Genomic DNA, 55,892 nt, shown 5'->3' on the forward strand with positions numbered 1-55,892 from the left:
CCTGTCTGGTGCGCGGTGACATCGCGGGCGCCATCGCGCTGTACGAGGCCGAGACGGGACAGGCGGCACCCGCGTGGTTGATGGAGTTGCAGGGGGCCTACAGCGTCGCGAATCAGCAGGCGGGCAAGTGCCAGCAGGTGGCGCGCATCATCCACACCGCGTTCGGCAAACTGGGCCAGACGCCGCAGTTCGTTGCGTTCACGACCAGCCGCCAAACCCCGTACATGGTCTTTGAACTTACGAGTGGAAAGACTGCGTCCATTTCACACACTGGCTACCATGTGGCAGTGAGGCTCGGGGACCTGATCTACGATGCCTATACGGGACCGCTTGGAATGAAGCTTTCTGACTATCTCTCCCGAGCCCATACTCAACAAGCACTCGTGTGGGAGGTCGTGTCCACGCCATGAATGAACAGGGGACTTCGCCGGGCCCGTCACCTCGCCCATATGTGTACATGCTCGATTACCTGATGCGCATGCGACAGGAAAAGACGCGGGGATTGTTGCTGAATATGGGTGAAATCAACGTCACCCGGATGGTGGCATTCGTTGACGGTTATCTTTCCTGTGAGTACGCCAACGGCATCGAGGATGAGGAGTACATCCGCTTCCATCAATGGCTGAGTGACGTGAAGCAGGAACTCCCCACCGAGGGCTGGGCCGCCAAGTACCTGCGCGACTGCGAGGGCGACCATGAGCACGCCATCCGCAAGTTCCTCGACTTCGTCGCCGAGTTCGTCGCCCTGCGCGAGCGCGAGCGCGAGCGGCAGGAGGGCTGACTCACCACGGCAGGTAGTGCTGGATCATCTCCCGCCACACCGGCCAGTCGTGGGTGCCTCCCCACCAGATGGCCAGCTGGTTGCCGATGTCCTTCGACCACAGCAGCTTCGAGAGGTTCTCGTTCGACGGGCGGCAGAAGTCGTGCTCGCCCACCGCCAGAGTCATCTCCACGCGCCGCAGCGCCGCGAGGTGTCCCGCGTCGCTCAGCCCCGGCAGCCACTGCATGCTCGAGTGGTAGTACACGCTCTCGTCGTGGTAGCCGTCGAGGAAGTCCTCCGTCTCGAACTTGCCGCCCATCGACAGCAGCCGCTGGAAGGTGTGCGGGTTGCGCAACCCGATGTTGTACGTGTGGAAGCCTCCGAAGCTGCACCCGCCCAGCGTCAGCCGGCCTCCCGTGCTGCGCGAGCGCAACAGCGGCACCACCTCGTGCAGCAGGTATTGCTCGTACGCCGCGTGCCTCGCCACCCGCTCATGCGGGTGGAGGCCCTGGTTGAACCAGCTCTCCTCGTCCACCGAGTCCGCGCACACCACGACGTAGCGCCCCGCCTGGATGCGGTCGGCGATGGCCCCGATGAGCCCGAAGTCTTCCGCCTGGTAGAAACGGCCCCTGCTGGTGGGCAGCAGCAACACCGGCTCACCCGAGTGCCCGAAGAGCAGCACTTCCATGTCCCGGCCCAGGCGCGAGCTGTACCAGCGATGGTATTCGCGATTCATGGCCCGCCACCTTACCCGCTGGCCCCTGGGCCGCGAGCGGATTCCCGTCCCAGCTCGGGGGGCCGCGCGCCAGTGAACAGCCGGGGCGGCTCAGAAGCGGACGGTGGGCCCCAGCAGGATGGAGTGCAGCGGCTTGGCGCACGCGTCGGACGAGGGCTCCGCGGAGCTGTCCACCCGCACGTCGCACCACTGCCACGCCGTGGAGGCGGTGATGCCCAGGTGCTCGCCCAGCCACGTGTCCAGGCCCAGGCGCAGCGCCGTGCTCAGCCCGTCGTGCAGCATCCGCCTCGGCGCTCCCAGGTCATCCAGCGTCAGCGGCGTCGAGCGGCTCTGCGCCACGCGCACGCCCACCCACGGGTTCACCCCGCCATCGCGCAGGAAGCGCAGCCGCAGCTCCAGCCCCAGCGAGCGGTAGTCCAGTTGCAACTGCTGGCCCTGGATGCGCGCGCCCCACGTCTCGGCGCCTTCTCCCACCACCCCGAGCGACAGCCCGAAGGGGGCCTCCACGCCCACGTAGGCCTGGAGCGCACCGCCCTTGGCCCGGATTCCCGAGGTGTGGTCCAGGATGAACCCGGTGGTGGCCGAGCCGTAGGCCCGCCACTCCCCCGCTGACGAGACCCCCGCCCACAGCGCCACCACCAGGCTTCCGAGACTCGCAACGCTTCGCATGAGGCGCCGCAGCTTAGCGCAGACCCGCCCCGGGAGGTCTACCCGCACGATGCGTACGTCTCCCGGTGGCCATTCGGTCGCACGACAGGGCCGGGTAGAGTGCGCCACATGTCCCTCTCCTTCGACGCGGCTGCTTCCTCGGTACGCGACGCCCTCACCGACGCGGGGCGCGGACTGGTGGAGCGCGAGGCCATGGTGGAGCTGGTGGCGCTGTGCGCCGTGGCGGGTGAGCACCTGCTCGTCATCGGCCCGCCCGGCACCGCCAAGAGCGAGGCCGTTCGACGCACCGCGCGAGCGCTCGGCGGCGGCTACTTCGAGTACCTCCTGGGCCGCTTCACCGAGCCCTCGGAAATCTTCGGCCCGGTGGACCTGCGCAAGCTGCGCGAGGGCCTGGTGGAGACGGAGACGGCCGGCATGCTGCCCGAGGCGGAGGTGGCCTTCCTCGACGAGGTGTTCCTCGGCTCCACCGCCATCCTCAACACGCTGCTGGGCCTGCTCAACGAGCGCGTCTTCCGCCGCGGCCACACCCGCATGCAGTGCCCCCTGCGCGTGTGCGTGGGCGCCTCCAACGCCCTGCCCGAGGACGACGCGCTCGCCGCCTTCGCCGACCGTTTCCTCGCTCGCACCTTCGTGGAGTCCGTGCCCGACCCGCGCCTGGAGGAACTGCTCGCCGGGGGCGCCTCGCTGTGGAAGGCCGGGGAGGCACGCACCGCGTCATTGGAGGCCCTGGACGTGCTCGCCCAGGCGGCGCGCGAGGCGGAGCTCGGGCCGGTGCGCCCCCACCTCGCCCACGCGCTGCGCACCCTGCGCGCCGCCGGCCTCTCCCTGAGCGACAGGCGCCTGGTGAAGGTGCAGCGCCTGGTGGCCGCCGCCGCCGCGCTCGCCGGGCGCCGCGCTCCGGGCGTGGCGGACGTGTGGCCGCTCATCTACGCCGTGCCCACCAAGGAGGGACAGGCGCTCGCGCGCGACGTGCTGCGCGAGCTGCTGTCGCACTCGGAGAACCCCGCCCTGGCCGCCGCCGCGCTCGAGGCCAGCGCCGGGCCGCTCGCCCGTGCCCAGCGCATCGCCCAGGCCGGACGCGGCGTGCTCGCCGAGCGGCCCGCGGAGGGAAACCCGGAGGCGCTCGCTTCCTGGCGGCTGAAGCTGGAGGGCGTGGCGCGTGAGCTGGACGCGGGCTTCGCCCCCGAGGCCCTCCCCGAGGAGCTGCGCGCCGTGCGCGAGGAGCTGCGCATGGCCCTCGCCGCCCCCACCGGCTCCCAGGACGAGGCCGCCTAGGCGCGCGCACGCATGGAGCCCCGGGTGCAACAGCCAGTGGCGTGGAGTCCCCGCGGCGAGCCGCTGACGGCGCTCGCGGTGGCGGGCGTGGGGCCGGTGTCGCTCGCGCTCGCGCGCCGCGCGTTGGCGGTGGAGGACGCGCTGCTCGCCCGGTGGAGCGGCGTGGCCGGGCCGGGCGTGCTGGTGCTGCTGGGTGACACCGGGTCGCTGCCGTGGGTGGATGGCGTCGTGTACCTCGGGCGTGACGCGGCGGCGCCCTCGCTGCTGCTGCCGTGCACGCTCACGCCGGACGTGGCGCCCTCGCTGCTCGAGCGCGCGCTGGTGGCCCGGGCCCACGCGGGCACGCCCCTGGCCGTGCTGCCCCGCTCGGCGCACCTGGTGCCCATGGGCGCGGCGCGTCCCGTCTCCCGCGTCACCCTGGGCGCGTGGCTGGCGAAACAGGAGGCCCCTCCATGAGCGCGCTGCCCGAGGCGCTGCGTCCCTGGGCGGCGCAGCTCTCCGTCTTCCCCGAGGACCTGGCGCTCAGCGTGGGCACCCATGTGGCGCGGCTGGCCGCGGCGATTGGCTCCATGCGCGCGCGCAACGAGGTGGTGGGCGGCGAGCCGCACGGCTACGACGGCCTCACCCGGCGCGGCTCTCCCGAGCGGCTGCTCATCAGCGAATGGCTCATGGCGCTGGAGGTCCCCGACGAGTTCGTGCGCCGCGCCGCCTTCGGCGAACAGGCCTACCTCCAGCCCGCCTTCCGCCAGCCCCAAGGGGGACGGCGCACCGTGGCCCTGCTGGATGCGGGGCCGGACCAGTTCGGCTCGCCGCGCATCGCCCACCTCGCGGTGCTGGTGGTGCTCGCCCGGCGCGCCGAGGCCGCGGGCGCGGGCTTCGCGTGGGTGGTGCTCCAGTCCTCGCCCCAGACGGTGCCCTTCTCCAGCGTGGATGCCGGTGCCGTCGGCCGCTGGCTCAAGGCCGTCAACGCCGCGCCCGTGACGGATGCGCGGCTCGCCGCGTGGCGTGAGGCGCTCGAGTGGGGCTCCTCGCCCGATGACGTGTGGCTGGTGGGGGGCCCGCGGCTGTCGCGGCTCCAGGGCTCCGAGCGCCTGTCCCGCGTGGTGGTGGACGACGTGGTGGTGCCCGGCACCCGGCAGCTCTCGGTGGAGGTGCGGCCCGCGTCCCGGCCCTCGCGCCAGGTGGTGCTGGAGCTGCCGCCGGAGCCCCAGTGCGTGCGGCTGCTGAGAGACCCCTTCGAGGCCGCCACCGCCGCCCCCGTGGTGGACGCGAGCGCCAGCCCCGTGCGCGCCCTGCGCTTCTCGGCCGACGGGCAGCGGCTGCTGCTCGCGCACGAGGACGGCAGCGTCGCGGCCCAGGCGCTGCCCCAGTCCCCGCGCGCCACCACGCCCAAGCCCCGGCGCTTCTTCCCCGTGCGCGACGAGGCCCTGGCGGCCGTGGGCTGGCGCCGCGACGGTGGCCTCATCGCCGTGACGCTGCGCGAGCGCACCCTGCGCGTGTATGGCTCGCTGAAGGGTTATCGCGGGGGCCGTGCCGTCGTCTTCCCCATTCCCGAGGGTGTCGAGGCGCCCCGCTTGCGCAGGCGCGCCGAGCAGAGCCCCCTGCTGGCGATGAGCCAGAAGCACAACGGCCGGGAGGTTGTCCTCCTGTTGGATGCCGAGGGCAGGCTCTACCGGCTCGATGGGAGCGAGCCGAAGGAGCGCGCCGTGCTCCCCGTGGCGCAGGGCGTGACGGCGCTCGCCGAGCGCAAGGGCGCCCTCTACTACGTGTGCCATCACGCGCCGGCGCCCGTTCTCTACGTGGCCGATGCCCCGCGGGTGCCCGAGGTGGGGGATGCGCTGCGGCTCGGGTGTTGGTCGCCCCAGGCGTCCTGGCTACGGCCGATGGAGGCGTTCTTCGGGGATGGCGCGGCGTTCTTCGGCCATAAGCGGGAGCCCTCCTTGATGGGCCCGATCGCGGCGCGCATCCGCCCCGGTGAATGGCGGGTGTGGGAGTCCATCCGCGTGAGCGAGCAGAACATCCACTCGGAGATGACGGGGCTGTTCCTCGAGGTGGGAGGGCAGGTGGTGGGGCTGGCTCCCGGGTTGTTGGGCGCGAGCAGCAAGCCGAGACTGGTGGTGCTGGGAGAGGACGGGCGCACCTTCTCGCTCGTGTCCGATGCGCGCACCTCTCAAACCGTGCAGCTGGTGTCGGCTCCGGCCCGCGTCGTCTCCGCCTGCGTCAGCCACTCGCAGCCCATGCTGGCCTGGCTCACCGAGACGGGCGAAGTGGGCGTGTGGAGCTTCCAGTTCCGGGCCGTCGTCTTCCGCGCGCTGCCGGGAGGAACGCCATGAGACTCGCGAGCGCACCGAGGCCTCGCGCCCATGTCCACCGCGGCTCCGTGGAGGCGGTGGCCCTCTGGTTCGACCCCGCGCTCCTCGGAGAGGCGGAGGCGCGCCGGCGCGTGCTGGCCGCGTGGACACCGGGCGTGGGCGTGTTCTCGCTCGCCGGGGGCTTCCTGCTGCGGCTGCCCGCACCGCGGCGCATGGACTGTGGCTCGGCGCCGGGCCTGCCCTTCACGCTGGTGGAGGGCGTCCTGTGCTCCGTGCCCCTCTCGGCCTCCGAGCGCGAGCGCCTCGCGCCAACGGTGGGGAGCGCCGTGCTGGTGCGCGCGGGCAAGGCGCAGGTGCATCCGCTCGGGCCGCCGCAGTGGGTGGACGTGTCGGCCTGGCTCGACGTGTCCGGCTGGAAGGTGGTGGCCGTGGAGGGACTGGGCGCGCCGCCTCCTCCGGTGGCCGAGCTCACGCCCGTTGAAGCGCCCACGCGCGCCAGCTTCGGGCTGGGAGCCGCCGCGCCCGAGGCCGAGGCGATGCGGGCCCGCATGGAGGGGCGGCCCGTTCCGGAGGGACTCGAGGTGCCTCGCGAACCGGGGCTGTGGGAGCGGCTCCGGGCGTGGTGGCGAGGGGAGACGCGGCGTCCAGGCCAGGCGACCGTGGACGCCGGAGGGGCCCCCGCGCCGTCCTCGTGGTTTGGCCGCCTCGTGTCCTCGTTCCTCGAGGCGCTGGCCGGCCTGTCTCGCGGCTCAGGGCCCGCCACGTCCGGCGGAGCTGCCTCCGGAGCTCAGCGTCCGCCCTCGGGGCCGGGACTCTTCTCCCAGCTCACCGAGTGGTTGCTCTCGTCCACGCCCCTGGGCGAACTGCTGGGCCGGCGCAAGGCGGAGTACGTGCGCAAGCTCTTCGAGCTCCTCGACGGCGGCAACCTGGACGAGGCGCTGCGCTACGCCGTGCCCCTGGCCAAGGAGGGCGGCCTGTCGGAGCAGGCGCGGGTGTCGCTCGGACTGCCCGGCCCCCGGGAGTCGCTCTCCATCACCTCCTCCCAGGGGAGCGCGGGGGGCAGCCTCTTCGGCAGCAGCACGTCGGTGTACGAGGCGCTGCGGGAGCGCTACCGGGCGGCCTTCAAGAAGCTCGAGCGCGAGGGCCGCATCGAGGAGGCGGCCTTCGTCCTCGCCGAGCTGCTGCAGGAGAGCGAGGAGGCCGTCTCCTTCCTGGAGCGGCACGGACGCCTCGAGCTGGCGGCGGAGGTGGCCGAGGGCCGCCAGCTGGCGCCGGGGCTGGTGGTGCGCCAGTGGGTGCTGGCCGGGGACGTGGCGCGGGCGGTGGACCTCGCGCGGCGCACGGGGGCCTTCGCGGACGCGGTGCTGCGGCTCGAGCGCACGCACCCCGCCGAGGCCCGGGCGCTGCGGCTGCGCTGGGGCGAGGTGCTCGCGGAGGCGGGAGACTACGCGCGCGCGGTGGAGGTGGTGTGGCCGCTGGAGGACGCGCGCCCTCTCATCCGGACGTGGCTCGAGCGCGGTGTGGAGTCCGGTGGGGTGGGGGGAGCGCGGCTGCTCGCGCGGATGCTGGCGGCGTTTCCCGACAGCTTCGAGTGGGTCCGGGCGCGGGCGCTCGTGCTGCTCGAGGGGGAGGACGCGGAGGGCGCCCCGGTACGCCAGGCCCTCACCGAGGCGCTGGCGCGCGCCGTGGAGGGGTCGGAGCCGGGCCGCGTGCTCCTGCGTGCCGCCGTGCGCGCGACGCTGCGCGACCGGGCGGCGGGCCTCGTGTCGCCGAATCCTCGCGGCATCGAGGAGCTGGTGGCGTTGACGAAGGACGCGGTGCTGCGGACGGACCTGCCCGTGCTGCCGCCGCAACCCGAGCGCGCGGGCTTCGCCTCGGGTGGGACGCCGCGGGTCGAGGTCTTCGGCGCGGGCGAGGGCGGGCCCTGGCCCCTGTACGACGTGGTGCCCCTGTCCGGAGGGCGGCTGCTGGTGGCGCTCGGCGAGGCGGGGGCGCGGCTCATCACCCGCGACGGCCGGTGCGTGGCGCACTTCGACGTGCCGGCCTTCTCGCTGGTGCTCTCGCGGCACGAGGACCGGGCGTTGGCGCTCGCGCCGCGCGGGACGCTCAAGCGCGTCTCCCGGTTGGACCTGGTGCGGCGCCGGGCCGAGCCCTGGTGCGACCTGCGCGCCGACGCCTTCGCCCCGGAGTACGACGGGAGCCTGTGGTTCCTCGCCGTGGAGGACACGGTGATGGCGGTGGACGCGCTGGCCCCGGAGCCGCGAGCCCTGTGGCGGGTGTCGCAGGTGGGCGGGCACGTGTTCGCGGTGGCGGCGGGGCCCTCCGAGCTGAGCTTCGTCATGCTCAAGGGAGACCTGGAGCTCGAGCGCTGGACGTACGCGTTGCCGGACTCCCGGCTGCGCTCGCGCCAGCCGCTGCCCGGTGGACCGGTGGAGCAGGTGCGGCACGTCTCCTTGCGGATGGATGGGGAGCTGGCGGTGCTCGCACCCGAGGGCGTGCGCTGGTTCGGCCCGGCGCGACAGGAGCTGCTGCCCCAGCTGCCCGAGACGGCGCTGGCGGGGCTGGTGCTCGGCGGGGCCTGGTTCGCGGTGCTGCGGCGGCCACCGGAGGGCGGCGCGTGGATACGGCTGCACGAGCGCAAGTCGGGCACGTTGCTCGCGCAGTTCATGTTCGAGGGCGAGCACCCGGTGGGGGTGCGCTTCCTCAACGGGGAGCTGCTGCTCTTCGACGCGGTGGGCCGGCTGGCCCGGGTGGACCCGGGGCGGGGCGAGGTGCGGCGGGTGGTGCCGCGTTGAGGACCTCCGCCCACACGCGGCTGACCACCAGGTGACAGATGCCGGGCCCGGAGGGCACCCCGTTTCTTGCCGCTGCCTGCTCGCATGCCCAGCGTGGGTGCATGGCCCTCCAGTTCACCCTGTCGCAGCAGGTGGCACGCCTTCTGTCGCGGTGTCCCTCGGCCCTGAGGGGCCGCATCCTGCGTGAGCTCTCCCAGCGGCTCGCCGGCTCCCGGCCCTCGTCTGGCAATGGCCTGGAGGTGGGCGTGCTGCGGCTGCCCTCCGGCTGTCAGGTCAGCTACCGGCTGGACCGCTCGCGCGAGCAGGTGGAGATGCTCGACGCCGCGCTCTAACGCCGCGTGGCCGCGTCCAGCAGGCCCCGGAGCACGTTGAGGTCCACCGGCTTGGGCACGGCGCCGAGGATGCCCTCGGGCAGCGACTGCGAGGGCCCCGCGCCGGACACCACCACCACGGGCAGCGAGCGGAGCGCCGGGTCCGCGCGCACGTGCTTCATCAGCTCCCAGCCGCTCATCACCGGCATCATCAAGTCCAGCAGCATCGCCGTCGGCAGGGGGGTGCACCTCAGCCGCTCGAGCGCCTCCAATCCGTTGCCCGCCACGTCCACCTCGTAGCCGAGCGCCTCGAGGAACTCGGCGAGCAACTCCCGGCTGTCCGCATGGTCCTCCACGACGAGGACGCGGTAATGCCCCGCACTCATTGTCCTCCTGTCTCTTCCCCCCACCAGGGCGCGCCACATAGCACGGCGCCCCCACGGGCCCGGAGGCACGTGCGCGCAAGGCCCCTCCAAGGGTTGGCTCGTGGACCGATGCGGGGCCTCCCGGAAGGCCGGAAAGCCGCCCGGAAGGGGGGGAGGGGCCGGAATCGTTCGCCGTGGGACATGAGGGGTTTTCGGGGAGGGCGGGAATCAGGTCCCATGCCAGGGGCAGGACGTGAATGGTCATCCCGTCACCTTTCGGCTCATGCGGCAAGGCCAACCTGTTGCGTTCGGTTCACCTCTGGGACCGGACGCGGGCCGGGCCCGAGTGGACCCGGGGCTGTCCTCTCGTCGCGGCGAGCACCGTTAGGGTCCCTGGTTTACGCGACTACCCATCCTGTCCTGTCGCGGGCTGCCTCTCAGGCTCTAAGCAGGCGGCCTGATGGGTCGCGTCACCGAGAGCCAGAGAACCACCATGGGACAACCGTCGACCGGCAAGCTCGCAGCGAACGTGGGCGAGATCGCGCGAGAGGCGCGGGTGCGAGCGGGGCTGACGCAGGCGGACGTGGCGGAGCGGGTGGGGCTGGCGACCGAGGTGTACGGGCGGCTGGAGCGCGGGCGGATGTTGCCCAGCGTGCCCTCGTTGCGGCGGCTGTGCATCGCCCTGCGGATGCCCTCGGACACCTTCCTGGGCCTCAACACCGGCGAGGTGGCCACCTGGGTGGCCGAGTCCTCCCCACCCGAGTACGAGGAGGTGCCCGAGCTGCGCCGCCTCATGCGCACGCTGCGCAAGCTGGACGGCTCGCAGTTGAAGCTGATTGGACTGGTGGCCGCGGCGCTACAGAAACGCTAGCGAGCAGGCGTGCCCCTTCGTGGTAGTCCGGGCTTGTCTTCGGGCCCCGGGGACTGGCGTCATGGGTCCGGTTCCGCGCACGGACGGGTACACATGGCGAACGAGCAGAGGCGGTTGAACGCGTGGTGGCGGCTCCACGTGGCCGTGGGCCTCCTGGTGCTGGGCGGGGTGCTGCCGGTGTCCCGGGCGCGCGCGCAGACGCCCACCGCGCCCCCCGTGGACCTGCAGAGCCTCTCGGACGCGCCCCGGGCCGGCGCCCCCGACGCGGGCTTCGTCCAGACGGAGGTGGACCTCCAGCACGGCGACGGAGGCTTCGCCCTGCGGGGGGACGGCGACGGCGGTACGCAGCCGCGCTTCGAGCCGCCCACGCTGCTCGCGGACTCGCCCGCGCGCTACCCCGAGTCGCTCGCCGCCCAACCGGTGGGGGGCACGGTGCGCCTGGAGCTGTTGCTGGACGAGCAGGGCGAGGTGGCCGAGGCGAAGCTCCTCCAGGGCCTGCACCCACTGCTGGACGAGGCCGCGCTCCACGCCGCGCCCGGCCTGCGCTTCTCGCCCGCGAAGGTGGACGGTGCCGCCGTGCCGGTGCGCCTCCAGTTCGAGTACCGCTTCGAGGCGCCCGCGCAGACGTTGGCCACGGGGGAGAAGCCCCAGCCGCCCATCACGCTGCGCGGCCTGATTCGGACGAAGGGCAACCGCAAGCCGCTGGTGGGCGCGGTGCTGGTGTCGGACGCGGCGCCGGACGCGCCGGTGGAGACGGGGCCGGAGGGGCGCTTCGAGGCGCGCCTGCCCCCGGGCACCCAGACGGTGCGCGTGAATGCGCCCGGCCACAAGCCCGGCATCTTCCGCGAGGACGTGCGCCAGGGCGAGTCGCTCGAGGTGCTCTACGGCCTGGAGCCGCTCGTGGTGAATCCCTACGAGACGGTGGTGCGCGGCGACCGCGAGCGCACCGAGGTGTCGCGCGTCACGCTCCACGACGCCGAGCTGCGGGAGATTCCCGGCACGATGGGAGACCCCTTCCGGGTGATGATGCTGATGCCCGGCGTGGGCAGCATGCTCTCGGGGATTTCCTACCCGGTGGTGCGCGGCAGCCAGCCGGCCGCCACGGGCTACTTCCTCGATGGCATCCGCGTCCCCATCCTCTTCCACCTCTTCCTCGGCCCCGCCGTCATCCACCCGGACTTCATCGACACCATCGACTTCTACGCGGGCAACCCGTCCAGCCAGTACGGGCGGCTCACCGGCGGCGCCGTCGAGGGCAAGCTCACCCGCGCTCGCGATGACCGGGTGCACGGCAGCGCCTACGCGGACCTCATCAACGCGGGCCTCTTCATCGAGTACCCCTTCAAGTCCACCGGCACCAACCTCTCGGTGGCGGGCCGCATCTCGTACACGCCGTGGCTGATTGCCCTCGCGGCCAACGCGATGCAGGTGCCGGGCTCCAACAACTCCAAGCTGGTGTTGGACTTCTACGACTACCAGGCCCGCGTCGAGCAGGAGGTGGGCCCGGGCCGGCTGCGCCTCTTCGCCTTCGGCTCCTCGGACACCTTCGGCACCGAGGCGACCACGGACTCCGGCGCCACCGCGCTCCAGGCCGTGCTCTTCCACCGCGTGGATCTGCGCTACCGCCACCCGGTGGGCGGCGGCGAGCTGGAGGGCGGCGTCACCCTGGGGCTGGACCGCTTCTCCGTCGGCAGCGAGGACCCCATCAACGGCGGCGGCACCGTCAACATCGACCAGCGCGACCTCACCGCGCGCCTGGGCTACCAGCGCCAGCTCGGCGAGGGCCTCTCGCTGCGCGGCGGCATGGACGTGGACCACAAGCGCGCCATTGTCTCCGTCCATTCGCGCACGCCCTCGCCGTTCGGCGGCCCCTTCCAGGAGGTGAACGTGGACCTGCCGGTGGCGCTCGCCACCTTCAGCGGGGTGTGGTCCGAGCTGACGTGGACGCCGGATTCGAAGTGGACGGTGGTGCCCGGCGTGCGCCTGGACAACTACCACCTGTCGGGTGGCCCCAACGCGTTCGTGGCGGAGCCCCGGCTCGCGGTGCGCCGGAAGATGAACGAGCAGCTCACCCTCAAGGGCGGCGTGGGCCTCTACCACCAGGCGCCCACCACGCTCATCAGCCTGCCCGTCATCGACATCGCGGCGCTGGACCAGGGGCTGCAGCAGGCGCTCCAGATGTCCGCGGGCGCCGAGTACAAGAACCTGGGGGGCTTCGACGTGAGCCTGGAGGGCTACGTCAACCCGATGCTGCGCACGGTGGAGCTGACGCCCTTCGGCGACGAGGACCCCTCCGTCCCCAGCACGCCGGATCTGCCCGATATTGGCGGAGACCCGGGCAACGACAGGCCGCCTCCGACGACGGGAGGCCGGCGGCTCGTGCGGAGCCAGGCGCAGGAGCAGAACCCCCTGCCCGAGGTCCCCGACATCAACCTGCCGGACCTGAGCAGCCGCGGCCTGGCCTACGGACTGGAGCTGCTCATCCGCCGCCCGCTGGGAGGCAACTGGTTCGGCTGGCTGTCCTACTCGCTGCAGCGCAGCACGCGCCACGTGCGCTTCACCCGCTACGACGCGCACGGCCTGCCCACGGGCCAGGACGCGGCGGACCTGCCCTACGTCTTCGACCAGACGCACGTGGCCAACCTGGTGCTCAGCTACAAGTTCTCCAACAGCGTCACCCTGGGCGGCGTGCTGCACTTCAACTCGGGCCGCCCCGAGTCGGGCAACCTCACCAGCCGCACCCAGGTGGAGGGCACGGACCTGACGGGCCGGCCGGGGTGGATTCCCGTGGACAAGGACAAGGTGGACCGGCTGCCGCCCTTCTTCCGCTTCGATCTGCGGCTGTCCAAGGCGTGGGCCTATGACACCTTCACGCTCGAGGCCTACCTGGACATGCTCAACGTGACCATCAGCCAGGAGGTGGTCGCCTTCGAGTACGGCGGCGGCGGCGGCTTCCCCCTGAGCAAGAAGGCCACGAGCCTGCCTATCGCGCTGCCCATCCTCGGCCTCAAGGGCCGGTACTGAGCGGGGGGGAGGCTCAGGCTTCCTCGTCGGGAAGCAGCGTGCGCAGCAACTCGTCGTCGGGACCGAGCGGGCGCCAGCCGGGGGGCGGTGGTGTCGCCATGAGGGCATCGCTGGCCTGGTCGACGCGCTCCTTATGGGTTTCGGGTGTGTAGGCGAACCAGGAGCCGAGCATCATGGCGACCTTGACCCGGTTGGCGTCATCCAGCACGGCCGGCCAGCCGTTGGGGACCTCATCGGACCACAGGCGCACGAATACATCGCGCACGAAGCGGGTGACCTGCTTACGTCGCTCCGCCTCGGCGAGCAGTCCGCGCAACACCTGCACTCCGGCGACGTCGTCCTTGCCCAACTCTTTGGCCAGAGCCACCAGAGAGGCGGTGGGGCGCGCATCAGCGAAGGCGGTGAGCGAATCGTAACCCCGCTCACGGACCCGCTCGTACAGGCGCACCACCCAGTTGCCCTGCCAGGCGTGTCCGCCGCTCATGGTCCTCTCCAGGGGATGAAATTCATCGGGATGGCGGAGTACTCCATCCGGTTCGCGACGAGACTCAGGATCTCGCTCGGCGTCAACATCCGGCCTGCCCGGGTCTCGGCTTTTCGCAGCGCCTCCATGATCATCCGGTTCCATTCGCCGGCCCATGTGCGGCCCAGCTTCCAGTCGCCACCGCCATGGATGGCCTCGTGGTGCGCCTGCTCCATCTCCACGCAGAACTGGTCGATGTCCATCTCGCCGGTGAAGCCGCGCTGCTCGAACCACTCGCGGAACTCCTTCGGCAGTACATGGTGCCGCGGTGGCTCGGCCATGCCGGCCCCTGCTCTGTCCGTCTGACGCATGGCCCGCACCTCGGGCCCATCGCCCAGCGCCTCGCGCACGCCCTTGGGCAACTCGTCGTGCGCCTGCGACATCAGCACCTGGCCCGCCTGGATCCGCACGGCGGCGCTGACGACGGGCAGGGAGAGGACGCCCGCTCGCACCAGGTGTCGCATCATCTCCACCCACTCGGCGGAGGCGACAATGCGCGTGCCCATCATCACGCCGTCGCCTCCCGCCACCAGTCCCACTCCGAGCAGGGCGGGCGCGGATGGCGGCACCGAGGGCAGCGAGAACTTCATCGCCGAGAGCATCGTGACCGTCTCGATGGCTTGCGTGAGCACCAGCACCTTCTGGAGGTTCTCCGCCGCCACGCGCATGCGCTCCTGGGCCGCCGCGAACTCGCCCGTGAGGTGGCCTACCAGCGCGGGGATGTCTTTCGCCGCGGCCTCCACCTGTCCCGGCTCCACAGAGGCGAGCGCCTTCATGGCGGGCTCGAGCATCCCCTGCCAGCGGTACATGTCCAGGAGCAGCCTCTCCACGGGGTAGAGGTGCTGGGTGAGTGCGACGTCCGCGAGGTGGAGGAAGTCGAGCCAGACGGCGAGCAGGAGCGAGCCCATCATGGCGGCCTCGAGTCGTGGGCCGGCGAGGCGCAGCAGGGCCTGCTGCATGTCCGGGTCCTCCACCTGCGAAGCGGCGTGGGCCAGCCGGGTGGCGGCGGCGAGCTGGGCGTCAATCCATCGCAGTTGCTCGGCGCCGGCGTCGATGAAGGGGACGAAGACACGGTTTCCACCGGCGAGGCCTCGTCCACTGGCCTTCAGTCTGGAGAGCTCGCCGGAGATGCGGCGGGTGGAGCCCGACACGTCGAGAAGGGCACCGCGAAACGCCAGCTGGGCCACGAGGGCGCCCTGTCGCGCGGCCGTCTCCGTGCTGTCAGCGCCTCCCGCCGTCACCGCGTCGCGAGAGGTCCGGTGCGGAGACTCGACGCCCGGCCCCACCACCAGTGCGGGCGTGGTGGCCTCGCGGGGCGTGTAGCGCAGGTTCATCCCCTGGCCGGGCGGTGGTGGCAGCGAAGCGCAGCCGGCGGACAGCAGGAAGAGCAGCAGCAGCACCCGCCGCGTGTACGTCATCAGCGCCTCCGTGAGGGGCCTTCACTCTAGCGGGCGCCTCCGGGTCCGCTGGTACGCCACGGGTCTCCCGCGCCCCGGAAATCGGGCACCTGGCCCGTCCCGGAGGGCAATGTCCGGGAGGTCATGGCCGACACCGGGAGGGTCATGGCATACTGCCCGTCCGCTCTTGTTCCCCCAACGTCCCAGTCCACCGGGGGCGCAGGTGCCGGGGGGGAAGTGCATGACCTCAACCTGGTTTCCAGGGCCCGAGCTCGCGCGCCGGCTGCCAGCCGAGTGTCCGGACCCGTGCATTCTCTTCGAGCCCGTCCGGGAGGACTCCCGCGGGCTGCTCGATTTCCAGTCGACGGCGCTCAACGCGGCGGCCGAGGCGCTCGTACGGACCCTGCGTCTGGGGCCGGCGCTGTCCGGATGGAGCGGGGTGGTGGGCCTGCCCGGGCCCGTCGCCCTGGCCGGCGTGGTGGACTCGGGCACGGCGCTGTCCTTCGAGCTGCACTGCCGCGGTGAGGGCTCGGAGTGCTGGTTCCGCGCCCGGGCGGTGAAGGAGGGCGAGGGCCTGGCGCTCTGGCTCTCGGACATCACCGAGCTGCACCTGGAGCGGCGTGCGCTGCGCGAGGAGCTGGAGCGGGAGCGGGCCGCTCGGGCGCGCGAGGAGCACCTGCGGCTGGCGCTCGAGACGGCGCGGATGGTGACGTGGGAGTGGTCCGAGGCGCGGCTCGCGCTCGTCTGGTCCCCCAACGCGGAGGACTTCTTCGGCCAGGCGCCGGGAGGGCCAGGCGAGTCGCTGGAGCTCTTCCTGGAGCGCGTGCTGCCCGAGGAGCGCGAGCGCGTGGCCGAGGCCTTCATGCAGGGCCTGCGCGCCGAGGGCCCCTACACCTTCCAGTTCCATGGGGCGTGGCGCGACGGCACCGTGCGCTGCTACGAGCTGGTGGGGCAGACGTTGCGCGAGCCGGGCCGGCCCACGCGGATGCTGGGCGTGGTGATGGACTGCACCGAGCGCGCGCACGCCCAGGCGGCGCTGCGCGAGGCCGAGGAGCGCTACCGGCTGGCGGCCTGGGCCACCAATGACTTGCTCTGGGACTGGCACCCCGCCAGCGACCACATCCACTGGGGCGAGGCGAGCCATGCGGTGCTGGGCTACCCGCCCGAGGAGATGGGCGGCCTCGTCTGGTGGCAGGAGCAGATCCACCCGGAGGACCGGGAGATGGTGCTCAGCAGCCTGGACCACGTGTTGGAGTCGGGCGGCGAGTCGTGGATGGCCGAGTACCGCTTCCGGCGCAAGGACGGCACCTACGCGCACGTGCTGGACCGGGGGCTGGTGGCGCGCGACGCGAAGGGGCGCACGGCGCGGATGATCGGCTCGATGATGGACATCACCGAGCGCAAGCGCACGGTGGAGCGCATGCAGGAGGAGGCGCAGTTCCGCGAGCGCTTCATCGGAATCCTCGGGCACGACTTGCGCAACCCGCTCAACGCCATCTCGCTGTCGGCGCGCTCGATGCGGCGGCGGGGCCTGCCTCCGGCGCAGCAACAGCTGGCGCAGCGCATTGAGGCGAGCGCGTCACGCATGGGGAACATGATCTCGGACATCCTCGACCTGACGCGGGCAAGGCTGTCCGGGGGGATTCCGCTGAACCTGGTGCCGGCGAACCTGCCCACGGTGTGCCAGCAGGTGGTGGAGGAGCTGATGGCGGTGCACCCGGGGCGCAGCATCCTCCTGGAGACCGAGGGCGAGGGCGAGGGCATCTGGGATCCGGAGCGGCTGGCGCAGGTGGTGATCAACCTGGTGGGCAACGCGCTGGAGCATGGGGACCTCAAGGGCTCGGTCTACGTGCGGTGCGTGGCCGAGCCGGAGCGGCAGGTGCTGGAGATAACCAACCCGGGCTCGCCCATTCCGAGTCACCAGCTGGCCACGCTCTTCGACCCCTTCCGGCAGGGAGTGGGCCGGAGCGGGCGGAGCCGCGGACTGGGGCTGGGGCTGTTCATCGTGCGCGAGCTCGTCGAGGCCCACGGAGGCCGGGTGTCGGTGCGCTCGACGGAGGAGGGGACGACGTTCTCCGTCTACCTGCCCCGCGACTCGCGCCCGGCGGCCCCGAGCGGAAGCCAGGAGCCGGAGACGACGCACACCGCCTGAGCTTCTGACAGGTGGTGAGCGAAGCCTCGCCAGCGGCTCCACGCTCGCTGCGTGCAGGCCGTGCGATGCATAGCCTGCCGCACGTGACCGAAGCGGAAGCGGAGCGTCAGCGCATTCTCGAGCGGCGGGCCCGGCGGCAGGCCCGGCGCGAGAAGCAGCGCGAGCAGAACGTCGGCCGCGCGAAGCGGATGCACGAGGCGCGTCTTGCCCATGAGCGGGAGCTCGCCGGGCAGGGCGTTGCCGCCACGAAGACGACGAAGCGGAAGCCGAAGGCCGGTCAGCCGGAGCTTCACGTCGGCTGCTCGGGGTGGTTCTACTGGCACTGGCGGGACTGCTTCTATCCACAGGGGCTGCCGAGCAGCCGGTGGTTCGAGCACTACGCGAGCCACTTCAAGACCGTGGAGCTCAACGCCCCCTTCTACGCCTGGCCCACGGTGGCGACCGTGAACACCTGGGTGCGGCAGGCGGGGCGCCGCCAGTTCGTCTACACCGTGAAGGTGTCCGAGCTGATTACCCACGTGAAGCGCTTCACCGGCACCAAGACGCTCGTGCGGGACTTCGGGCACATCGCCGACCTGCTCGGCCCTCGCATGGGGTGCTTCCTGTTCCAGTTGCCACCCAGCTACCACTACTCGCCGGCCCGGTTGAAGACGATCCTCGCCCAGCTCGAGCCGTCGCGGTGCAACGTCGTCGAGTTCCGCCACAAGAGCTGGTGGAACGAGCGGGTGTACGACGCGTTCCGCGAGGCCAACGTCATCTTCTGCTCGTGCAGCGGCCCGCGCCTGCCCGACGCGCTCGTGCGCACGGCCGATGACGTCTACGTGCGCTTCCACGGCACGACGCGCTGGTACCGCCACGACTACTCGAAGGAGGAGCTGGCCGTCTGGGTACGCCGCATCCGCGAGAGCGGCGCGAAGCGCGTCTGGGCCTACTTCAACAACGATCGCGAGGGCTACGCGCTCCAGAACGCGCGCGAGCTCCTCCGGCAGTTGAAGCGGGCCCGGCCCACGGAGTGAGGGCCGTGCCTCCCGCGTACCCCGCGGGCGGGAGCTCAGTGCGTGGCCGTCGCGTCGGTGGAGCGCAGCGTGAAGAAGGCCACCTCGGGGTAGGTGCCGCGGCGCAGGTACGGCCCGCCGAAGCCGAAGCCCAGCCCCATGTTCACGTACAGCTGGTTGCCGCGCACGTTGTAGTGGCCCTGGATGTAGGGCTGGCCCGCGCGCCGGAAGATGGCCTCGGTGAGGCCGCGCACCAGGAACTGGCCGCCGTGCGTGTGCCCGGAGAACTGCACCAGGTTGGCGTGCGGCGGCAGCTTGTCCACCGTCGGCGGCGCGTGCGTGAGCACCAGCCGCGTGCCCGACTCGGGCGCCCCCCGGAAGGTGGCCTCCACGTCGTCGCGGCCCGTGCGCCCATCGTCGATGCCCAGCACCGTCAGCGGCGCCCCACGCACGTGCACCACGCGGTGCTCGTTCTGCAACACCGTGTAGCCCAGGCGCTCGAAGCCCGAGCGCAGGTAGTGCGCGTCCACCCAGTGGTCATGGTTGCCCAGCACCGCGAAGACCGGGCTGCTGAAGCCCGCCAGCAGCTCAATCACTCGCGGCAGCGGCTTGGGGCTGTGCGTGACGTAGTCGCCCGTGAGGAACACCACGTCCGGGTTGCGCGCGTTCACCTCGGCCACCGCCCGGCGGATGCGCACCGCCGACGTCGCCTGTCCCACGTGGATGTCCGAGAGGTGCGCAATCCGCAGCCCGTCGTGCTCGCGGTGCATGCCCGGCACGTGCAGCACGTTCTCCGACAGCGTGAAGTGGTCCCTCCAGCGCAGCCTCGCCTCCGGCCTCAGCGGATCCGGAGAGGCCACCCTCAGCTCGTTGCGCTTCATGGCCTGCCGGTGGGCACCATGAGCGGGGGCGGAGAGCGCCTCGGCGGTCTGCGAGGCGGCACGGCGGCGGGCGAGTCCCAGGGGCATGAGTATCCTTCCGTCGGTCGGAGACGGCTTTCGATTGTAGAGGACACCGGCCACGCGCGACGAGTCAGCGTCCCAGGTCCGCCCGCTCGGTCAGCAACCGATGTCAGCGGGCGGAAGGTAAAGGCCGAAGCGCTCTCGAATATTCCTCGCTGCGGGAACCCGGAACGGTGGTCCGGTGTCCGAGCGGCCCGCGAACCTCGTCGCCCGGACGTGTCTGCCTGAAATGACGCGGCCCCCCGGTGGTGGACCCGGGGGCCGCACGACCCCCACCCCCACGGAGGGCGAGGGAGGGGGCGCTCAGCTCAGGGGCCTCGGAGCACGGTCAGGCCCTTGTTGGTGAGCACGTAGAGCATCGCCGGCTTCACCGTCGGGTCGTACACCAGTTGCTCCACCACCACCCCGTCCACTCCCTCCACGTGGCTGAGCTGCTTCTTCGCGTCCAGCCTCCACAGCCCGAAGCCCTCCGTGCCGATGAAGAGCGAGCCGTCATCCGTCGCCGCCAGCGCGTTCACGTGGTCCGTCGGCATCCCCGACACCTTCACGCCGTGCGCCTCGGAGCGGCGCGGGATGAGCAGCTGCCACAGGCCGTAGTCCTTGCTCGCCACGTAGTAGAGCCCGTCCGCCGTCTGCTGGATGCCCCGCCAGTAGTCCATCTCCTCCTCGCCGTTGAGCTCGCGCAGGTAGGAGTTGAGCTTCTCCGGGTTGAGCGAGTCGACGACCTTGTCCCAGTCCGCCAGCGCCTCCGAGGGTGTCACCACCCCCAGGCTCCAGTCGTTGCCGATGAGCACGTCCCCGTTGCGCCCGATGCCCAGCGCGTACGTGTAGCCGGCCATCTGCGTCTTGCCGCCGTCCGGCTTCGTCTTGAACCACACCGGGTGCCGGTGGCTGTTGTAGGTGAGCCCTTGAATCCGCGTCACGCCGTGGTTCGTGCCGATGTAGACCTCGCCCCGGTGCTTGCCGCGCATCACCTTCACGCAGCTGAGCACCGAGCGGTCCTCGTCGAAGTGGTGGTCGTTCGTGTTGCGGATGCCGATGTCCTGCGGCCCGTTGCTGCGCGCCGAGCGGCTCAGGTGCGTCTCGAGCGCCACGCTCCCGTCTGGCTGCAGCCGCACCACGTCCAGGTCACCCTTCTGGTACTCCTGGTAGCGCACGGGATCGAAGCGCGCCGGGTCCGGGTCGTTGTAGCCGGGGAAGTTGCTGCCATCCGGGCTGTAGATGAAGGCGCCGTCCAGTTCGTACGTGTGGTAGCCCACGTAGGCGCGGCCCGCGCTGCCTCCGCAGATGACGGTGGAGCCCATCGCCAGCTTCTCGGGCCCGAAGCCCGGCGCCGCCTGGCCCACGCCGCTCGTCCACCGCGGCGCGCTGTCCCCCGGACGCAGCACGCCGATGCGGTCCCCGTCCAGCAGCCAGAGGTTGTACGCCTCATCCACCGCCACGCCTCGCACCGCGCCAATCCCGTAGCGGCTCGAGTAGTTCACCACCGCCTCGTTGGGCCACGGCCCCACCGTCGGCACGGGGTCCGGCCCGGGAGGAGGCTTGGGGTCCGGCTTCGGGTCCACCACCGGTGGCGGCGTGGGCTCCACGCCCGGTGGCGGGGGCTCCGCCGGCGGCGTCGGCTCCACGCGATGCGACGTGTCCTCGCCCGTTCCAGGCGCGCTCGGCTCGTCCGCCGTGCCGCCACAACCCCAGGCCACCACCGCTCCCAACGCCCACGCCCCCAACAGTCTGCGCATGTCTCTCCCAGCCTCCTCGGGCCCGTTGCGAAACACCCCGGGGAGAGCAATCGCCGTACCCGCGAGGGTGGGTCGGACGGGGGAGCACGCGGGACGCACGCGGTGCCACGGAGGGAAACGGCTTTCACCGCGCGTTCCCTCGCGAGCGCCGGAAGCGACCGGGCCCGTTCCCCGGCGAGGGAAACGGGCCCGGCTGCGTCCACGGAGGGACAGTCAGGTGTTACGGCTTGGGCGCGGGCTGGGTACCCATGGTGTCGTGCTGCGTACCCGTGGTGCCCTGCTGGGTGTCAGGCGCCGGAGCCGGAGCCGGGGCCGGGGCCGTCGTGCCCTTGGTGTCCTTGGTCTCCTTCTTCACGCTCTTCTTCCCGCCAGTCGCCACGCCCTTGGGGCTGGTGGCGTTGACGTCCAGGGCCACCGCGTTGTCGCCGTCGAGCTGGAAGCTGGCGCGCACCTGGGCGCCCTCGGGAATGTCGCCCAGCGCCACCTTCTTGCCGTCCAGCATCACCTTCGTCTGGTCACGCACGTCCAGCTTCACGTCCGGCAGCTTGTCGGTCTGGCGCGACAGGGTGATGTCCCCGCCGGATGCCTTGGTGACGATGCCCTTCACGTTGAAGGCGTGGGCCTTGTTCATCAGGTCGACGTCGGCCGGCTGGCCCTTCTCCGCCTTGGCGCCGCTCAGCTGGGGCAGCACCTCCGTGGAGTCGATGCCCGTCTTCATCCGGCTGGTGTCGTTCTTCTGGCTCTCCTGCTGAGCCTTCGAGTCCACGTCCGACTGCGCCAGGGCAGCCGTGCTCAAGGTGAGGACCAGTGCGGCCAGGAGCTTCTTCATGATGACCCCTCCATCTTCCGTGTGGATACCTGCCGGAAAATGGTGGGGTTGAGAGGGATTGACGCCAACCTCGGGCCTCCAGGGCTCGGGACGTCGTACGAGGAGCGGGCGGGCGGGCGTGAGGGACTGGCCGGGAGGCGTGGGCGCGCTTAAACGCAGCGGTCACACACGCCGCGCAGCTGGATGTCCACCGAGCGTGCGGACACGGACCTGGGCGCTCCCCTGGCCGGCGTAATCCGGACGGACTCGGCGGGCAGGCAGGCGACGGAGCCACAGTCGGTGCACGTGAAGTGCGGGTGCGTGCCCTGGTGCGAGTTCGTCGGGCCGCGCCGCAGCTCGAAGCGCCACACGTGGTCACCCAGGTCGGCGCGCATCACCAGTCCGGCCTCGGTCAGGTCCGTGAGGTTGCGGTAGATGGTGACGCGGTCGTAGCCCTCCTCGCCCAGCGCCTCCACCAGGTCCGCGTGGCTGCGGGGCGCGGTCGCCGAGTCCAACTCGCGCAGCACCGCCACGCGGGGGGACGTGCTCCGCAGCCCCGCGGCGCGGAGGCGATCTTGATAGTCAACGAGCTTGGGTTGGTGTGTGTTCTTGCGTGCGGCCATCGTGCTCCGCATAACGTAACTCGCTAAAAGTTGCATCCCACTTGCTCATCAAATGAGGGATTCTCCTCTCATGGACCCCCCGCGGAACACTCCGGCCGCCGAGGGTCCGGCCGGGCGGCTTCGCACGGGACTCCGGCCATACGGGGTTCCACGTAATGCGATTGCATCTGTATGGGGGTTGCGGTGGACAGGCATTGGACACAGGAGGAGCGCGGGGGCTTGCGCGCGTGGGGCGAGGCGTCGGACGCTCGCGGGGCCCGGGAGACGCGGAGGAGGGGAAGTGCTGCGAGTGCTGGTCCTCGAGGATGACGGTGACTTGAGGTCCATCCTCTGCGAGCTGCTGTCGCTGTCCGGAGCGGACGTGTGCGTGAGCGCCGGCTCGCTGGAGGAGCTGCGCCGCAAGGGCCCCGAGGCGCTCGGGTGCGGGCTGGCCCTGCTGGACATCAACCTCGGGGCCGGCGTGCCGAGCGGACTGGACGCGTACCGGTGGTTGCAGGACAACGCCTTCCCCGGGAAGACGGTGTTCCTCACCGGCCACGCGCGCTCCCACCCGCTGGTGCGCGAGGCCCTGGAGCTCGAGAGCGTCCAGGTGCTCTCCAAGCCCATCGGGTCGGGCGCCCTGCTGGCGCTGGTGGGGGACGCGTCCGATGGAACCGGCACGCGCCAGTCCTAGAGCCCTCGGGCGGGTGGAGGAGGAGCTGTGGGCCCGCACCTGGCGCGGCACGGGGCTGGGCTGCGCGCTCGTCTCCCTGACGGAGCTGGCCTACGTCTTCATCGACTACGAGGTGTTCCACGCCCCGCTGCTGCCGGTGCTGCGCGCGCTGCACGCGCTCTGGACGCTGGGGCTGCTGGGCGTGCTGCTCGCGCGGCGCGAGCGGCTGCGCGCGGGGTGGCTGGAGGCCTGCTTCGCGGGCGCCGTGCTGCCCTTCCTCCCCCTCTTCGCCCTGGCCGAGCAGGCCATGGCCGGCTCGGGGCTCCTCTGGGTGCCCATGACGGGCCACCGGCTGGTGATGCTGGTGCTGGGCGTGCTCGCGCCCACCGGGCTGTGGCTCGGGGGCGGGTTGATCGCCTCCTTCGCCCTGGAGGCGGTGGTGCTCTGGTACGCGCTGGGGCTCGGCCACCACCCCGGTGTGCGCTCGCCGTGGGAGCCCTGGGGGACGCTCGTCTACGGGGGCGTGGGGCTCGCGCTGCTGGCCTACCGGGTGCGCACCTTCCACATCGAGCTCGAGCTGCGCGAGGCCCGCGCCCAGGCCGAGGCCCTCGAGCGTCTGGCCCGGCTCTTCCTCGCGGTGCGCGACGCCACCAACACGCCCCTGCAGTCGCTGGAGCTGGGGCTCGCCCTGCTGCGCAAGCGCTACCCCGAGGTGGCGCCCTCGCTGGCCCCCATGGAGCGCTCCATGGAGCGGCTGCGCTCGCTCGCGCAACGCCTGGGCATCGCGGATCCGCTGGTGGTGTGGCGCGAGGGCGACGAGTCCTTCGACGCCGAGGCCATACTCCAGCACCTGGAGGAGGACCTCGCGCGCGAGCTGGAGCGCCGCCGGCAGTGAGTTGCGTCGGGCTCGCGACGTCCGGCTGACAGTCGCCTCTTGTCAACCCCACGCTCCGTCCCCACCTTCTGGCCGCGAACCCCACGAAAGGACTTCCACATGCCGGCGAAGCAGACCCTCGAGCGCGCGCGCCAGGACAAGCGCAGCGGGAAGCAGGCCACCACGCAGGCGGGAGAATTCGTCCGCGAGGAGATGCACCACATGAAGGAGGGCAAGCACGGCTCCGAGTCGCGCCAGCAGGCCATCGCCATCGGCCTGTCCAAGGCCCGGCGCGCCGGCGTGGACCTGCCTCCTCCCGGCCCCGGCCAGGCGAAGCGCAAGACGCGCCAGAGCGCCGGGAGCTCCTGGCGTCTCGGCCAGGAGGAGGGAGAGCTGAGCGACAAGAAGAGCCCCTCGACGGGCCGCCGCTCGGGCACCACCGGCCGCGCCACCTCGCGCCGCGCCACCGTGTCGCGCGCGGCCACCACCACCCGGGGAGCGAAGTCCAAGACGGGGAGCCGCACCGCCGCCGCCGGACGCACCGGCCGCGCGAAGACGGCCGCCAAGAAGACGGCCCCCCAGAAGACGGCACGCGCGGGCACCACCCGCCGGGGCTCCTCCCCGGCCCGGGGCCGCACCTCGTCTCGCGCGAAGAAGTAGCCCGACCGGTCGAGCGCGGTGGCCCCCGAGGCGGGCCACCCCGGAGGCCTGGTCCAGGCGCAGGACAGGACTTGTTGCATCTCGTGGAGACGCTTCCCGTCACCCGGGCGGGAACGCCCTCCCACGTGAGGTGCCGCATATGTGCCCCCGCAGGTAGGCTCTGGAGCGTCGCGCTCTCCCGAGGCCCGCCATGCCCGCCCCTTCTCCCGTCTCCCGTCCACGTGAGCGCAGGAGCCTGGCCGCTGTACTGGCCGCCCTGGTGCTGCTGGCTGGATGCGCCACCGGCGCTCCTCCTGGGGGGCTCTTACCGGGCCTGCGCCACGCGGGCACGCGCCCCGCCCGTGCACGGCCGCAGACGCCCCAGGCCGACGCCTCCCGCGCCTCGGGGCCCACGGACGCGAGCCCCGCCGACGAGGACGATGACCCGGAGGACGACGCCGACGAGGAGGTGGGCTCCGCCGGAGCCGGGGAGGCTTTCGCCGGAACTCCGCCTGGCTTCGGGGCGCGCCACCCGGTGACGGAAGGCGGGGACGCGCCGCGGGAGGAGAGGGGCGCGGGCCCGGGGGGTTGGCCGGACGGTGTGGGGGACGGACGCTCCTACCCGGTGCCCATGAGCCTGGACTACTTCCAGGGCCTGCTGCAGCACGTGGGCGTGCCCGCCGATGCGCTGCCGGTGGACGGGAGCACCCTGTCTCCCGAGCAGGCGCTGCGGTTGCTGCCGCACGTGCTGAACGCGGAGGGGACGCTGGGAGACTTCGCCCGGCGGCGCATGGCGGTGCACCTGCTGCTGGAGGTGGCCACGGGCGCGGAGCTCGTGACGCGCGAGCAGTTGCATGCGCGCATGGACCGCTTCCACCGGCTGCTGGTGCTGCGGCCCGACGGCTACCTGGTGCGGCCCGTCACGGGCGAGGCGATGCAGAAGGCGGGTGAGGTGCGGCTGGGCGGGGACGGCCTCCCACGCGCGGGCCGCTACGAGGTGGGCCCCTTCTACGCCATTGAGGACGGGCAGCTGTGGCCGGTGGACTCGGAGTTGGAGGTGCCCCAGGGCGCGGTACCGCTGGGCCTCTACGTGCCGGACAACGGCGTGCTGCTGCCGGCACTGGAGGGGGCAGGGCAGGCGCTGGGGGACGTGGTGGGGGGCCTGCTCCAGGCCGTGGTGCACCCGGTGGACTCGCTGGAGGGCCTGGCGCGCTTGCCCGGCGCGGTGCGCGCGCTGCTCCAGCACGCACCCGAGTACCGGGAGGCCTTCCTGCGCGCGCCCCGGGGCGAGCGGGTGCGCCTCGTTTCCCGCCTCACCACGCACGTGCTGCTGATGGTGGGGACGGCGGGCGAGGGCGCGGCGGCGGCGGCCTCGTGGAGCAGTGGGCTGAGCCGGCTGTCGGTGCCCGTGCTGTCGCTGACGCGGGAGGGCGCGCTGGCGTTGCGGCTGGTGGCCATTCCCGGGCGGACGCTCACCGTGGCGGGGGAGGCGCTCAGTGCCACGTACGTGCTGCACATGGCGGCGGTGGGCGTGGCGGCGGCGGGCCCGGGCCCCTCGTGGACGCCTCCGGTGGGCGGGCCCGGCCAGTGGGTGCCCAAGAACGAGGCCATGTCCGTGCGCTCACGCAACTTCCAGCACCAGGTGACGAAGGCGCCCGCCGGCTGGGTGTACCGCGTCTTCCGCGATGGCGAGAAGGCCGACTTCGACGGTAGAGACCCCGTGACGGGCGTCCTGCTGGAGACCAAGGGCCAGGGCTATGACAGGCACTTTGGTGCGGACCTCAAGCCCAAGCGGTATTTCAAGGGGGCGAAGCGGCTCGTCATGCAGGCCCGGCGGCAGAGCAACGTGGCCAACGGCATCCCCATTCGCTGGCACGTGGCCGAGCCCCGGATGGTCGACATCCTCAAGAAACTCTTCAATGAGGCGGATATCCAGAGAATTGACGTGGTCTACACGCCGCCATAGTCCTGTGAGTTCATGAGAGAGATTTTCTACGCGGGTGTCTATTGGCCGGAGCGCAAGGAGTCAGCGGAGGAGTGCGCACGGCGCGCGGAGCGCTTCTTCCGTCTGCTCTCCCTGTGCGACCCCATCTACGCCCGCTGGTTCGAGCAGGCCAACTCGCTCAAGAAGGCGCTGCAACTCCAGTTCGAGCCCTCGTATGAGACATTCCTGCGCTTCTTCAAGAGCAGGAAGTACAACGAGGGGAAGTTGGGATTCAGTTTCAGCGCCTGGACGGGACACGCGGAAAACGGGCACGGCGGCGTGGTGTCACTCAGTTGTGGCTCCGCTTTCGGTCCCACACCCAATTCGTGCCTGGTCGACCTGCCCTACGCGGGTCCCGAAGAGCAACGCGTGCTGACGGCCCCCGTGCTGATCGAGGTAATGCGTGCCATGGTCCTGGCCTGGGAGCCGGACTGGGGTGGAGTCATCTCGCACGCCTACCAGGACATCCGCGACGAACCCGGCGGCCATCCTCGCACGGGTTGGCTCATGTACTTGTCACGCCGCAGGGGCGAGGTGCCACCGCTGCCCGCCCCGGTGCGCGTCGAGCCGGTGGAGGACCAGGGCTCGCTCATCGTCCTCACCCCCGAGCGCTTCAACACGGACAACCCCGAGCACGTCGCCCTGGCTGACCAGGTGCGCGCGTTGCTCGAGCAGGCGGGAGTGCTCAAGGGGTACGGTGATTACGGTCCCTTTCCTTCGTAGACCAGTCCGGAGACGTCGAGAAGTGCGCTCGCTCAGTCCATCAGCCGGTCGAGGCTCAGGTCCAACCGGCTCTGCACCAGTCCCAGGAGGCTCTCCAGCTCGCGGCCCTCGAGCTTCAACCGGGCGGCGAGCTCGCGGCGCGTGAGCTTCAGCAGCCGCTCGCGCGCCTGGGCCACGTGGCGCGCCACGCTCGAGCGCGGCTCTCCGTACATCGTCGCGAGCCTGTCCATCGTCAGCCCGTGCAGGTGGTGCAGGCGCAGCAGGGCCCGCTCCCGCTCGGAGAGGGCCGCCAGGGCCGCGCGCAGCGCCTCGGTGAGCACCTCGCGCGAGTCGGCCTGGAGCAGCTCGCGCTCCGGGTCGTCCGGCGCCAGCATCCGCTCGAGGGTCTCGGGGGGCTCGGAGAAGAGCTCCTGGCGCCCGTCCCGGCTGGACAGCTCGCTGACGATGCGCGCGGCGACGATGCGCACCCACGCCCTCAGCGGCCCCCGGCCCGAGTAGTCGGCGATTTTCGGAGGCGCGCCTCCCATGCCCAGCAGCAGCCGCTGGCGCACGACCTGGAGGACCTCGTCCACCGTGGACTCCGGGAGCTGGCCGAGCCGGGCGGGCACCTTCTGGAGGATGTGCTGCTCGAAGGCATGCAGGGCCTGGGGGTCGCCCCCGGCACAGGCACACGCGAGGTACAGGTCCGCGGCGTGCAACTGGCGCAGCGCATCCGCCGGGGCGCCTTGTGGAGGCAGGTGCCGCGCGAGGTGGCGCAGGAAGGCTTCCGGCGAGAGCGTCACCGGGGGCCACGCCTCCCGGCACGCGGCGAGGTGCTCTGCCAGCAGCGTCTCCAGCCCCGGCCACTCCCGCAGCCACGCGAGGCGCTCCGGGGCCGCGTGGGCCAGCAGCAGCTCCGTGAGGGGACGTGCCTCCTCCTCGCTCTTCATCGGCTGTTCTCGCTCACCCCGTGCGGGGCTTGCCGGGCCTGCCAGTCGGCCACTTCGCGCAGCTCCAGCCGGGCCCGTGTCCCTAGCGACTCCAACCAGCCCCGGGCCTGCGCGGCGAGGGCGGTGGCGCGTGTCCTCTCCTCGGGCGCGGGCCGCGTCCACAGGGCCCGGGCCAGGAGGAAGGTGGCCCGCGCCGCGTCCAGCTTGTCTCCCGGGGCGCGCTCGTGGATGTGCCGGGCGCGCTCGAGCAGCGGCACCGCCTGCTCCGGCTCCCCGAGGCCCAGCCGTGCCTCGCCCAGACAGGCGAGGTCCAACGCCACGTCCGGGTTCTCCGCGCCCTGCGCCTGCTCGTCGAGCTTCAGGGTGCGCTGGCAGCTGGCGAGCGCCGCCCGGGGCGCATCGGCGTCCAGGTCGAGCCGCGCCAGCTCGCGCACCACGCCCGCGCTCACCACGCTGTCCGTGCCGTTCTCCTTCTCCAGCAGGTGCAGCGCGCGCGTGAGGAGCTCGCGGGCCTTGGCGGGGTGGCCGGCCCGCCGGTGGATGAGGGCGAGGTTGCGCAGCGGCAGCTCGGCGCGCGGGGTGTCCGGCCCCATGCCGCGCTGAATCCGCTCCAGGGCCTTCTCGTTGGAGTCGAGCGCCTCGTCGAGCTGCTGTGCGTCGTAGGCCACCATGCCCAGCCCGGCGAGCGCGGTGACGGTGTTGGGGTGGTCCGGGCCCTTGCTGCGCTCGAAGATGGCGAGCGCCCGCTGGAAGTGCTTCCGGGACTCCTCCAGCTTCCCCTCGCGCCGCAGCAGCACGGCGAGGTTGTTGAGCGGGGCGGCGAGGCTCGGGTGCTCCTTGGAGCGGGCCGTCTCCAGCAGGGAGAGCGAGCGGCGGAAGGTGGCGAGCGCCTCGTCGGGCCGGCCCTGGGACAGCAGCTCGGTGGCGATGTTGTTGAGGTTGAGCGCGAGCGAGGGGTGCTCGGGCCCCCACAGCCGCTCGCGCACCTCCTCGGCCTGGCGGAAGAGCGCGAGGGCCTCCGCGCCGCGCATCTGCCGCGAGCGCACCCGCCCCAGTCCGGAGAGGCAATAGGAGGTGCGCAGGCTGTCGGGGCCGTAGGCCTTGTTCGAGAGCGCCAGCCCCTGGGTGAACTCGGCTTCCGCCTCGTCCAGCTTGCCCTGCACCAGCAGCAGTCCGCCCATGCGCAGGTGCAGGTCGGTGGCGAGCGTGGGGAAGCGCTCGGGCCCCAGCCGCTCCACCGCGGCGCGGGCGTGGTGGACGAGCCGGTTGGCCTCGTCCATGCGCGCCATCTGGTCCCCCACCACCCACAGCAGCAGCGTCCACACGCGCGCCACCGTCTCGTCGTCGCGCCCGGCCTGCGCGGCCCAGAGGGCCTTGTAGAGAATCTCCTCGGCCTCCTTGAGCTTGCCGGACAGGCCGTGCAGGTGCCCGTGCATGGCGAGCACCTCGGCCTCCAGGGGGCGGTAGTCGAGCCCTTGAATGTCCTTGAGCAGTGCCGTCGTCACCTCGATGCCGGCGGCGTGGTTGCCGGCGTACAGCTTCGCCCCGGCCCCGGCGAGCCGGCGCCGGGCCGCGTCCACCTGGGGGCGCAGGGCATCGGGCGGCTGGGGGCGGGTGGCGAGCGCCGGGGCCTCCTTGCAGCTGGTGAGGCCCTCGAGCGAGGCCACCATCTGCGGGGCGTTCTGCACCGTCTGCGCGTCCGCCTTCTCCAGCACGTCGGTGATGGCGGCCAGGTGCCACAGCCGGGTGTCGAGGCACACCCCCGTCTGCCACGCGGTGCTGGAGTCGTCGCGCGCGGCGGCGAGGCAGGACTCGGTGCGCAGCGAGCGCCAGGAGTCGGCGTGCGCGTCCAGCGCGCGCGAGACGGCCTCCCAGGCGGACGCCGCGTAGGGCTTGCCGGTGGCGAGGAAGGCCGCGCGCACGTGCTCGCGCCGCTCGGGGCTCCAGGCCGCGGCGAGCTTCTCCGTCTCCTGGGCGCAGCGCACCTCGCGCCGGTGCGACGCCCCGTAGCCGAGCGCCACGCCCAGCAGGCTGGCCGTGACGGCGGAGAGCGCCACCCAGGTGCGCGGGCGCAGGGCGGGAGGCGAGAGCTCGGCCAGCAGCGCCTCCATGGAGGGGAAGCGCTCCTCGGGCTGGGCGCGCAGTCCCCGCAGCACCGCGCGCCGCACCCGGGCGGGTACCCTGGACTCGTCCCCCGGGGGCCGCACCCGTCCCTCGCGCGCCGCCCGGCCGAGCTCCTCCAGGCTCCCGCCCTCGAAGGGCCGCGTGCCGTGGAGCGCCTCGTAGAGGGCCACGCAGAAGCTGAACTGGTCCGACAGCTCGTCCACGCCGCGCCCGTCGAGCTGCTCCGGCGCCATGTACGCCGGCGTGCCCAGCAGCGCCCCCGTGCGCGTGAGGTGCGAGAGGGCTTCCGGCTCCAGGTGGGGCGGGGAGGAGGTGGGCGGCTCGAGCGGCACGTCCACCCGGTTGGAGGGGCGGGCCAGGCCGAAGTCCGTCACCCGCACGCGCCCGTCATGGCCCACGAGGACGTTGGCCGGTTTGAAGTCGCGGTGCACCAGGCCCGCCGCGTGCGCCGCCGCCAGCCCCCGCCCCGCCTCGCGGAAGACGCGCACCACCTCGCGCCAGGCGCGGGGCTGCTTGAGCCACTCGGCCAGCGTGGTGCCATGCACCAGCTCCATGGCGAGGAAGACGCCGTCCTCGCGCATGCCCACGTCGTGCACGGCGACGACGTTGGGGTGCGAGAGTCTGGCCAGGGCCTGGGCCTCGCGCAGCAGCCGCCGCCGCAGCTCCTCCACGTGCCGGCCCTCCGGACGCAACAGCTTGAGGGCCACCTGCCGGTCCAGCTCCGGGTCATGGGCCGCGTACACCTCGCCCATGGCACCCCGGCCGATGCGCTCGAGCACCACGTAGCGCGCGAGCATGGCCCCCGGCGCCAGGGGGGCCTCCGTGCCCGCCGCCACCGGCACGTCCGGGTAGGAGCTGGCGCCCAGGGCCACCTGCCGCTGGCACTGCGCGCAGCCCTCCACGTGTGCCAGCACCCGGGCTCGCTCCGCCTCCGGGAGCACTCCCGCGAGAAAATCGCTCAGCGTCGTTTCGTCCGGGCACTCCATCTGGGAGGCATATTAGAGGAATCCCCCATTCTTTGTGCTCCCTGAAAAACCAGGAGGCGCTCGGGACACGCCAGGCGAGGTGGGGCCCGGCTGGCCGCTCGGGGATGGACGCCTGGACATGGTCCCCCACCCGACGCCGCCCTAGCTTCCCAGGGAGGGTGGGAGGTGGCGGACGATGCTGTGCGAGAACTGCCGGTCGAGGCCCGCGGTGGTGTTCCTCAAGCAGGAAACGGGCGATGAGCGGGAGGGCAGCACGCTGAGCCTGTGCAACCACTGCGCGAGCGCCATGGGCCTGGACGCCACCGGGGCGATGCCCCTGGGCCTGGAAGGCCTGCTCACGCAGATGATGGGCCCCCGGCCGAGGCGGGAGAACCTCCTCGCGCAGTTGTCGGAGCTGGCGCAGCAGGTGCTGGAGCACTCGGGACGGCTGACGCTGGAGTGGGGCTACGAGCGCATCCGCATCGAGCACCTGCTGCTGGCGCTCATCGAGAAGGTGCCGGACATCCGCGCGGCGCTCGAGGCCGAGGGCACGGACGTGGAGGAGTACGAGGCCCGGCTGGGGCAGGTGATGGAGCGCAAGGTGCCGCGCCGCGCCGAGGGCGTGGGCCTGTCCTCGGGGATGAAGCGCGTGCTGCAACTGGCCCGGCTCCAGGCGGTGCAGCTGGGACAGACGTTCATCGGCCCGGAGCACCTGCTGCTCGCCACCATGGCCGAGGGCGAGAGCTTCGCCGCCCAGTTCCTCTCCGACATCGACCCGGACGAATTGAGGGAGCTCCTCCTGGTGGGGGGCGCGCCGGGGACGCCGGGGGCAGCCGGAGGGGGCCGGGGCTCGGAGCGGCTCCCGCCGAATCTCACCCGCTACACGCGCGACCTCACCGCGCTGGCGAGGGCGGGAGACCTGGACCCCATCATCGGCCGCGAGAAGGAGATGACGCGCGTCATCCGCATCCTCAGCCGCAAGACGAAGAACAACCCGGTGCTCATCGGCGAGCCGGGCGTGGGCAAGACGGCCATCGCCGAGGGCCTCGCGCAGCGCATTGTCGCGGGCGAGGTGCCGGACATGCTCCGGGACAAGAAGGTGCTCTCGTTGGATTTGGCGGCCGTCATCGGCGGCGCGAAGTACCGCGGCGAGTTCGAGGAGCGCTTCAAGGGGCTGATGGACGAGGTTCGCGCGCTCGAGGGCAAGGTCATCCTGTTCATCGACGAGGTGCACACGATTGTCGGCGCGGGGGCGGGCGAGGGCTCGATGGACGCGGCCAACATGCTCAAGCCGGCCCTGGCGCGCGGCGAGCTGCAGTGCCTGGGCGCCACCACGCTGGACGAGCACCGCAAGCACATCGAGAAGGACGCCGCCCTGGAGCGCCGCTTCCAGCCGGTGATGGTGGCCGAGCCCACCCCGGAGCAGGCGATGGAGATTCTGCGGGGCCTGCGCGACTCGTACGAGGCGCACCACCGGGTGAAGATTACCGACGCCGCGCTCACCGCCGCGGTGGAGCTGGCCGACAAGTACATCAGCGACCGCTTCCTGCCGGACAAGGCGATCGACCTGCTCGACGAGGCGGCGGCGATGGTGCGGCTGGGGGCGCACACCGAGCCGGGCCGCATGAAGGAGATGGAGGAGCGGCTGGCGCAGAAGGAGAAGGACAAGGAGGCCGCGGTGGCCGGCGAGCGCTACCAGGAGGCCTCGCGGCTCAAGGAGGAGCTCGAGGCGCTGCGCGCGGAGCTGGACGGGCTGCGCACGCAGTGGCAGCAAGCCAAGGGGGTGGCGGAGCCCACCGTCACGCCCGAGTCCATCGCCACGGTGGTGAGCGAGTGGACGGGGATTCCGGCGAAGAAGCTGCAGCAGGAGGAGTCGCAGCGGCTGCTGGAGATGGAGGGAGCGCTGCGCCAGCGGGTGGTGGGCCAGGAGGAGGCCCTGCGCGCCATCTCCGAGGCGGTGCGGCGGGCGCGCGCGGGGTTGAAGGACCCGGGCCGTCCCATCGGCTCGTTCATCTTCCTGGGGCCCACGGGCGTGGGGAAGACGGAGACGGCGCGGGCGCTCGCCGACTACCTCTTCAACGACGAGAACGCGATGCTGCGCTTCGACATGTCCGAGTACCTCGAGCGGCACACGGTGAGCCGGCTCATCGGCGCGCCCCCGGGCTACGTGGGCTACGAGGAGGCCGGGCGCCTCACCGAGGCCGTGCGGCGGCGGCCCTACTCGGTGCTGCTGTTCGACGAAATCGAGAAGGCGCACCCGGACGTCTTCAACCTGCTGTTGCAGATATTGGACGACGGGCGGCTCACGGACTCGCGGGGGCGCACGGTGGACTTCAAGAACACCGTCATCATCATGACGTCCAACCTGGGGGCCGAGCAGCTCGGGCTGCAGAAGGGGGCCCTGGGCTTCCAGCGCTCTGGCGAGGGCATGAACGTGGAGGACGCGCGCGTGGCCGCGACCATCCTGGAGGCGCTGCGCGGCCACTTCCGTCCCGAGTTCCTCAACCGCATCGACGAAATCATCGTCTTCCACGCGCTCGACCGCGAGCAGCTGCACCGGATCGTCGACGCGATGCTGGAGTCCACGCGGCGCAAGCTGCACGGGCAGAACCTCACGATGGAGGTGCGCGAGGCGGCGAAGGAAGAACTGGCCCGGCGGGGGTTTGAGCCCAGGTTCGGCGCGAGGCCGCTGCGGCGGGTCATCCAGCGCGAGCTGGAGACGGAGCTCAGCCGCATGCTGCTGCGAGGCGAGCTGCACGAGGGGGACCGGCTCGTGGTGGACTTCGTGGAGGGGAAGTTCTCCTTCCAGGTGGAGGGCCGGGCGCCGCGGCGCGAGGCCCCCGAGGCCCCCGAGGCCCCCGTCCACTGAGCGCCCGCGCCTCTACGCGTGCGCTTCCTCGTGCCGGCCGCCGTGGGGCCGCTCGTCATGCGGTGCTGGCCGCTGGCGCTCGGCCTTCTGGCGTGCGCGGAGGCTCGCCCAGACGGAGAGGCCGATGCACACCACGATGATGCCCACCGACACCAGCGGCGGAAGCTGAATCCACTCCGAGCCGATCATCTTCAACCCGGCGAAGGCGAGCACCGCGGCGAGCCCCCAGTGCAGGTAGCGCAGCTCGTGCACCGTCTTGGCCAGCGCGATGTAGAGCGCGCGCAGCCCGAGGATGGCGAAGACATTGGACGTGTAGACGACGAAGAGGTTGTGGCTCACCGACAGCGCCGCCGGCACCGAGTCGATGGCGAAGGCCACGTCCGACAGCTCGATGGCGAGCAGCGCGAGCAGCAGCGGCGTCGCCTGCCACTTGCCGTCCACGTGCTTGAAGAATTGCTTTCCCTGGTACTCCGTCGTCACGGGCAGGCGCCGCTCCAACCACTCGACGACCTTGTTGTCCGACTCCTCCGAGGGATGGCGGCGCGCCACGCGCCAGGCGGCCACGAGCAGGATGGTGCCGAAGATGTAGACGACCCAGTGCCAGCGCTCGAGCGCCTCCAGGCCCAGGATGATGAACAGGGCGCGGAACACGAGCGCCCCGAAAATCCCCCAGAAGAGCACCCGGCGCTGCTTGTCCCCGGGCACGTTGAGGCTGGAGAAGATGACGAGGAAGACGAACAGGTTGTCCAGGCTGAGGCTCTTCTCGATGAGGTAGGCGCCCAGGTACTCCTGCGCGGCGGTGCCGCCGTGCCTCGCCCAGACGAAGCCCGCGAAGGACAGGCCCACGAGCACCCATGCGGCACTCCAGGCATACGCCCCCTTCTTCGTCTCCCCACTCTTCGTGCGGTGGGCGAGCAGGTCGATGAAGATCATCGCCAGCACGGCCACTCCGAAGAGGCCCCACTCCCAGACGGCGACGGGGGTGGAGTTCATTCAGCGCTCCAGTCCATGGGGGCAAGCTGACAATCCGGGACCCCTTCCACAACCTGGGGTCCCCGTCGCTCGCCACCCCCGAGGAGCACTTCCTCCGGGGCCTGCGGCGGACGTGGCGTTCGCCCGCTCGCCCCCCCGGTGTCCGCCCTGCGCGCTCAGCGGTGCGGGGACTCGGACGGCGCGGGCTCGAGGGCCACGGGCTCCAGCGGCTCGGCCAGCGTCAGTCCCATCACCCGCGCGTAGAAGGCCAGCTCGGCCTCGAGGGCCTTCTTGAGCTCGGAGGTGGAGCGCGGGCCGTGGGGCTCGCCGTCCACGGACAGCAGTGCCGTGGGCACGCCATTGGCGCGCAGCTTGCGCACCATCTCCTCCGTCTCGCGCTGCGGCACCCGCGCGTCCTGCCGGCCCTGGATGAAGAGCAGCGGGCTGCGCTTGATGTTCTCCATGTGGAAGCAGGGCGAGCGGTCCTGCAACAGCTGCCGGGACTCGGGGAGGGGCCCGAGCATCTGGTCCAGGTAGTGGGCGTCGAACTTGTCCGAATGCTCGGTGAGCGTCTCCAGGTTGGCGATGCCGCCAAGGCTCGTGCCGCAGCGGAGGATGTCGCGGAAGGCCAGCAGCGACAGCGTGGTGTAGCCGCCCAAGCCGCTGCCGCGCGCCACCAGCCGCTTCGCGTCCGCCTTGCCCTCCTGCACCAGCCGCAGCGCGGCGTTGGCGCAGTCATCCACGTCCATCACGCCCCAGTTGCCGTAGAGCGACAGGCGGTAGTCGCGGCCGTAGCCGGTGCTGCCCCGGTAGTTGACGTCCACCACCGCGAAGCCCCGGCTGGTGAAGTACTGGAGGGTCCAATCCAGCTTCGTCGCCGTGGAGCCCGTGGGGCCGCCGTGGTTCATGATGAGCAGGGGCGGCTTCTCGCCCGCGGGCACGGCGCAGTGCGGATTCGTGGGCGGGTAGTACCAGGCATGCGCCTCGCCCAGCTCCGTGGTGGGGAAGTGCAGGGGCTCGCAGCGCGAGAGGTACGGGGTGAGCTCCTCGGGCAGGCGGCTGGAGGCCTTGAGCACCTGGGGCTTGCCGGACTCCATGTCCAGGCGCACCACGGAGGCGGGCTGCTCGGGGCCGCCGCCCACGAAGTACGCCGTGGCGAAGCCGCCGCGCACCTGGGAGATGTCCGTGAAGGGCGTGGGCAGCTCGGCGAACTGGCCGAGCACCACGTCCAGCCGCCCCAGCTTCCACTGGCCCTGCTCGTTGAAGGCGCACACCACGTGCCGCGGCGAGATGAAGGCGTAGGTGGACTGCGCCAGGCTCCACTGGGCCGTGCCGAACTCCGCCTTGCGCTCGAGCACCGGCACCACGCTGCGCCCCTGCAACCGGTAGAGGTTCCACCAGTTGTTGCGGTCGCTCACGAAGTACAGCTCGCCCTGGGGGGACCACTCGGGCTGGAAGATGGACTCGGTGGTGCCGCCGGCCACCAGGCGCGGGTGGTGCAGCCGGCCCTCCTCGTCCACGTCCGCCACCCACAGCTCGCAGCCGTCCCACGGCATGCAGGGGTAGTCCCAGGCGAGCCACGCCAGGCGCCGGCCATTGGGGCTGATCACGGGCGAGGAGTAGAAGTCGCGCCCCTCCGTCAACACCCTCTGCTTCTGCCCGTCGATGTCCACCGCCACCAGCGAGGCGCGCGGCTGGCCGTCCTTCAGGTTGCGCCAGTCCTCGCGCACGCACAGCACGCGGTTGCGCGTGCGATCGATGATGAGGTCTCCGAAGCGGTGCTTGCCGCCCGTCTCCGGCGTGAGGGGCACCGGCGTGCGGCCCGGGTTCACCCGGTACATCCGCTGGTCGGGGTGCGGCCCGGTGCTGGCGTGGTTGACGAAGACCACCATCCCCTCGGACACCGCGAACGAGCCCCCGCCGTGGCCGTACACGAGGCTGCGTGCGCTGTAGGTCGGCTTGCCCTCGCCTGGCGCGGGGAGGAGGTCCGCCAGGGTCCCATCCGCGGTGCGCCGGACAATCGCGTGCCGTCCCCGCTCGCCCGGGCGGAACTCCAACCAGTACACGTCATCGCCATCGACGGCCACCTCGCCCAGCGAGAGCGTCTGGGTGGCGATCATGTCGGCGCTGATGGGGGACTTCCATGAACCGCAGGGAGCCTCCCGACTCGAGATGGTCATGAGCAGGCCTTTCCTTGGAGCGCGTGAATGGAATGGGCCCTGGTTCTAGCACTCCGGCACGACGCCTCGTGCCGGGGGCGGGAGCCCGGTTGCGTGGGGAAGTGTCGCATTTCGCGCACCCCCGGTCGAACCCCCGGCCGGAGCGGGTGGGACGGTCCGTCAGGACGGCTGGGACGCGGCGTGGGGGCGCTCAGGGCGACGGGCGCACGTTACCGGCAATCCACTGCAGGTACGGGGCGTGGCCCTCCGTCACGTCCAGCCGCAGCACCTCGGGGCACTGGTAGGGGTGCAGCGCCACCACGCGCGCGCGCAGGGCCTCGAAGAGCGGAGCACGCGTCTTGAGGATGAGCAGCACCTCCGGCTCGTCGTGCACCTTGCCTTCCCAGCGGTAGATGGAGCGCAGGCCGGGCACGAGGTTGCCGCACGCCGCGAGCTCCTCCTCCACCAACGTGCGGGCGAGCTCCGCGGCCTTGTCGGCCGTGGGCGCGGTGACGAAGACGACGATGGCATCGGTCATGGGGCCTCCCTTACCCGTCTATTCAAGTGCGCGGAAGGGGCCGCCAATTCCTCACATCCCTACATCTCGATTCGTGAGAGTTTTTATCCGGACAGATGATTCCCCATGTCCGGCGTGGAATGTTTTGCCTGTCTTAAACCTGTCTTTCAAATGCTGTGGACTGGGAGGCCACACCCCCGCGGTGGGCTCCTGTCCGACCACGCGCGAGGACGGGGCATCGTCGGATAGCCAACGCTGCATTCGCCTGGGATTGCAGGGGCGGTGGGCGGAGTGCGCCCTTCTCGACGAAAGAGTGTCCGCTAGCTTCCACGGGGCGTGGCCGGGCCCTGGGGACAGTAGGCGAGCAGGCACAGTTTCCCGTATTCCATTTCCTGTTGGTTTCACACAGTGCTCCTGGATTCCTTGCACCCGTCAAGGAATGGGAGACCGGGGTTCGGGTCCAGAGAGCCGCACGGGATTCATGGGGGGAATCACGGCATGTCACTCACCACGCATGTGCTGTCCCATCAGTCCGGGGTGTCCGCGGAGCCGTCGCGCAAGGTGCTGCTCGTGGACCAGGCCAAGGAGCTGCGGTTGTACCTGACGGCCCTCTTGCGCAGCGTGGGCTGCGAGGTGGTGTCGGTGGACAACCTGCTGGCGGCCCGCGCCGAGCTGAGCCGCTTCCGTCCGCTGATGGTGGTGATGGACTGGCGGGCGCTGCCGCCCGAGGGCGGGCCCGGCTTCGGGGCGCTGCGCGGCCACCCGCAGAATGGGGACGTGCCCCTGCTCGTGGTGGCGGGGGACCACACGCCGGCGGAGCTGCTGGAGACGTGCGTGCAGGGCGGGGCGGAGGACTGCCTGCTCGGCCCGGTGCGTATCACCGAGCTGCAGGCGCGCATCGACGTGCTGCGCGAGAGGTCGCCCGGGCCCTCGTACCGTCTGGTGGAGCGGCGCACCCCGCGCACCGTGCTGCTGGTGGGCGAGGAGCCCGGCGCGCACGACGGCCTGGGTGCCCACCTCGAGGCGTGCGGCCACCACCTGCTGTACGCCGCCACCCCCGAGCGCGCCGTGGCCCGGGTGGCCGAGTACGGCGAGCCCATCCACCTGCTGCTGGTGCGCACCCCCGTCACCTCGGCCGAGGAGCTGATGCGCGTGGAGCACCTGCGCACCGGCACGCGCCTGGGCCGGGTGCACACCGTGGTGGTGACGGAAGGCGAGGTCACCGCGGCGCCCATGCTCGGGCAGGTCTGGCTGAGCGCGCGCACCCTGGCCCCGCGCCACCTGCTCTCCCGCATCAACGGCTTCTTGCAGCGCAACACGGTGGCGCTCCTGGTGGACGAGCGCGTGCCCTTCGTGTGCCCCGTGGAGTTCCGCGAGGTGGGCAGCTACTCCTGGTCCTCCTGCTACTCCAGCGCGCTCAGCCCGGGCGCCCTCTTCGTGCGCACGCTGGTGCCCGCCCGCCCCGGCGCCGCGCTCGAGCTGCGCATCCACCTGCCCACCACGCGCGAGGTGCTCGAGGGCCCCGGCCTCGTCTCCTGGTCCAACCCCTACGCGCCCCGCCGCACCGCCTCCTATCCGCTCGGCATGGGGGTGCAGTTCCTGGGCATGAGCCCCCGGCGCCTCATGCAGCTGCGCGAGCTCATCCGCGCCAGCAGCCCCCTCATCTGAGCCCGCCTCTCCGCCACCCCTTCCTCCCTCCCGGAGGCACGCCATGCCCAAGAAGAAGATCCTCCTCGTGGATGACTCCAGCACCGTGCTGCTGCTGCACCGGATGATGCTGGACCACTGCGGCTACGAGCTGCTCACCGCGCGCGATGGCCAGGAGGCGCTCGACAAGGCCACCACCGAGCGGCCGGACCTCATCTTCCTGGACGTCCTCATGCCGCGCATGGACGGCTTCCAGACGTGCCGCGCCCTGCGCTCGCGCGCGGAGACGCGCAACGTGCCCATCATCCTCGTGACGACGCGCGGCGAGCCCCACTACGTGCGCCAGGGCTTCGAGAGCGGCTGCACCGACTACATCACCAAGCCCTTCGATGGCGAGGAGCTGCTGGCCAAGGTGCGTGGCCACCTCGAGGAGGCCCGCCGGACATGAGAGAGCCGCTCCACTGGGAGAACGAGACCCTGCGCGCGGAGGTGGCCAGCCTGCGCGCGGAGAACGAACGGCTGAAGGCCTCGCTCGCCCGGCACGAGGAGGACGAGCAGTGGCGCGCCCAGCGCCAGGGCCTGGTGGAGGCGGAGCTCGCCCACCTGGTGCGCCTGCGCGTGGCCTCCCAGCGGCTGCACGAGTCGCTCGAGCCCCCGGAGCTGATGGCCATCCTCATGGACCTGGTCGTCAACCTCGTGGGCTCCGAGACGCTGGGCATCTTCGAGCTGGAGCACGAGCGCCGCGAGCTGGTGCTGCGCGCCTCGCTGGGAATCGACGCCGAGCGCTTCCGCCGGCTGCCGCTGGGCGAGGACTCCCTCGGCCACTCCGCCCGAACGGGTTCTCCCTGGCTGGCGGACCTCATGGACGAGGCGAGCGCTCAAAACCAGACAGAATCCGGCCCGCGCGCGTGTGTGCCCCTGCGACTGGGGAGCCACGTCCTGGGGATGATGGTGCTGTTCGGGCTGCTGCCCCACAAACCCCGCCTCGAGCCCGAGGACCGCGAGCTGCTGGAGCTGCTCGCCACGCAAGGGGCGAGGGCCTTGTACTGCGCTCGCGGACTGTCCGCGGGCCGGCCGTCCTGAGAAGGGGCGGCGACTTCCCGGGAGGGGGGACACCATTGGAACTGGACCGCGAGCGGCTGCTCGCCACCTTCGCCGAGGAATCCGGAGAGCTGCTCACGGAGATGGAGGAGGCGCTCGTCTCCCTGGAGGAGCACCCGGACGAGGAGCGGCTGCGGTCCATCTTCCGGGGCGCGCACACGGTGAAGGGCGCGGCGGCGGCGCTGGGCTTCTCGGGGATGACGGACGTGTCGCACGTGCTGGAGGACGTGCTGGAGACGCTGCTGGAGCGGCGGCTGCCGGTGTCGGACGAGCACGTGACGCTGCTGCTCGCGACGGTGGACCGGCTGCGCGAGCTGCTGGACGCGGTGCTCGCGGGGGAGGAGCGGCCGGCGCAGGAGGAGACGGAGCTGGTGGGGCGGCTGCGCGCGTGCAGCGAGGCGCTGCGCCAGCAGGAGGCGCGCCGGGCCGTGTACGCCGCGCCGGTGGAGGAGCACGCGGTGGAGGCGGGAGGGCGGCGCGGGCGCACGCTGCGCGTGGACGTGGAGAAGCTGGATCGCATCGCCATCCTCACCGGGGAGCTGGCGATTGCGCGCACGCGGCTGGCGCAGGTGCTGGTGACGGGCACGGCGGAGCAGGCGCTGGAGGTGCACCGCGAGGCGGACCGGCTGCACGAGGAATTGCAGGAAGAGGTGATGCGGGTGCGGATGGTGCCGGTGGGCCCGCTCTTCCGGCAGCAGCGGCGCACGGTGAGGGACTTGACGCGCACGGAGCGCAAGTGGGCGCGGCTGGTGCTGGAGGGCGAGGAGGTGGAGGTGGACACGGCGCTGGTGGAGGGCCTGCGCGAGCCGCTGCTGCACCTGGTGCGCAACGCGGTGGACCACGGCCTGGAGACGCCGGAGGAGCGGCGCGCGGCCGGTAAGGAGGCGTGCGGCACGCTGGTGCTGAGGGCCTTCCACGAGCCGGGCTCGCTGGTGGTGGAGCTGGCGGATGACGGCCGGGGCCTGCGCTACGAGCGGCTGCGGCAGAAGGCGCGCGGGCTGGGCCTGGAGCCCGAGCGGATGACGATGGAGGAGCTGGAGGAGCTCGTCTTCCTGCCGGGGCTCTCCACGGCGGAGAGGGTGACGGAGGTGTCCGGGCGCGGGGTGGGCATGGACGTGGTGCGCCGGAGCGTGGGGGCGCTGCGCGGCCTGGTGTCGCTGCGCAGCCAGGAGGGCCAGGGCACCACGGTGACGCTGCGGGTGCCGCTGACGCTGGCCACGATTCAAGGCTTCTCCGTGGGCGTGGGCGAGGAGACGTACGTGCTGCCGCTGGAGGCGGTGCGCGAGTGTCTGGAGTTGCCGGCGGAGCGCCGCGGGCAGGAGGGGACGGGCGTGTTGAACCTGCGGGGCCGCCCGCTGCCCTACCTGCGGCTGCGCGAGCTGCTGGGCGTGCGGGGGCCCGCGCCGGTGCGCGAGAGCGTCGTCGTGCTGGGCCACGGCGGCAGCCGCGCGGGCCTGGTGGTGGACACCCTGTTTGGCGAGGGCCAGTGCGTCCTCAAGCCGCTGGGCCGCCTCTTCCGCCACCTGCCCGGCGTGTCGGGCTCGACCATTCTCGGCAGTGGCCGCGTGGGGCTCGTCCTGGACGTGCCCACCCTGCTGCGCACCGCCATCCGTCAGCGGGCCGCCGTGGCCTGAGGCCCCGCGTCCCCTTCCACATTCCTAGAGGAAACCATGCTCCAGAACCTCACCATCTCCCGGAAGCTGCAGCTCGGATTCGGGATGCTCGTCGCGCTGCTCGCCGCCGCCCTCTGGGGGGCCCTCGCCTTCTTCCTGGTGCTGGTGGGGGGCAACTACTACCGCTCCTATGATGTGCAGATCACCAACCTCGCCACGGGCATCCAGTTGGTCCAGATGGAGAACCGGGCGATGGAGTTCGCGCTCACGGGCGACGAGTCCCTCCTCGAGGAGTTGCCCAAGCAGCAAGCCACGGTCCTCAAGCTCCATGGCCGGTTGAAGGAGCTGATGGCCGACAACGCCCAGGTACAGGAGCCGCTGCAACAGCTCATGGACGAGTACCAGCAGCACTACCTGCCTCACGTCGCGTACCAGGTGGCGCTGCGCCGGGACGTGGACGCGGGCCGGGCCACGCGGGAGCAGCTCGCCGAGTACGTGAAGGGCGGCAAGGGGCGCAAGAGCCTGGGGCTCATGGAAGCCACGGCGATGAGCGTCATCCAGGACGAGATCACGCGCAGCAACAGTCTCCAGGCGAAGGCCGGCGCGCAGGTGGCCTTCATCAAGAGCATGTTGATGGGCGGCGGCCTCGTGGGGCCGCTGCTGGCGGTGCTGCTGGCGTGGGTGCTGTCGCGCAGCATCACGAGGCCGCTGCACGAGGCCGTGAGTCTCACCGGCAAGCTGGCCTCGGGAGACCTGACGGCGGCCATCGAGGTGAAGGGCCGGGACGAGACGGCGATGATGATGGCGGGGATGAGGGAGATGGTGCAGCGCTTCGGCAGCGTGCTGGGAGAGGTGAGGGGAGCGGTGGGCTCGCTGTCGGGGGCGTCGGGACAGGTGGCGGCGGCGGCGCAGGCCCTGTCGCAGGGGACGAGCATGCAGGCGGCGTCGGTGGAGGAGACGACGACGAGCCTGGAGCAGCTGAGCGCGTCCATCAGCCAGAACGCGGAGACGAGCAAGCAGCTGGAGTCGATGGCGGTGAGGGGAGCCGCGGACGCGGAGGAGAGCGGGCTGGCGGTGAATGAGACGGTGGAGGCGATGGCGGCGATTGCCGAGCGCATCTCCATCGTGGAGGAGATCGCGTACCAGACGAACCTGCTGGCGCTGAACGCGGCGGTGGAGGCGGCGAGGGCGGGGGAGCACGGCAGAGGCTTCGCGGTGGTGGCCTCGGAGGTGAGGAAGCTGGCGGAGAGGAGCCAGAAGGCGGCCAAGGAGATTGGGAGCCTGGCGGGCAGCAGCGTGAAGGTGGCGGAGCGCTCGGGGCTGCTGCTGAAGGAGTTGGTGCCCTCCATCCGCAAGACGGCGGAGCTGGTGCAGCAGGTGGCGGCGGTGTCGAGGGAGCAGGCCAGCGGAGTGGTGCAGATGAACCGGGCGATGGTGCAGGTGGACCAGGTGACGCAGCGCAACGCCTCGGCGGCGGAGGAGCTGTCGTCGACGGCGGAGGAGCTGGCGGCGCAGGCCGAGTCGCTCCAGCAGATGATGACGTTCTTCCGGGTGGTGGAGGAGGTGAGGGCGATGCACGGGCTGGTGCAGCCGATGCGCGCGCTGAGGCCTCCCCCGGTGCAACTGCAGGCGCACTCGCCCGCGCAGGGGCTGAAGGCGGTGGCACAGGCGCTGCCCTCGCAGGTGTCCCCCACGTCCTTCCCGGCGGCCCCCGAGCGCGCCGTCTCCAGCTCGGACCATGACTTCAAGCGCTTCTAGGATGAAGAGCCTCGCCATGAGCGCGAACACGAACGCATCTTCCGAGCCCACCCGTCCCGCGCAGTACCTGGGGTTCTCGCTGGCCGGCGAGACGTACGCCATCGAGCTGCTGCGCATCCGGGAAATCATCGAGCACGTGCCCATCACCCGCGTGCCGGGCATGCCTCCCGCGGTGCTGGGCGTCATCAACCTGCGGGGCCGGGTGGTGCCGGTGGTGGACCTGGCGGTGAAGATGGGAATGGGTCCTCGCCCCATCACCCGGTGGACGTGCTTCGTCATCGTCGAGGCCCTGATGGACGGCGAGCGCACCGCGCTGGGATTGCTCGCGGACTCGGTGAGCGAGGTGCTCGACCTGGGGCCGGACGACATCGAGCCGCCGCCCACCTTCGGCACGCGCGCGCCGGTGGACTACCTGCGCGGCCTGGGCCGGCGGGAGCAGCGTTTCATCCTGCTGCTGGACCTGGACCGGATGCTGTCGGCGGACGAGCTGCTGGGGCTGGTGGGCGCCGCGGCCGGTGGGGGCGCATGAGGGCGGAGGTCTCGTTGGAAGCGCCCGCGGTGCCGGGCGTGGGCCCCCTGCCGTTGACGGAGCGGGAGTTCTCCCTCTTCCAGACGCTGGTGGAGCGGGAGGCGGGCCTCCACCTGGGCCCCTCGAAGCAGGCGCTGCTGGTGGGGCGGCTGTCGCGGCGGGTGCGCGCGCTGGGGCTGGCGTCCTTTGGCGCCTACTACCGGTTCGTCACCGCGCGGGGCAACGAGGCCGAGCAGGTGCGGATGCTGGACTGCCTCTGCACCAACGAGACGCACTTCTTCCGGGAACCGGAGCATTTCGCCTTCTTGCGGCAGCGCGTCTTCCCGGAGTGGACGCGGCGCGCGGCGCAGGGGCTGATGGCCCGGCGCGTGAGGGTGTGGAGCGCGGGGTGCTCGACGGGCGAGGAGCCCTACTCGTTGGCGATGGAGCTGCTCGCGCACTTCCCACCGGGCTCGGGGTGGGAGGTGGAGGTGCTGGCGACGGACCTGTCCACGTGGGCGCTGGAGCGGGCCAGGCAGGGGCTGTGGCCGGTGGAGAAGGCGGCGGGCATTCCCCGGCCGATGCTGCGCGACTTCATGCTCAAGGGGACGCGCAGCCAGGAGGGGTGGATGAAGGCGGGGGCAGAGCTGCGCGCGGTGCTGCGCTTCGCGCGCGTCAACCTGCACGACGAGCGCGGCTGGCCGGCGGGCCCCTTCGAGCTCATCTTCTGCCGCAACGTGCTCATCTACTTCGGGGCCGAGGCGCGGGGGCGGGCGTTGAGCGCGCTGCTGCGCCGGCTGCCGCCCACGGGCCACCTCTTCCTGGGGCACGCCGAGAGCCTCACCGGCAGCGCCGAGCCCGCCCGCTGCGTGGCGCCCAACATCTACTGCGCGAAGCCTGCTCCGGCGCCAGGTGCCAGCGCTACTTGATGCGCTCCAGCGCCATGTCGAACAGCGACATCTCCAGCCGATCCATGTCCTTCTCGGCGAGCCCGTGGATGGAGAACGACACGCGGTGCGTCCCAAGCTTGCGCTGCGACGACACCATCTTCGCCCGGCCCTTCACCGGCTCCTGGTTGCCCGGCAGCCGCAGCGTGAACTCGGGCTCCTCCGAGTCCGCGGGCGGCTTGTGCATCATCACCGAGAAGCCCCCCACCGACACGTCCAGCGTCAGGGTCCTCAACGGCCCCAGGGCGAAGCTCAGGTCCACCTGCAGCCCCTGTGCTATCCGGAACGTCCGCCTCGCCGACAGCCCCGGCGCCAGGCTCATCCCCTGCGCCGCCGTCAGCGCCCTCGCGAATTGCTCGCGCGCCGCCACGTAGCGCTTCCGCTCGTCCTCTGCCAGCGGCGGCCCCTTGCGCGCTCGCGCATGGAGCGCCCGGAACTGCTCCACCCACAGATTGGCGCTCATCGCGGCCAGCCTACGGAGGCGTGATGCCCACCCGCTCCAGCGCGAAGTCGATGAGGAAGCCCTCCAGCAGCTCCATCTCCCGCTCCGTCAGGTCCAGGAACGCGAACGACGCCCGGTGCTTGTCCGCCCGCTGGAATTGCGACACCACCCGCACCCGCCCCGCCAGCGTCGACTCGTCCGGCAGGTACAACAGCGCGCTGGGCCGCTCCTTCACGTCCACCGAGTGCGGCAGCATCACCGAGAAGCCTCCCGCGGAGAGGTCCAACGTGTTCGTCCACACGTTGCCGTACGCCATCTGCAGCTCCACCGGCAGCTGGTGGGCCACCCGGTAGTGCTGGCGCGCCTCGGCTCCGTCGAGCATCAGGCCCTGGGCGTTCAACAAGGCCCGCGCGAACTGCTCGCGCGCCGCCTGGTACGCCGGACGCTCGGCCTCTCCGAGCTTGCCCTGCCGCGCCTTGGTGTGGAGCTCGCGGAACTCGTCGATGAACTGGATCACGCCCATGGTGTTCGCTCCTGTCTCCTCGTTCTTACTGAGAATTTCGCCCTCCCGCCATCAGGGAGTGGGTGTCAGTCCCAGGTTGCGCGCGGCCTCGCGGAAGGTTTCCACCGCCGGAGTGGCCCGCCGCGTCAGCTCCACGCTGCTGCGGTCCACCTGGAACAGCCCGAAGCGCGGCCCGTAGCCCTCCGCCCACTCGAAGTTGTCGATCAGGCTCCAGTGGAAGTACCCCCGGACGGGCACCCCCTCGGCCACCGCCTGCTCCACCGCGTACAGGTGGCTGCGCAGGGAGTAGGGCCGGCGCTCGCCGGTGCGGTCATCCATCCCGTTCTCCGTCACCACCAGCGGCAGCCCCAGCGCCGCGTACCTCTTGAGGAAGAGGTAGAGGCCCTCGGGGTAGAGCTCCCAGCCCAGGTCGTTCGTGTCGTGCCCGGCGGGTACGTATTTGTGGGAGAAGGAGGGCGAGGTGTCCTGCCGGACGTGGTCGCGCGTGTAGTAGTTGAGCCCGAGGTAGTCGATGGAGCCCTTGAGGTCCGGCACGTCGCGCTCGAGGGAGACGGAGCCGGGGACGAAGAGCGAGACGTGGCCGGTGCGCAGGGCCTTGGGGACGCTCTCGTTGAAGAAGTCGTCGGTGAGGCCGGCCACGGCGAGGTCGGTGGTGGAGCCGCTGGCGGGCTGGAAGACGCGCACGTGGTGGGCCAGGCCGATGAGCGTGGCGCGGCCGTCCCCATCCGCGTCCACCGTGTCGTGGGCCCGGAGCTGGCGCGCGGCGCGGGCGTGGGCCTCGATGAGGTTGGCGAGCACCCGGGCCATGGCCGCGGTGTCCTTGCGGCCCGGCGGCCAGACGCCGTCCATGTAGCCGAACACCGCGTACACGTTGGGCTCGTTGAGGGTGCACCACCAGTCCACGTCGGCGCCGAGCAGCTCGGCCACCTTGCCCGAGAAGCGCTCGAAGGCGTCCAGGTTGGCGGGGTTCTCCCAGCCGCCGGACTCGGCCACCCAGCGCGGCAGGGTGAAGTGGTAGAGCGTCACCATGGGCTCAATCCCCTGCGAGCGCAGGGTGTGGGCCCACTGGCGGTAGCGCTCGGCGGCGTCGGCGTCCCAGGCGCCCGGGGTGGGCTCCAGGCGGCTCCACTCGACGCCGAAGCGGTAGGCGTTGGCACCCAGGCGCTTCATCAACGTCACGTCCTCGTCGAAGCGGTTCCACGAGTCGGTGGCGGGGCCGGACACGCTGCGGTCCTTGATGTGGGGCGCGCCGTCCGGGAAGGCGCCGCGCTCCCAGTCGCTCCAGTCGTTGACGTTGCCGCCCTCGATTTGGTGGGCGGCGGTGGAGGTGCCGAGCAGGAAGCCGCGGGGCAGGCCCTTGCCGATGGGGGCGGCGTTCACCTTGGCCGGGTCGAAGGAGGGCCGCTCGCTGCAGCCCGCGAGCAGGGCGAGGCCGAGGAGGAGGGGGCGGACACTCATGGCTGGCCTCCGAGGCCGACGGTGAGCAGGGCGGACTGGGCATTGCCGAGGCGGAAGGCGAAGGCCTCCACGCGCAGGCTCAGGGCGGGGTTGAGGGGAATGCTCGCCCAGGCGCGGGCGCCGAGCGGCAGCACATAGGCGAGGCCCAGGCCCTTCCAGGAAGCGCCGAGGTGCGCGGGGACGAGGCCGTGCAAATCGAGCAGGCCGGCGTGCAGGTCCACGGGGCCCACGCGGTAGAGGGCCTTCAGCGAGGGGAGCACCTGGAGGCCAGGCCGGGCGGAGTAGCCAATGCCGAGCACGGGGCCACCGACGAGGCTCCAGCGCTCGCCGGTGTAGCCGACGCGGGCGGTGAGGGTGAGGCTGGCGCCGGGGCCGCCGGGGCGTAGGGGCTCGAGGGAGAGGACGCCGCCGTCGAGCGTGAGGCCGCCGAGGAGGACATGGCCCGAGACGGCCTGGGCGGCGAAGGGCTCCATCCAGGCGCCATCGCCGTAGGTGTAGCCGCCGGAGAGGGCACCGAGGTCCAGGTTCAGCTCCGCGCCGGGCAGGGCGCGCGTCGTTGGGACCGGGGGCGGCGAGTCACCGCCGGTCATTTGCGCGCGCGCGGGAGGGGCCACGGCGAGCGCGGCGAGGGCGAGCAGGAGGGAGCGCATGGGCGTCCGCACGATAACCGGGTGGACGGGGACGCCGGAAACGGAAGGCCGCGGTTTCTCTCCGGGTGTGGGCCCGCCGCGCTGGGAGAAGGAGGCGCGCGGTGGACGCCTCCTCCCAGGCTCCTAGACGAGCGTCGAGGGCGCCAGTCCCGCGTACTCCGGTCTGCCCGCTCCCGCCACGCGGGGTGATGTGGACGCGGCACGCGCCGAGCCGATGACGATGGGCGGCTCGATGAGCTCCGGTGGCGTGGCGTCCTTGTCATCGGCCACCCACTCGGGCTCGCGCACCGTCTGCCCGGGCTTCCACTCGCGAGGCACCCGGCGGATGCCCACGGGGAAGATCCACAGCTGCCCCTCCTTGTCTATCCGCAGCCGCAGGAAGTTCTTCCAGTCCGGGATGGCCAGCGCGGAGAACGCCTCGTTGGCGTGCGCGCCGAAGCCGTTGGCCGAGATGAGCAGGTACACCCCCAGAATCGTCGGCCCCAGGAGGAAGCCGCCCGCGAAGACGAGCACTGCCCCGAGCAGCTCCTGCGGCACGCTCCCGAGCCGCAGGAACGAGCCCGTGAGCGCGAAGGCCGCCCAGAACATCCAGAGCGCCGCCGCCAGGTGCGCGACTCCATGCAGCACGCCCGCCACCGCGCGTCCCCAGCCGAAGCGCGTGTCCGCGAAGACCACCAGCCCCAGCACCAGCAGCGCCGACAGCAGCACCACCCCCGGGTTGATGAGCGCCGCGCCCAGCACGCGCGACAGCTTCCACGTCACCGTGCCGCCCTCGCGCAGGTCCCCCACCTGCATCCACGCCAGCAGCAGGTAGAGGATGCCGGTGAAGAGGCCCATGGTCGGGTTGTGTCCCAGGAAGCCCAGGTTTCGCCAGCACAGCCGCCGCGATTCCTCGGGCGGAGGGAAGGCCTTTCGCGCCGTGAAGCCCTCCGGCAGCACGACGTCCTTGCGCGGCACGTGCGTCGGGTGCAGGAAGGCGCCGCCTCCTCCGGCGATGATCTTCTGCCGCCCCTCGTCGTTGGAGTGCCGCCGGTACTGGTGGAGGTCCCCCGTGAGGAACACGCTCACCTTCTTGCCCAGCACGTTCTGCTCGAGGAAGTCGAGGTTGTTGTCCAGGTACGTCCGGTCTCCCGGGGGCCGCACGTGGGCCAGCAGCCACGCGGGCTCGGCCAGGCAGAGGATGATTCTGTCGTCCGGCCCTATCTGGGTCTTCGCCAGCTCCTGGAAGTACTGCACCTGCGGCTCGTCGAGGTCCGAATCCAGCTGCATGTCCACGCCCAGCAGCCACCAGCCCCGCGGTAGCTTCACCGCGAAGTAGCTGCGCCGCTGCTCCGTCTTCCAGCCCGCCGGGCCCCGGCCCTGACAGAACAGCCGCATGAAGGACACCAGCCCGTCGTACCAGTCGTGGTTGCCCGGAATGGCGAACAGGCGCGGCGCCTGCTGCGTCTTCGGCCTCGCCGCCTCCCAGGGCCGCACCGTGCGCTCCTGGTACTCCTTCACGTCTCCCTCGGGGTACACCTCGTCCCCGCCGAAGATGAGCAGCTCGCCCGAGCGCGTCTCGTAGGCCGTGCCCGTCTCGTCCCGCAGCGACAGCGTGGGCTTGCAGACCTCCACCGCCACTTCGTACGTCGAGTCCCAGCCGTCCCCCAGGTCCGCCACGAAGTCGAACCAGAGCTCCTCACGCGGCCGGCCCGCGTCGTCCACCGAGAGGTCCGTGGGGGCCCCCTTCGGTGCCGCCAGCGCATCGAGCAACCGGCGATCCGCCTGCTCGCCAATCGTCGTCGAGATGAGCGAGCGCACCCCCGCCTTGAGCAGCACCAGCGGGTCGAACCAGGTCACCATCTTCCGCTTGGGCGGTCGCTGGACCGGGGCCGTTCCCGCTCCGGGCGTGGTGAGGACGTGTGTTTCCGAGGCCATGACTTTCTCCCCGGGGTGGTGCTCCAAAGCTGCGCGGTGTCGCCTCGTGGGGCAACGGAGCGTGACTCCGTGGAGGGGAGTGTCGGGTTTCCCGCACGCCGTGGGACGTGCCAGGAGAGCGCTCCGCCCCGGGGCTTGCCTCCCCACGTCTCGCCGACACATTGGTGGGGATTGCCACGGGCCCAGGTGCCAGGGGGTACGCCATGAATGAGTTCTCCTCGGAGTCCGAGCTGCAGCGGACGCTGCGAGCGCTCGCCTCCGCGTCCCGCTCCCATGCTCCCGAGTCGGACGAGTCCGCCGCCATCGCCCTCGCCGCGCGCGCCCTCCTCTTCCTCCACTCCCGCCAGGAGCTCGACGCCTTCCGCGACTGGCTCGAGTCGCGCGCCTCCGCTTCCACCCCCGTCCACGATTTCCCCTCCATGGCCGAGGCCCTCGGCTGGCTCGAGCTTCAGCCCGAGGCCGCCCATGGCTCCTTCGTCCAGGTGGAGCACGAGACGTATGTCATCGCGCTGGGGCCCACCGGCTCGTTCGTGCTCGTGCGCTCGGTGACGCACCACGCTCCCGCCGGGGGGTAGGTCAGAGCGACGGGTGGGAGTCTCTCGTCGCCCGCTGGCTCGCCGTCGGCAGCGTGAAGGAGAACGTGCTGCCCTGGCCCCACTCGCTCTGCGCCCAGATGCGGCCGCCGTGCGCCTCCACAATCCCCTTGGCGATGTACAGCCCCAGCCCCGTTCCCCGGCTCTCCGCGTCCTTCGCCTGCCAGTAGCGCTCGAAGACGTGCGGCAGCGCCTCGGGCTTGATGCCCGAGCCCGTGTCCCGCACCCACAGCCGGACCTCGCCCTGCTGCACCCGCGCTCCCACCGTCAGCTGTCCGCCATCCGGGGTGAACTTCACCGCGTTGCCCAGCAGGTTGCCCAGCACCTGCAACACCCGCGTCCGGTCGCACTTCACCTGGACGCCGTCGTCCTCTAGCTCCGCCGCCACCCGCAGCCCCCGTGCCTCCGCCAGCGGGCGCACGCTCTCCATCGCCTCCATCACCAGCGACGCCACGTCCTGCTCCGAGGGCTCCAGCGGCAGTCCTCCCGCTTCAATCCGCCCCCAGTCCAGCAGGTCCGAGATGAGCCGCCCCATCCGCTCCGCCGCCGCCTGGATGCGGCCCGCCTGCTTCTGCACCTGCTCGGTGCCGGGCTTGCCCTGCGCGCCCCGCATCAGCAGCGCGGAGGCCAGCTGCACCACCCCCAGCGGGTTCTTCAAATCGTGCGACACCACCGCCAACAGGTCTTCCCGCGCCCGCGTCGCCCGCCTCGACTCACCGAAGAGCCGCGCGTTGTCGATGGCCAAGCTCGCCCGCACGCACAGGTCCTCCGCCAGCGCCAGGTCGTTGGGGCCATAGCGCCGCCCCGAGGCACTCGAGACGAACGTCACCGCCCCCAGCGTGTGCCCCCGCGCCTTGAGCGGGATGATCATGTACGAGCGCGCCTGCAGCCGGCTGAGCAGCGCCGGGTGCTCGGGCTCGCTGGCCGCCGCGCGCAAGAGCGAGTCCGTCACCGCCGGCACCAGCTCCGGCTCGCCCGTGTGCAGCACGCGCAGCACGCCCACCGGGGCCTCGCGCCGCTCGAAGCGCCGGGCCAGCGCACGGGCCTGCTCGGCCTGCGTGGGGTCCAGGTGCGCCACCGCCACGCGCGACACCCACGGGCCCTGCTCCACCGCGTCCACCAGGCACCAGTCCGCCAGGTCCGGCACCGCCAGGTGCGCCAGCAGCGTGTACATGCCCTGGGGGTCGGGCGGGTGGGCGAAGAGCGTCGTCATCGCCTGGTAGAGGAAGGACTGGCGGCGCTCGGCGGCCTCCACCTCGGCGCGCGAGGCCTGCTCCAGCGCCAGGGCCCGCGAGTACACCGCCTCGGCCTCGGTGAGCGGGCGCACCGTCACCAGCATCCGCGCCGGGCCCGCGCCGTCCCCCGCCGGGGTGAAGCAGAAGGAGTGCGGCCGGGGGCCCGTGCCGCTCGGCCAGGTGGCCACCACCGCGTGCGAGCCTCCCGTGGCCCGCGCCACGTCGAGCCCGGACTCCAACAGGGCGCCTTCCTCGGCCCCCAGCGCGAGCCGGGCCCAGGGCTGCCCCGCGAGCAGCTCCGCGGGCATGCCCAGCACCCGCGCGCCCGCCGCGCTGCAGGCCAATATCCGGCCCGCCTCGTCCAGCAGGTAGGCCGGCTCGGGCAGGGCCTTGAAGGCCATCTCGAATCCCGACAGGGGCTGGCTCATGGTGTCGCCACAACGGGCGTGGGGGCGCTCCTCTTCATTTCATGTCGCCCGGGCACCGTCCATCCAGACGGGCGGCCGCCCTGGCGAGCGTCACTTCCAAGATAATGGGCACCCCCCATGATGCATCCCCCTATCCCGCTTGCTCGCCCTCAAGCCCGGCGAGCTCCCGGAAGCGCCGGGAGAAGGCACCCAGGGGGAGCACCTCGTCGGCGACTCCGGCCGACACCGCCACACCGGGCATGCCGTAGACGACGCTCGTCGCCTCGTCCTGGGCCAGCACCAGCCCCCCCGATTGCTGTACCTCCCGCAAACCGTCCAGACCGTCCTGCCCCATCCCGGTGAGGACCACGGCGGCCAGGGAAGGGCCCAGCACCCGGGTCGCCGAGCGGAAGAGCCACGTCCCGGAGGGCCGGAAGCCCCCCACCGGGGCCGCGTTGGACACCTCCACCCGCCTGTCCGCCCGCACCCCGAGGTGCCGGTCATCCGGGGCGATGTAGACGACGCCGGGGCGCGGCTCCTCGCCGTCCTCGGCCACCTTCACCGAGAGGGGGCACACGCTGTCGAGCCACGTGGCCAGGCCGGTGGCGAAGCCCAGGGCGATGTGCTGCACCACGAGGATGGGCAGGGGGTAGTCGGCGGGCAGCTCCGAGAGGATGCGGTGCAGCGCCGCGGGGCCCCCGGTGGAGGCGGCGATGGCGAGCAGCGCGGGCCTGCCCCGGCGCACGGCCACCACGGTGGGCCGGGGCGCGGGGGCCTCGTCGCGCGAGGGCCAGTGGCGAATCACCTTCACCGCGGCCATGGCCTTCACCGTGTCGCGCAGCCGGCGGGCCTCGTCCTCGAAGCCGGGGGCCTGCGGACCCACCAGCTTCTGCAGCACCGCGAGCGCCCCCGAGCGCAGCGCCGCCATGGACGTCTGGATGTCGCGCTCCACCAGCGTGGACACCACCACCACGGGCGTGGGCACCTCCGTCATGATGCGACGGGTGGCCTCCAGCCCATCCATGTTCGGCATCTGGATGTCCATGGTGACCAGGTCCGGGCGCAGGCGGCGCGTGAGCTCGAGCGCCTCCACGCCATCCCGGGCCTCGCCCACCACCTCGAAGGAGGAGTCGGCGCGCAGGATTTCCACCAGCAGGCGCCGGGCGGTGGGGGAGTCTTCGGCGACGAGGACACGGAGCTTCGCTGTCGTCATAGGAGCTGCCTCAAGGTCTCCAGCAGGTGGGTCTGGTCGAACGCGCTCTTCACCAGGTAGGCACTGGCGCCCACGTGGAGGCCGCGGGCCTTGTCCTCGGGCTTGGAGCGGGCGGTGACGAGGACGATGGGCAGGCGGCCGAAGCGAGGAGAGCCGCGGATGGCCTCGGTGAGGGCGAAGCCGTCCATGCGCGGCATCTCCACGTCGGAGACGATGGCCTCGGCGCCCTCGGCCTGCAGCCGCTCCCAGGCCTCCTGGCCGTCCACGCACGCGAGCACGTCATAGCCGGCGGCCTCGAGGATGCTCTGCTCCAGGGCGCGCGTCGTCATGGAGTCGTCGGCGAGGAGCACGCGCACGCGGGCCTTCTTCTCCTCGGGGGCGGGGAAGAGGCCGGCGGAGAGGGTGCGGCCCTCGGCGGCGCGCACCAGCGAGGGGGCGTTGAGCAGCGGGGCCATGCGCCCGTCCGGCAGCACCGCCACGCCCGACACATGGCGCGCACGGCGGATGCGCGGGCCAAGGCCGCGGATGAGCACCTCCTGCTCGGCCACCACGTCGTCCACCACGAGCACGGCGCGCAGCTCGCCCGAGGCCAGCACCATGGCACCGGGGCGCGGGCGCGGGGACTCCGCCACGGGCAGGCCGAGCACCGTGGCGAGCGAGGCCAGCGGCACCAGCGTCCGGGGCGTCACCCACAGCTGCCGGCCCTCCACCACGCGCACGTCCTCGGGGCCCAGGCGCAGCAGGCGCTCCACGCTCTCGCCCGCCACCGCGAAGGTGTGCCCGCCCGCCGTCACCAGCAGCACCCGCAGCGTGCTGAGCGTCAGGGGCACGTCCAGGACGAAGCGCGTGCCCTGGCCCGGCTCGTACGCCACGTCCACGCTGCCGCGCAGCGCCTCCACCTGCGAGCGCACCACGTCCAGCCCCACGCCCCGGCCGGACACGCTCGTCACCGACTCGGCGGTGGACAGGCCGGACATGAAGATGAGCCGTGCGTCCCCCGCGTCCCCGAGCACCGGCAGCCTCCGGGCCCGGGCCTTCTCGCGGATGGAGGCCAGGTCCAGGCCCCGCCCGTCGTCCTCCACCACCACCTGCACCCGGCCCCCGAGCAGCCGCGCGGTGAGCGTCACCCGGCCCTCCTCGGGCTTGCCCGCCTCGCGCCGCGCCACCGGCGTCTCCACCCCGTGCGCCACCGCGTTGCGCACCAGGTGCAGCAGCGGCTCGCGCAGGCCCTGCAGCAGCGAGCGGTCCAACTCCAGCGCGCCGCCATGCACCTCCAGCCGCACCCGCTTGCCCGCCGAGAGTGCCAGGTCCCTCACGTGGCGCTCCAACCCCGCGCACGCCTCGGCGAAGGGCAGGGTGCGCGCGCGGCGCACTTCCTCGTCCAGCCCGCTCGTGGCCTGCAGCAGCGTGCGCCGGTCCGCCGCGAGCGCCCGGCCGAGCTGCGCCAGCCGCGTCTCCAGCCGCCGCGCCAGGGCCTCCTCCTCGCCCCTCGAGCGCAGGCGCAGGTGGTGCAGCTCCTCGTGGAGGGCCTCCACCAGCTCCACGCGCCCCTCCATGCGCAGGCCCGCCACGCGCAGCTCGCCGCTGCGGGCCAGCAGGGAGTCCAGCTTCTGGGCGGACACGCGCACCGGCAGCCCCTCGGCTCCGGGAGTGGGGAGCTCCGGGGGCGGCGCGGGCGGCGGCTCGGGCACGGGAGCACGCGGCGGCCGCGGAGCGGGGGGACTGGCCTGGGGTGGCTCGGGGGATTGGGCCGCCTGCTCCAGCCGGGGCAACAGGGCCTCCAGCGGCGAGCCGTGCATGTCCTGCTTCTGCGCCAGCCTGCGGCCCGCGTCGTCCAGCGCGTCCGCGGTGGTGAAGCCCAGCTCCATCAGCTCCGGGGGCGCGCGGCCCAGGCGCTGCACCGTCGCCAGCACCTCCTCCAACCGGTGGCAGGCCGACTCGATGACGCCCACGCTCACCGCCCGCGAGGCCCCCTTCACGCTGTGCACCGTGCGCAGCAGCGAGGTCATCAGCTCGGCGAAGCGCGCCGGAGTGGGCGTCTTCTCCAGCGCGAGCAGGTCCCGGTTGAGCGCGGCCACGTGTCCCTCGAGCTCCTCGAGGAAGGTGGCCATGAGCGCCTGGGCGAGCCTGTCGCGATCCATGCTCATGCGGCGCGT

At 71.9% G+C, this 55,892-nt stretch carries 48 protein-coding genes (1 of these 48 running past the window's edge); 25 read left to right on the top strand and 23 right to left on the bottom strand.

The annotated features are described in order from the left end of the window. The coding region (locus ACJ8AN_RS00040) for a hypothetical protein (protein WP_407753095.1) at positions 1-410 on the top strand (410 nt) is incomplete at its 5' end. 68 nt (positions 411-478) lie between these two features. Then, positions 479-781, top strand: coding sequence for a hypothetical protein (locus ACJ8AN_RS00045; protein WP_407753096.1), 303 nt, complete (start codon positions 479-481; stop codon positions 779-781). A 1-nt stretch (position 782) separates the two neighbouring features. On the opposite strand, the gene ACJ8AN_RS00050 is transcribed toward ACJ8AN_RS00045, so the two are convergent. Beyond that, positions 783-1,496, bottom strand: coding sequence for an esterase family protein (locus tag ACJ8AN_RS00050; protein ID WP_407753097.1), 714 nt, complete (start codon positions 1,494-1,496; stop codon positions 783-785). A 90-nt stretch (positions 1,497-1,586) separates the two neighbouring features. After that, entirely contained in the window at positions 1,587-2,165 is a 579-nt protein-coding gene (locus ACJ8AN_RS00055; RefSeq protein ID WP_407753098.1) for a hypothetical protein, read from the bottom strand. A 108-nt stretch (positions 2,166-2,273) separates the two neighbouring features. Between ACJ8AN_RS00055 and ACJ8AN_RS00060 the strand changes: the two genes are divergently transcribed. The 5 genes from ACJ8AN_RS00060 to ACJ8AN_RS00080 all read left to right on the top strand — a co-directional run bounded on the left by ACJ8AN_RS00060 (position 2,274) and on the right by ACJ8AN_RS00080 (position 8,879). Next, a complete protein-coding gene (locus ACJ8AN_RS00060; RefSeq protein WP_407753099.1) occupies positions 2,274-3,440 on the top strand; it encodes an AAA family ATPase in 1,167 nt (388 codons plus the stop codon). 24 nt (positions 3,441-3,464) lie between these two features. Continuing rightward, a complete protein-coding gene (locus ACJ8AN_RS00065; protein ID WP_407753100.1) occupies positions 3,465-3,896 on the top strand; it encodes a hypothetical protein in 432 nt (143 codons plus the stop codon). Then, positions 3,893-5,773 (top strand): hypothetical protein, encoded by a 1,881-nt coding sequence (locus ACJ8AN_RS00070; protein ID WP_407753101.1) that lies wholly within the window; start codon positions 3,893-3,895, stop codon positions 5,771-5,773. The genes ACJ8AN_RS00065 and ACJ8AN_RS00070 overlap by 4 nt, the downstream gene beginning before the upstream one ends. Next, entirely contained in the window at positions 5,770-8,547 is a 2,778-nt protein-coding gene (locus tag ACJ8AN_RS00075; RefSeq protein WP_407753102.1) for a bpX6 domain-containing protein, read from the top strand. The genes ACJ8AN_RS00070 and ACJ8AN_RS00075 overlap by 4 nt, the downstream gene beginning before the upstream one ends. 101 nt (positions 8,548-8,648) lie before the next feature. After that, on the top strand, positions 8,649-8,879 hold the full coding sequence (locus ACJ8AN_RS00080) for a hypothetical protein (RefSeq protein WP_407753103.1): 231 nt from the start codon (positions 8,649-8,651) through the stop codon (positions 8,877-8,879). On the opposite strand, the gene ACJ8AN_RS00085 is transcribed toward ACJ8AN_RS00080, so the two are convergent. Continuing rightward, positions 8,876-9,244, bottom strand: coding sequence for a response regulator (locus tag ACJ8AN_RS00085; RefSeq protein WP_407753104.1), 369 nt, complete (start codon positions 9,242-9,244; stop codon positions 8,876-8,878). The genes ACJ8AN_RS00080 and ACJ8AN_RS00085 overlap by 4 nt on opposite strands. Before the next feature lie 472 nt (positions 9,245-9,716). On the opposite strand from ACJ8AN_RS00085, the gene ACJ8AN_RS00090 reads away from it, so the two are divergent. After that, the gene (locus ACJ8AN_RS00090; RefSeq protein ID WP_407753105.1) at positions 9,717-10,094 is read left to right on the top strand and encodes a multiprotein-bridging factor 1 family protein; all 378 of its coding nucleotides are present in this window, start codon (positions 9,717-9,719) and stop codon (positions 10,092-10,094) included. Positions 10,095-10,187: 93 nt separating this feature from the next. Beyond that, complete coding sequence (locus ACJ8AN_RS00095) at positions 10,188-13,118, top strand: TonB family protein (RefSeq protein ID WP_407753106.1); 2,931 nt, start codon at positions 10,188-10,190, stop codon at positions 13,116-13,118. A 13-nt stretch (positions 13,119-13,131) separates the two neighbouring features. Here the strand turns inward: ACJ8AN_RS00095 and ACJ8AN_RS00100 are convergent, their stop codons facing one another. Then, positions 13,132-13,602 (bottom strand): NUDIX hydrolase, encoded by a 471-nt coding sequence (locus tag ACJ8AN_RS00100; protein WP_407753107.1) that lies wholly within the window; start codon positions 13,600-13,602, stop codon positions 13,132-13,134. Then, positions 13,599-15,059, bottom strand: a complete 1,461-nt coding sequence (locus ACJ8AN_RS00105) for a DUF2380 domain-containing protein (RefSeq protein ID WP_407753108.1) — start codon at positions 15,057-15,059, stop codon at positions 13,599-13,601. Before ACJ8AN_RS00105 ends, ACJ8AN_RS00100 begins: the two co-directional genes overlap by 4 nt. A 220-nt stretch (positions 15,060-15,279) precedes the next feature. On the opposite strand from ACJ8AN_RS00105, the gene ACJ8AN_RS00110 reads away from it, so the two are divergent. Together ACJ8AN_RS00110 and ACJ8AN_RS00115 are read left to right on the top strand one after the other, a co-directional pair. Continuing rightward, positions 15,280-17,190 carry a PAS domain-containing protein gene (locus ACJ8AN_RS00110; RefSeq protein WP_407753109.1) on the top strand — a complete coding sequence of 637 codons (1,911 nt, stop codon included), beginning with the start codon at positions 15,280-15,282 and terminating at the stop codon, positions 17,188-17,190. 83 nt (positions 17,191-17,273) lie between these two features. Continuing rightward, positions 17,274-18,206 carry a DUF72 domain-containing protein gene (locus tag ACJ8AN_RS00115; RefSeq protein ID WP_407753110.1) on the top strand — a complete coding sequence of 311 codons (933 nt, stop codon included), beginning with the start codon at positions 17,274-17,276 and terminating at the stop codon, positions 18,204-18,206. A gap of 35 nt (positions 18,207-18,241) precedes the next feature. Here ACJ8AN_RS00115 and ACJ8AN_RS00120 read toward each other — a convergent pair whose 3' ends face one another. The 4 genes from ACJ8AN_RS00120 to ACJ8AN_RS00135 form a co-directional block, all read right to left on the bottom strand. Then, entirely contained in the window at positions 18,242-19,153 is a 912-nt protein-coding gene (locus ACJ8AN_RS00120) for a metallophosphoesterase (protein WP_407753111.1), read from the bottom strand. Positions 19,154-19,455: 302 nt separating this feature from the next. Continuing rightward, entirely contained in the window at positions 19,456-20,886 is a 1,431-nt protein-coding gene (locus tag ACJ8AN_RS00125; RefSeq protein WP_407753112.1) for a hypothetical protein, read from the bottom strand. 220 nt (positions 20,887-21,106) lie between these two features. Then, on the bottom strand, positions 21,107-21,715 hold the full coding sequence (locus tag ACJ8AN_RS00130; protein WP_407753113.1) for a hypothetical protein: 609 nt from the start codon (positions 21,713-21,715) through the stop codon (positions 21,107-21,109). Positions 21,716-21,864: 149 nt separating this feature from the next. Further along, a complete protein-coding gene (locus tag ACJ8AN_RS00135) occupies positions 21,865-22,317 on the bottom strand; it encodes a Fur family transcriptional regulator (protein ID WP_407753114.1) in 453 nt (150 codons plus the stop codon). A gap of 280 nt (positions 22,318-22,597) precedes the next feature. Between ACJ8AN_RS00135 and ACJ8AN_RS00140 the strand changes: the two genes are divergently transcribed. The 5 genes from ACJ8AN_RS00140 (at position 22,598) to ACJ8AN_RS00160 (ending at position 27,189) form a co-directional block, all read left to right on the top strand. Beyond that, positions 22,598-22,990, top strand: coding sequence for a response regulator (locus ACJ8AN_RS00140; RefSeq protein WP_407753115.1), 393 nt, complete (start codon positions 22,598-22,600; stop codon positions 22,988-22,990). Then, entirely contained in the window at positions 22,965-23,864 is a 900-nt protein-coding gene (locus ACJ8AN_RS00145) for a hypothetical protein (protein ID WP_407753116.1), read from the top strand. The genes ACJ8AN_RS00140 and ACJ8AN_RS00145 overlap by 26 nt, the downstream gene beginning before the upstream one ends. 99 nt (positions 23,865-23,963) lie before the next feature. After that, positions 23,964-24,503, top strand: a complete 540-nt coding sequence (locus tag ACJ8AN_RS00150; RefSeq protein ID WP_407753117.1) for a DUF6496 domain-containing protein — start codon at positions 23,964-23,966, stop codon at positions 24,501-24,503. A 190-nt stretch (positions 24,504-24,693) separates the two neighbouring features. Continuing rightward, positions 24,694-26,448 carry a Tox-REase-5 domain-containing protein gene (locus ACJ8AN_RS00155; protein WP_407753118.1) on the top strand — a complete coding sequence of 585 codons (1,755 nt, stop codon included), beginning with the start codon at positions 24,694-24,696 and terminating at the stop codon, positions 26,446-26,448. Positions 26,449-26,460: 12 nt separating this feature from the next. Continuing rightward, entirely contained in the window at positions 26,461-27,189 is a 729-nt protein-coding gene (locus ACJ8AN_RS00160; protein ID WP_407753119.1) for an immunity 52 family protein, read from the top strand. Positions 27,190-27,221: 32 nt separating this feature from the next. Here the strand turns inward: ACJ8AN_RS00160 and ACJ8AN_RS00165 are convergent, their stop codons facing one another. Together ACJ8AN_RS00165 and ACJ8AN_RS00170 are read right to left on the bottom strand one after the other, a co-directional pair. Beyond that, positions 27,222-28,118 carry a sigma-70 family RNA polymerase sigma factor gene (locus ACJ8AN_RS00165; protein ID WP_407753120.1) on the bottom strand — a complete coding sequence of 299 codons (897 nt, stop codon included), beginning with the start codon at positions 28,116-28,118 and terminating at the stop codon, positions 27,222-27,224. Then, the gene (locus ACJ8AN_RS00170; RefSeq protein WP_407753121.1) at positions 28,115-31,228 is read right to left on the bottom strand and encodes a tetratricopeptide repeat protein; all 3,114 of its coding nucleotides are present in this window, start codon (positions 31,226-31,228) and stop codon (positions 28,115-28,117) included. The genes ACJ8AN_RS00165 and ACJ8AN_RS00170 overlap by 4 nt, the downstream gene beginning before the upstream one ends. 175 nt (positions 31,229-31,403) lie before the next feature. On the opposite strand from ACJ8AN_RS00170, the gene ACJ8AN_RS00175 reads away from it, so the two are divergent. After that, positions 31,404-34,076 (top strand): AAA family ATPase, encoded by a 2,673-nt coding sequence (locus ACJ8AN_RS00175; protein ID WP_407753122.1) that lies wholly within the window; start codon positions 31,404-31,406, stop codon positions 34,074-34,076. 12 nt (positions 34,077-34,088) lie between these two features. Here the strand turns inward: ACJ8AN_RS00175 and ACJ8AN_RS00180 are convergent, their stop codons facing one another. From ACJ8AN_RS00180 to cutA, 3 genes are all read right to left on the bottom strand, one after another. Then, positions 34,089-35,069: a TerC/Alx family metal homeostasis membrane protein gene (locus tag ACJ8AN_RS00180; protein ID WP_407753123.1), complete on the bottom strand. Its 981-nt coding sequence runs from the start codon at positions 35,067-35,069 to the stop codon at positions 34,089-34,091. A gap of 155 nt (positions 35,070-35,224) precedes the next feature. After that, positions 35,225-37,228 carry a S9 family peptidase gene (locus tag ACJ8AN_RS00185; protein WP_407753124.1) on the bottom strand — a complete coding sequence of 668 codons (2,004 nt, stop codon included), beginning with the start codon at positions 37,226-37,228 and terminating at the stop codon, positions 35,225-35,227. A gap of 190 nt (positions 37,229-37,418) precedes the next feature. Further along, the gene (gene cutA / locus ACJ8AN_RS00190) at positions 37,419-37,745 is read right to left on the bottom strand and encodes a divalent-cation tolerance protein CutA (protein ID WP_407753125.1); all 327 of its coding nucleotides are present in this window, start codon (positions 37,743-37,745) and stop codon (positions 37,419-37,421) included. A gap of 477 nt (positions 37,746-38,222) precedes the next feature. Here cutA and ACJ8AN_RS00195 point away from each other — a divergent pair, with 477 nt between their 5' ends. From ACJ8AN_RS00195 to ACJ8AN_RS00225, 7 genes are read left to right on the top strand one after another with little or no spacing between them, the layout of a single operon-like run. Further along, positions 38,223-39,392, top strand: coding sequence for a response regulator (locus tag ACJ8AN_RS00195; RefSeq protein WP_407753126.1), 1,170 nt, complete (start codon positions 38,223-38,225; stop codon positions 39,390-39,392). Between the two features lie 43 nt (positions 39,393-39,435). Further along, positions 39,436-39,819, top strand: coding sequence for a PleD family two-component system response regulator (locus tag ACJ8AN_RS00200; RefSeq protein WP_407753127.1), 384 nt, complete (start codon positions 39,436-39,438; stop codon positions 39,817-39,819). After that, entirely contained in the window at positions 39,816-40,454 is a 639-nt protein-coding gene (locus ACJ8AN_RS00205; RefSeq protein ID WP_407753128.1) for a GAF domain-containing protein, read from the top strand. The genes ACJ8AN_RS00200 and ACJ8AN_RS00205 overlap by 4 nt, the downstream gene beginning before the upstream one ends. A 35-nt stretch (positions 40,455-40,489) precedes the next feature. Then, entirely contained in the window at positions 40,490-42,106 is a 1,617-nt protein-coding gene (locus ACJ8AN_RS00210; RefSeq protein WP_407753129.1) for a chemotaxis protein CheA, read from the top strand. 36 nt (positions 42,107-42,142) lie between these two features. Beyond that, entirely contained in the window at positions 42,143-43,843 is a 1,701-nt protein-coding gene (locus tag ACJ8AN_RS00215) for a methyl-accepting chemotaxis protein (protein ID WP_407753130.1), read from the top strand. Between the two features lie 16 nt (positions 43,844-43,859). Next, the gene (locus tag ACJ8AN_RS00220; RefSeq protein ID WP_407753131.1) at positions 43,860-44,372 is read left to right on the top strand and encodes a chemotaxis protein CheW; all 513 of its coding nucleotides are present in this window, start codon (positions 43,860-43,862) and stop codon (positions 44,370-44,372) included. Further along, positions 44,369-45,280 carry a CheR family methyltransferase gene (locus tag ACJ8AN_RS00225; RefSeq protein WP_407753132.1) on the top strand — a complete coding sequence of 304 codons (912 nt, stop codon included), beginning with the start codon at positions 44,369-44,371 and terminating at the stop codon, positions 45,278-45,280. Before ACJ8AN_RS00220 ends, ACJ8AN_RS00225 begins: the two co-directional genes overlap by 4 nt. Here ACJ8AN_RS00225 and ACJ8AN_RS00230 read toward each other — a convergent pair. From ACJ8AN_RS00230 to ACJ8AN_RS00250, 5 genes are all read right to left on the bottom strand, one after another. Then, entirely contained in the window at positions 45,273-45,761 is a 489-nt protein-coding gene (locus tag ACJ8AN_RS00230; RefSeq protein WP_407753133.1) for a PilZ domain-containing protein, read from the bottom strand. The two genes, ACJ8AN_RS00225 and ACJ8AN_RS00230, sit on opposite strands and share 8 nt — an antisense overlap. Positions 45,762-45,771: 10 nt before the next feature. Next, positions 45,772-46,263, bottom strand: a complete 492-nt coding sequence (locus tag ACJ8AN_RS00235) for a PilZ domain-containing protein (protein WP_407753134.1) — start codon at positions 46,261-46,263, stop codon at positions 45,772-45,774. Between the two features lie 51 nt (positions 46,264-46,314). Then, positions 46,315-47,721 carry a glycoside hydrolase family 1 protein gene (locus ACJ8AN_RS00240; RefSeq protein WP_407753135.1) on the bottom strand — a complete coding sequence of 469 codons (1,407 nt, stop codon included), beginning with the start codon at positions 47,719-47,721 and terminating at the stop codon, positions 46,315-46,317. Next, entirely contained in the window at positions 47,718-48,371 is a 654-nt protein-coding gene (locus ACJ8AN_RS00245) for a hypothetical protein (RefSeq protein ID WP_407753136.1), read from the bottom strand. Before ACJ8AN_RS00245 ends, ACJ8AN_RS00240 begins: the two co-directional genes overlap by 4 nt. Before the next feature lie 123 nt (positions 48,372-48,494). Then, a complete protein-coding gene (locus ACJ8AN_RS00250; protein WP_407753137.1) occupies positions 48,495-50,288 on the bottom strand; it encodes a metallophosphoesterase family protein in 1,794 nt (597 codons plus the stop codon). 203 nt (positions 50,289-50,491) lie between these two features. Between ACJ8AN_RS00250 and ACJ8AN_RS00255 the strand changes: the two genes are divergently transcribed. Next, on the top strand, positions 50,492-50,863 hold the full coding sequence (locus ACJ8AN_RS00255) for a hypothetical protein (RefSeq protein ID WP_407753138.1): 372 nt from the start codon (positions 50,492-50,494) through the stop codon (positions 50,861-50,863). Between the two features lies 1 nt (position 50,864). Here the strand turns inward: ACJ8AN_RS00255 and ACJ8AN_RS00260 are convergent, their stop codons facing one another. From ACJ8AN_RS00260 to ACJ8AN_RS00275, 4 genes are all read right to left on the bottom strand, one after another. Continuing rightward, positions 50,865-52,544: an ATP-binding protein gene (locus tag ACJ8AN_RS00260; protein WP_407753139.1), complete on the bottom strand. Its 1,680-nt coding sequence runs from the start codon at positions 52,542-52,544 to the stop codon at positions 50,865-50,867. A 130-nt stretch (positions 52,545-52,674) separates the two neighbouring features. After that, positions 52,675-53,736 (bottom strand): chemotaxis-specific protein-glutamate methyltransferase CheB, encoded by a 1,062-nt coding sequence (cheB, locus tag ACJ8AN_RS00265; protein ID WP_407753140.1) that lies wholly within the window; start codon positions 53,734-53,736, stop codon positions 52,675-52,677. Further along, positions 53,733-55,877 carry a response regulator gene (locus ACJ8AN_RS00270; protein ID WP_407753158.1) on the bottom strand — a complete coding sequence of 715 codons (2,145 nt, stop codon included), beginning with the start codon at positions 55,875-55,877 and terminating at the stop codon, positions 53,733-53,735. The genes cheB and ACJ8AN_RS00270 overlap by 4 nt, the downstream gene beginning before the upstream one ends. 2 nt (positions 55,878-55,879) lie before the next feature. Continuing rightward, a protein-coding gene (locus tag ACJ8AN_RS00275) for a methyl-accepting chemotaxis protein (RefSeq protein WP_407753141.1) crosses the window boundary here: on the bottom strand, positions 55,880-55,892 show its 3' portion. It continues 1,637 nt past the right edge of the window; the window shows 13 of its 1,650 coding nt (coding positions 1,638-1,650); its start codon lies off the right edge, out of view; the stop codon is at positions 55,880-55,882.

The organism is Archangium sp. (assembly GCF_045802675.1).
Classification (GTDB): Bacteria; Myxococcota; Myxococcia; order Myxococcales; family Myxococcaceae; genus Archangium.

Coding starts and splice junctions, on each gene's coding strand:
- ACJ8AN_RS00045 (WP_407753096.1), top strand. CDS start 479: ATGCGACAGGAAAAGACGCGGGGATTGTTGCTGAATATGGGTGAAATC.
- ACJ8AN_RS00050 (WP_407753097.1), bottom strand. CDS start 1,496: ATGAATCGCGAATACCATCGCTGGTACAGCTCGCGCCTGGGCCGGGAC.
- ACJ8AN_RS00055 (WP_407753098.1), bottom strand. CDS start 2,165: ATGCGAAGCGTTGCGAGTCTCGGAAGCCTGGTGGTGGCGCTGTGGGCG.
- ACJ8AN_RS00060 (WP_407753099.1), top strand. CDS start 2,274: ATGTCCCTCTCCTTCGACGCGGCTGCTTCCTCGGTACGCGACGCCCTC.
- ACJ8AN_RS00070 (WP_407753101.1), top strand. CDS start 3,893: ATGAGCGCGCTGCCCGAGGCGCTGCGTCCCTGGGCGGCGCAGCTCTCC.
- ACJ8AN_RS00075 (WP_407753102.1), top strand. CDS start 5,770: ATGAGACTCGCGAGCGCACCGAGGCCTCGCGCCCATGTCCACCGCGGC.
- ACJ8AN_RS00080 (WP_407753103.1), top strand. CDS start 8,649: ATGGCCCTCCAGTTCACCCTGTCGCAGCAGGTGGCACGCCTTCTGTCG.
- ACJ8AN_RS00085 (WP_407753104.1), bottom strand. CDS start 9,244: ATGAGTGCGGGGCATTACCGCGTCCTCGTCGTGGAGGACCATGCGGAC.
- ACJ8AN_RS00090 (WP_407753105.1), top strand. CDS start 9,717: ATGGGACAACCGTCGACCGGCAAGCTCGCAGCGAACGTGGGCGAGATC.
- ACJ8AN_RS00095 (WP_407753106.1), top strand. CDS start 10,188: ATGGCGAACGAGCAGAGGCGGTTGAACGCGTGGTGGCGGCTCCACGTG.
- ACJ8AN_RS00100 (WP_407753107.1), bottom strand. CDS start 13,602: ATGAGCGGCGGACACGCCTGGCAGGGCAACTGGGTGGTGCGCCTGTAC.
- ACJ8AN_RS00105 (WP_407753108.1), bottom strand. CDS start 15,059: ATGACGTACACGCGGCGGGTGCTGCTGCTGCTCTTCCTGCTGTCCGCC.
- ACJ8AN_RS00110 (WP_407753109.1), top strand. CDS start 15,280: ATGACCTCAACCTGGTTTCCAGGGCCCGAGCTCGCGCGCCGGCTGCCA.
- ACJ8AN_RS00120 (WP_407753111.1), bottom strand. CDS start 19,153: ATGCCCCTGGGACTCGCCCGCCGCCGTGCCGCCTCGCAGACCGCCGAG.
- ACJ8AN_RS00125 (WP_407753112.1), bottom strand. CDS start 20,886: ATGCGCAGACTGTTGGGGGCGTGGGCGTTGGGAGCGGTGGTGGCCTGG.
- ACJ8AN_RS00130 (WP_407753113.1), bottom strand. CDS start 21,715: ATGAAGAAGCTCCTGGCCGCACTGGTCCTCACCTTGAGCACGGCTGCC.
- ACJ8AN_RS00135 (WP_407753114.1), bottom strand. CDS start 22,317: ATGGCCGCACGCAAGAACACACACCAACCCAAGCTCGTTGACTATCAA.
- ACJ8AN_RS00145 (WP_407753116.1), top strand. CDS start 22,965: ATGGAACCGGCACGCGCCAGTCCTAGAGCCCTCGGGCGGGTGGAGGAG.
- ACJ8AN_RS00150 (WP_407753117.1), top strand. CDS start 23,964: ATGCCGGCGAAGCAGACCCTCGAGCGCGCGCGCCAGGACAAGCGCAGC.
- ACJ8AN_RS00155 (WP_407753118.1), top strand. CDS start 24,694: ATGCCCGCCCCTTCTCCCGTCTCCCGTCCACGTGAGCGCAGGAGCCTG.
- ACJ8AN_RS00160 (WP_407753119.1), top strand. CDS start 26,461: ATGAGAGAGATTTTCTACGCGGGTGTCTATTGGCCGGAGCGCAAGGAG.
- ACJ8AN_RS00165 (WP_407753120.1), bottom strand. CDS start 28,118: ATGAAGAGCGAGGAGGAGGCACGTCCCCTCACGGAGCTGCTGCTGGCC.
- ACJ8AN_RS00170 (WP_407753121.1), bottom strand. CDS start 31,228: ATGGAGTGCCCGGACGAAACGACGCTGAGCGATTTTCTCGCGGGAGTG.
- ACJ8AN_RS00175 (WP_407753122.1), top strand. CDS start 31,404: ATGCTGTGCGAGAACTGCCGGTCGAGGCCCGCGGTGGTGTTCCTCAAG.
- ACJ8AN_RS00180 (WP_407753123.1), bottom strand. CDS start 35,069: ATGAACTCCACCCCCGTCGCCGTCTGGGAGTGGGGCCTCTTCGGAGTG.
- ACJ8AN_RS00185 (WP_407753124.1), bottom strand. CDS start 37,228: ATGACCATCTCGAGTCGGGAGGCTCCCTGCGGTTCATGGAAGTCCCCC.
- cutA (WP_407753125.1), bottom strand. CDS start 37,745: ATGACCGATGCCATCGTCGTCTTCGTCACCGCGCCCACGGCCGACAAG.
- ACJ8AN_RS00195 (WP_407753126.1), top strand. CDS start 38,223: ATGTCACTCACCACGCATGTGCTGTCCCATCAGTCCGGGGTGTCCGCG.
- ACJ8AN_RS00200 (WP_407753127.1), top strand. CDS start 39,436: ATGCCCAAGAAGAAGATCCTCCTCGTGGATGACTCCAGCACCGTGCTG.
- ACJ8AN_RS00205 (WP_407753128.1), top strand. CDS start 39,816: ATGAGAGAGCCGCTCCACTGGGAGAACGAGACCCTGCGCGCGGAGGTG.
- ACJ8AN_RS00215 (WP_407753130.1), top strand. CDS start 42,143: ATGCTCCAGAACCTCACCATCTCCCGGAAGCTGCAGCTCGGATTCGGG.
- ACJ8AN_RS00220 (WP_407753131.1), top strand. CDS start 43,860: ATGAGCGCGAACACGAACGCATCTTCCGAGCCCACCCGTCCCGCGCAG.
- ACJ8AN_RS00225 (WP_407753132.1), top strand. CDS start 44,369: ATGAGGGCGGAGGTCTCGTTGGAAGCGCCCGCGGTGCCGGGCGTGGGC.
- ACJ8AN_RS00230 (WP_407753133.1), bottom strand. CDS start 45,761: ATGAGCGCCAATCTGTGGGTGGAGCAGTTCCGGGCGCTCCATGCGCGA.
- ACJ8AN_RS00235 (WP_407753134.1), bottom strand. CDS start 46,263: ATGGGCGTGATCCAGTTCATCGACGAGTTCCGCGAGCTCCACACCAAG.
- ACJ8AN_RS00240 (WP_407753135.1), bottom strand. CDS start 47,721: ATGAGTGTCCGCCCCCTCCTCCTCGGCCTCGCCCTGCTCGCGGGCTGC.
- ACJ8AN_RS00245 (WP_407753136.1), bottom strand. CDS start 48,371: ATGCGCTCCCTCCTGCTCGCCCTCGCCGCGCTCGCCGTGGCCCCTCCC.
- ACJ8AN_RS00250 (WP_407753137.1), bottom strand. CDS start 50,288: ATGGCCTCGGAAACACACGTCCTCACCACGCCCGGAGCGGGAACGGCC.
- ACJ8AN_RS00255 (WP_407753138.1), top strand. CDS start 50,492: ATGAATGAGTTCTCCTCGGAGTCCGAGCTGCAGCGGACGCTGCGAGCG.
- ACJ8AN_RS00260 (WP_407753139.1), bottom strand. CDS start 52,544: ATGAGCCAGCCCCTGTCGGGATTCGAGATGGCCTTCAAGGCCCTGCCC.
- cheB (WP_407753140.1), bottom strand. CDS start 53,736: ATGACGACAGCGAAGCTCCGTGTCCTCGTCGCCGAAGACTCCCCCACC.
- ACJ8AN_RS00270 (WP_407753158.1), bottom strand. CDS start 55,877: ATGGATCGCGACAGGCTCGCCCAGGCGCTCATGGCCACCTTCCTCGAG.